Annotated in this window: 51 protein-coding genes (1 of these 51 running past the window's edge); 14 read left to right on the forward strand and 37 right to left on the reverse strand. The window is 35.3% G+C overall.

Translation table 11 applies throughout. The annotated features are described in order from the left end of the window. Positions 1-104: 104 nt before the first annotated feature. Positions 105-1,337, reverse strand: a complete 1,233-nt coding sequence (locus ACODST_RS08720) for an ABC transporter permease (RefSeq protein ID WP_488931732.1) — start codon at positions 1,335-1,337, stop codon at positions 105-107. A gap of 61 nt (positions 1,338-1,398) precedes the next feature. Further along, on the reverse strand, positions 1,399-1,893 hold the full coding sequence (locus tag ACODST_RS08725; protein ID WP_488931733.1) for a YkgJ family cysteine cluster protein: 495 nt from the start codon (positions 1,891-1,893) through the stop codon (positions 1,399-1,401). A 74-nt stretch (positions 1,894-1,967) separates the two neighbouring features. Here ACODST_RS08725 and ACODST_RS08730 point away from each other — a divergent pair, with 74 nt between their 5' ends. Both ACODST_RS08730 and ACODST_RS08735 read left to right on the forward strand, forming a co-directional pair. Next, on the forward strand, positions 1,968-2,675 hold the full coding sequence (locus tag ACODST_RS08730) for a class I SAM-dependent methyltransferase (RefSeq protein ID WP_488931734.1): 708 nt from the start codon (positions 1,968-1,970) through the stop codon (positions 2,673-2,675). Positions 2,676-2,692: 17 nt separating this feature from the next. Next, positions 2,693-3,238, forward strand: a complete 546-nt coding sequence (locus ACODST_RS08735) for a YfiT family bacillithiol transferase (RefSeq protein ID WP_488931735.1) — start codon at positions 2,693-2,695, stop codon at positions 3,236-3,238. 33 nt (positions 3,239-3,271) lie between these two features. On the opposite strand, the gene ACODST_RS08740 is transcribed toward ACODST_RS08735, so the two are convergent. The 8 genes from ACODST_RS08740 to ACODST_RS08775 all read right to left on the reverse strand — a co-directional run bounded on the left by ACODST_RS08740 (position 3,272) and on the right by ACODST_RS08775 (position 9,768). Beyond that, a complete protein-coding gene (locus ACODST_RS08740) occupies positions 3,272-3,904 on the reverse strand; it encodes a 7-carboxy-7-deazaguanine synthase QueE (protein WP_488931736.1) in 633 nt (210 codons plus the stop codon). A 99-nt stretch (positions 3,905-4,003) separates the two neighbouring features. After that, entirely contained in the window at positions 4,004-5,671 is a 1,668-nt protein-coding gene (locus ACODST_RS08745; protein ID WP_488931737.1) for a tetratricopeptide repeat protein, read from the reverse strand. Positions 5,672-5,687: 16 nt separating this feature from the next. After that, on the reverse strand, positions 5,688-6,611 hold the full coding sequence (locus tag ACODST_RS08750; protein ID WP_488931738.1) for a PstS family phosphate ABC transporter substrate-binding protein: 924 nt from the start codon (positions 6,609-6,611) through the stop codon (positions 5,688-5,690). A 5-nt stretch (positions 6,612-6,616) separates the two neighbouring features. Then, positions 6,617-6,847, reverse strand: coding sequence for a hypothetical protein (locus tag ACODST_RS08755; RefSeq protein ID WP_073415947.1), 231 nt, complete (start codon positions 6,845-6,847; stop codon positions 6,617-6,619). Continuing rightward, positions 6,847-7,650, reverse strand: a complete 804-nt coding sequence (locus ACODST_RS08760; protein ID WP_488931739.1) for an energy transducer TonB — start codon at positions 7,648-7,650, stop codon at positions 6,847-6,849. The genes ACODST_RS08755 and ACODST_RS08760 overlap by 1 nt, the downstream gene beginning before the upstream one ends. A gap of 41 nt (positions 7,651-7,691) precedes the next feature. Next, entirely contained in the window at positions 7,692-8,252 is a 561-nt protein-coding gene (locus ACODST_RS08765; protein ID WP_488931740.1) for an ExbD/TolR family protein, read from the reverse strand. A gap of 19 nt (positions 8,253-8,271) precedes the next feature. Further along, positions 8,272-8,898 carry a biopolymer transporter ExbD gene (locus ACODST_RS08770; RefSeq protein WP_488931741.1) on the reverse strand — a complete coding sequence of 209 codons (627 nt, stop codon included), beginning with the start codon at positions 8,896-8,898 and terminating at the stop codon, positions 8,272-8,274. Between the two features lie 45 nt (positions 8,899-8,943). Continuing rightward, positions 8,944-9,768 (reverse strand): MotA/TolQ/ExbB proton channel family protein, encoded by an 825-nt coding sequence (locus tag ACODST_RS08775; protein WP_488931742.1) that lies wholly within the window; start codon positions 9,766-9,768, stop codon positions 8,944-8,946. A 380-nt stretch (positions 9,769-10,148) separates the two neighbouring features. Here ACODST_RS08775 and ACODST_RS08780 point away from each other — a divergent pair, with 380 nt between their 5' ends. Beyond that, positions 10,149-11,666 carry a helicase HerA-like domain-containing protein gene (locus tag ACODST_RS08780; RefSeq protein WP_488931743.1) on the forward strand — a complete coding sequence of 506 codons (1,518 nt, stop codon included), beginning with the start codon at positions 10,149-10,151 and terminating at the stop codon, positions 11,664-11,666. 70 nt (positions 11,667-11,736) lie between these two features. Here the strand turns inward: ACODST_RS08780 and ACODST_RS08785 are convergent, their stop codons facing one another. Continuing rightward, the gene (locus ACODST_RS08785; protein ID WP_488931744.1) at positions 11,737-13,101 is read right to left on the reverse strand and encodes an FAD-dependent oxidoreductase; all 1,365 of its coding nucleotides are present in this window, start codon (positions 13,099-13,101) and stop codon (positions 11,737-11,739) included. 248 nt (positions 13,102-13,349) lie between these two features. Here ACODST_RS08785 and ACODST_RS08790 point away from each other — a divergent pair, with 248 nt between their 5' ends. The 6 genes from ACODST_RS08790 to ACODST_RS08815 all read left to right on the forward strand — a co-directional run bounded on the left by ACODST_RS08790 (position 13,350) and on the right by ACODST_RS08815 (position 19,189). Further along, a complete protein-coding gene (locus ACODST_RS08790) occupies positions 13,350-13,964 on the forward strand; it encodes a GNAT family N-acetyltransferase (RefSeq protein ID WP_488931745.1) in 615 nt (204 codons plus the stop codon). A 50-nt stretch (positions 13,965-14,014) separates the two neighbouring features. Continuing rightward, positions 14,015-14,809: a helix-turn-helix domain-containing protein gene (locus ACODST_RS08795; RefSeq protein ID WP_488931746.1), complete on the forward strand. Its 795-nt coding sequence runs from the start codon at positions 14,015-14,017 to the stop codon at positions 14,807-14,809. 75 nt (positions 14,810-14,884) lie between these two features. Then, positions 14,885-16,414 carry a serine hydrolase domain-containing protein gene (locus tag ACODST_RS08800; RefSeq protein ID WP_488931747.1) on the forward strand — a complete coding sequence of 510 codons (1,530 nt, stop codon included), beginning with the start codon at positions 14,885-14,887 and terminating at the stop codon, positions 16,412-16,414. A 29-nt stretch (positions 16,415-16,443) separates the two neighbouring features. Next, on the forward strand, positions 16,444-16,911 hold the full coding sequence (locus tag ACODST_RS08805; RefSeq protein ID WP_488931748.1) for a nuclear transport factor 2 family protein: 468 nt from the start codon (positions 16,444-16,446) through the stop codon (positions 16,909-16,911). 225 nt (positions 16,912-17,136) lie between these two features. Further along, a complete protein-coding gene (locus ACODST_RS08810) occupies positions 17,137-18,600 on the forward strand; it encodes a serine hydrolase (protein WP_488931749.1) in 1,464 nt (487 codons plus the stop codon). A gap of 139 nt (positions 18,601-18,739) precedes the next feature. Further along, positions 18,740-19,189 carry a hypothetical protein gene (locus tag ACODST_RS08815; RefSeq protein WP_488931750.1) on the forward strand — a complete coding sequence of 150 codons (450 nt, stop codon included), beginning with the start codon at positions 18,740-18,742 and terminating at the stop codon, positions 19,187-19,189. A gap of 97 nt (positions 19,190-19,286) precedes the next feature. Here ACODST_RS08815 and ACODST_RS08820 read toward each other — a convergent pair whose 3' ends face one another. After that, on the reverse strand, positions 19,287-21,674 hold the full coding sequence (locus ACODST_RS08820) for a penicillin acylase family protein (RefSeq protein WP_488931751.1): 2,388 nt from the start codon (positions 21,672-21,674) through the stop codon (positions 19,287-19,289). 116 nt (positions 21,675-21,790) lie between these two features. Between ACODST_RS08820 and ACODST_RS08825 the strand changes: the two genes are divergently transcribed. Both ACODST_RS08825 and ACODST_RS08830 read left to right on the forward strand, forming a co-directional pair. Continuing rightward, a complete protein-coding gene (locus ACODST_RS08825; RefSeq protein WP_488931752.1) occupies positions 21,791-23,347 on the forward strand; it encodes a hypothetical protein in 1,557 nt (518 codons plus the stop codon). A 403-nt stretch (positions 23,348-23,750) separates the two neighbouring features. Beyond that, the gene (locus tag ACODST_RS08830) at positions 23,751-25,559 is read left to right on the forward strand and encodes a hypothetical protein (protein ID WP_488931753.1); all 1,809 of its coding nucleotides are present in this window, start codon (positions 23,751-23,753) and stop codon (positions 25,557-25,559) included. A gap of 59 nt (positions 25,560-25,618) precedes the next feature. Here ACODST_RS08830 and ACODST_RS08835 read toward each other — a convergent pair whose 3' ends face one another. From ACODST_RS08835 to ACODST_RS08935, 21 genes are all read right to left on the reverse strand, one after another. Continuing rightward, positions 25,619-26,053, reverse strand: a complete 435-nt coding sequence (locus tag ACODST_RS08835) for a YMGG-like glycine zipper-containing protein (RefSeq protein ID WP_488931754.1) — start codon at positions 26,051-26,053, stop codon at positions 25,619-25,621. A gap of 393 nt (positions 26,054-26,446) precedes the next feature. Beyond that, entirely contained in the window at positions 26,447-27,724 is a 1,278-nt protein-coding gene (kynU, locus tag ACODST_RS08840) for a kynureninase (RefSeq protein WP_488931755.1), read from the reverse strand. Between the two features lie 333 nt (positions 27,725-28,057). Continuing rightward, positions 28,058-29,107, reverse strand: a complete 1,050-nt coding sequence (queA, locus tag ACODST_RS08845) for a tRNA preQ1(34) S-adenosylmethionine ribosyltransferase-isomerase QueA (RefSeq protein ID WP_488931756.1) — start codon at positions 29,105-29,107, stop codon at positions 28,058-28,060. A 374-nt stretch (positions 29,108-29,481) separates the two neighbouring features. Beyond that, entirely contained in the window at positions 29,482-30,711 is a 1,230-nt protein-coding gene (locus ACODST_RS08850; protein ID WP_488931757.1) for a 3-phosphoshikimate 1-carboxyvinyltransferase, read from the reverse strand. 98 nt (positions 30,712-30,809) lie between these two features. Then, complete coding sequence (locus ACODST_RS08855) at positions 30,810-31,136, reverse strand: nucleotide pyrophosphohydrolase (RefSeq protein ID WP_179001729.1); 327 nt, start codon at positions 31,134-31,136, stop codon at positions 30,810-30,812. A 2-nt stretch (positions 31,137-31,138) separates the two neighbouring features. Further along, positions 31,139-33,127, reverse strand: a complete 1,989-nt coding sequence (locus ACODST_RS08860) for a DUF3858 domain-containing protein (RefSeq protein WP_488931758.1) — start codon at positions 33,125-33,127, stop codon at positions 31,139-31,141. A gap of 3 nt (positions 33,128-33,130) precedes the next feature. Next, positions 33,131-35,140 carry a DUF3858 domain-containing protein gene (locus tag ACODST_RS08865; protein ID WP_488931759.1) on the reverse strand — a complete coding sequence of 670 codons (2,010 nt, stop codon included), beginning with the start codon at positions 35,138-35,140 and terminating at the stop codon, positions 33,131-33,133. 36 nt (positions 35,141-35,176) lie between these two features. Next, positions 35,177-37,084 carry a DUF3858 domain-containing protein gene (locus tag ACODST_RS08870; RefSeq protein WP_488931760.1) on the reverse strand — a complete coding sequence of 636 codons (1,908 nt, stop codon included), beginning with the start codon at positions 37,082-37,084 and terminating at the stop codon, positions 35,177-35,179. Positions 37,085-37,150: 66 nt separating this feature from the next. Next, on the reverse strand, positions 37,151-37,603 hold the full coding sequence (gene dtd / locus ACODST_RS08875; protein WP_488931761.1) for a D-aminoacyl-tRNA deacylase: 453 nt from the start codon (positions 37,601-37,603) through the stop codon (positions 37,151-37,153). Positions 37,604-37,735: 132 nt separating this feature from the next. Then, positions 37,736-38,713, reverse strand: coding sequence for a ribosome small subunit-dependent GTPase A (rsgA, locus tag ACODST_RS08880; protein WP_488931762.1), 978 nt, complete (start codon positions 38,711-38,713; stop codon positions 37,736-37,738). 139 nt (positions 38,714-38,852) lie between these two features. Beyond that, positions 38,853-42,359 (reverse strand): DUF2135 domain-containing protein, encoded by a 3,507-nt coding sequence (locus ACODST_RS08885; RefSeq protein WP_488931763.1) that lies wholly within the window; start codon positions 42,357-42,359, stop codon positions 38,853-38,855. Between the two features lie 326 nt (positions 42,360-42,685). Further along, positions 42,686-43,768 (reverse strand): bifunctional 3-deoxy-7-phosphoheptulonate synthase/chorismate mutase type II, encoded by a 1,083-nt coding sequence (locus tag ACODST_RS08890; protein ID WP_109190752.1) that lies wholly within the window; start codon positions 43,766-43,768, stop codon positions 42,686-42,688. Positions 43,769-43,781: 13 nt separating this feature from the next. Beyond that, positions 43,782-44,639 carry a prephenate dehydrogenase gene (locus tag ACODST_RS08895; protein WP_488931764.1) on the reverse strand — a complete coding sequence of 286 codons (858 nt, stop codon included), beginning with the start codon at positions 44,637-44,639 and terminating at the stop codon, positions 43,782-43,784. Between the two features lie 106 nt (positions 44,640-44,745). Then, positions 44,746-45,891, reverse strand: a complete 1,146-nt coding sequence (locus ACODST_RS08900) for a pyridoxal phosphate-dependent aminotransferase (RefSeq protein WP_488931765.1) — start codon at positions 45,889-45,891, stop codon at positions 44,746-44,748. Between the two features lie 85 nt (positions 45,892-45,976). Next, positions 45,977-46,804, reverse strand: coding sequence for a prephenate dehydratase (locus tag ACODST_RS08905; RefSeq protein ID WP_488931766.1), 828 nt, complete (start codon positions 46,802-46,804; stop codon positions 45,977-45,979). Positions 46,805-47,210: 406 nt separating this feature from the next. Beyond that, positions 47,211-47,510, reverse strand: a complete 300-nt coding sequence (locus ACODST_RS08910; protein WP_488931767.1) for a type II toxin-antitoxin system RelE/ParE family toxin — start codon at positions 47,508-47,510, stop codon at positions 47,211-47,213. Continuing rightward, complete coding sequence (locus tag ACODST_RS08915; protein ID WP_488931768.1) at positions 47,511-47,717, reverse strand: addiction module protein; 207 nt, start codon at positions 47,715-47,717, stop codon at positions 47,511-47,513. Between the two features lie 190 nt (positions 47,718-47,907). After that, positions 47,908-48,189, reverse strand: coding sequence for a hypothetical protein (locus tag ACODST_RS08920; RefSeq protein ID WP_488931769.1), 282 nt, complete (start codon positions 48,187-48,189; stop codon positions 47,908-47,910). Positions 48,190-48,459: 270 nt separating this feature from the next. Beyond that, positions 48,460-50,853 carry a ribonucleoside-diphosphate reductase subunit alpha gene (locus ACODST_RS08925; protein WP_488931770.1) on the reverse strand — a complete coding sequence of 798 codons (2,394 nt, stop codon included), beginning with the start codon at positions 50,851-50,853 and terminating at the stop codon, positions 48,460-48,462. 265 nt (positions 50,854-51,118) lie between these two features. Next, positions 51,119-52,096, reverse strand: a complete 978-nt coding sequence (locus tag ACODST_RS08930; protein ID WP_179001755.1) for a ribonucleotide-diphosphate reductase subunit beta — start codon at positions 52,094-52,096, stop codon at positions 51,119-51,121. A gap of 338 nt (positions 52,097-52,434) precedes the next feature. Then, complete coding sequence (locus ACODST_RS08935; RefSeq protein ID WP_488931771.1) at positions 52,435-53,004, reverse strand: DUF3109 family protein; 570 nt, start codon at positions 53,002-53,004, stop codon at positions 52,435-52,437. 298 nt (positions 53,005-53,302) lie between these two features. Between ACODST_RS08935 and ACODST_RS08940 the strand changes: the two genes are divergently transcribed. The 3 genes from ACODST_RS08940 to ACODST_RS08950 all read left to right on the forward strand — a co-directional run bounded on the left by ACODST_RS08940 (position 53,303) and on the right by ACODST_RS08950 (position 54,793). Continuing rightward, positions 53,303-53,881 carry a MarC family protein gene (locus tag ACODST_RS08940; protein ID WP_488931772.1) on the forward strand — a complete coding sequence of 193 codons (579 nt, stop codon included), beginning with the start codon at positions 53,303-53,305 and terminating at the stop codon, positions 53,879-53,881. Positions 53,882-53,982: 101 nt separating this feature from the next. Next, positions 53,983-54,183 (forward strand): hypothetical protein, encoded by a 201-nt coding sequence (locus ACODST_RS08945; RefSeq protein WP_488931773.1) that lies wholly within the window; start codon positions 53,983-53,985, stop codon positions 54,181-54,183. Between the two features lie 4 nt (positions 54,184-54,187). Continuing rightward, complete coding sequence (locus ACODST_RS08950; protein WP_488931936.1) at positions 54,188-54,793, forward strand: FAD-dependent oxidoreductase; 606 nt, start codon at positions 54,188-54,190, stop codon at positions 54,791-54,793. 178 nt (positions 54,794-54,971) lie between these two features. On the opposite strand, the gene ACODST_RS08955 is transcribed toward ACODST_RS08950, so the two are convergent. The 4 genes from ACODST_RS08955 to ACODST_RS08970 all read right to left on the reverse strand — a co-directional run. Then, on the reverse strand, positions 54,972-55,289 hold the full coding sequence (locus ACODST_RS08955) for a hypothetical protein (RefSeq protein ID WP_488931774.1): 318 nt from the start codon (positions 55,287-55,289) through the stop codon (positions 54,972-54,974). 88 nt (positions 55,290-55,377) lie between these two features. Beyond that, positions 55,378-55,743 (reverse strand): nuclear transport factor 2 family protein, encoded by a 366-nt coding sequence (locus tag ACODST_RS08960; RefSeq protein WP_488931775.1) that lies wholly within the window; start codon positions 55,741-55,743, stop codon positions 55,378-55,380. Positions 55,744-55,761: 18 nt separating this feature from the next. Then, positions 55,762-57,339: a S41 family peptidase gene (locus tag ACODST_RS08965; RefSeq protein ID WP_488931776.1), complete on the reverse strand. Its 1,578-nt coding sequence runs from the start codon at positions 57,337-57,339 to the stop codon at positions 55,762-55,764. Continuing rightward, a protein-coding gene (locus tag ACODST_RS08970) for a deoxycytidylate deaminase (protein WP_488931777.1) crosses the window boundary here: on the reverse strand, positions 57,336-57,671 show its 3' portion. It continues 99 nt past the right edge of the window; 336 of the gene's 435 nt are visible here — the last part of the coding sequence; its start codon lies off the right edge, out of view; its stop codon occupies positions 57,336-57,338. The genes ACODST_RS08965 and ACODST_RS08970 overlap by 4 nt, the downstream gene beginning before the upstream one ends.

The raw sequence follows: 57,671 nt of genomic DNA on the forward strand, positions 1-57,671 counted from the left end.
TTTGAAAACCTGTCGGGTTCGACACTCTTATATATTATAACAATAACTTAGTTTTTATATGTTGTGATTCTCTATAAAACAGAGAATTTTAGGCTCTATAAAAATTAATCGAAACGAATGGCTTTCACCGGAGAGATTTTCGTTATTATATAAGAAGGAATTAACAACACCAAAAAGCAAACTGTAATCGTCAATAAATTCAGCAAAATAATATATCCCCAATTTAAATAAACCGGAGCCTGGTTCACATAGTAGTTTTCGGGATTAAGATGAATGATTCCGAATTGCTGCTGAATTAACAACAATGCTATTCCAATTAAATTCCCCCAAAAAAGCCCACGGACAATTAAATAGAAAGCATTATAAAGGAAAACTTTTCGAACGGTCCAGTTATCTGCTCCAACTGCTTTTAAAATACCTATCATCTGAGTTCTTTCTAAAATAAGCACTAAAAGTGCCACTACCATATTAATAGTCGCAACCAAAATCATGATTCCCAAAATAACCACAATATTAAAATCAAAAAGCTGCAGCCAGTCAAAAATATAACTGTATTTTTCTGTAATCGTTTTTGTATCGAGATTAGACGAAATCTGACCGTATATTTCGTTACCTGTTTCTTTAATAGTTGTAAAATCTTTTACAAATACCTCAAAAGCCCCAATCTGATCCGGATTCCATTTATTAATTCTCTGTACATGTCGAATATCACCTATTATATAAGTAGCATCAAAATCCTGAAATCCCGAACTAAAAATACCGGCAATTTTAAATCGGCGTATATTAGGCAGCTTCCCTTCTTCTTTAACAAAAAAAGTGTTGAAACTATCTCCTAATTTTAAATTAAGTCTGTCGGCAAGAAATCTTGAAATAATAACATCTTCATTTAATGTTTTAGAAAAATCAGGCACAATTCCCTCTACCAGGTATTCCTTAATATTATTCCAATCGTAATCTGCTCCCACACCTTTAAAGACAATTCCCTCAAAAGCACTTTCTGTCCTGATAATACCCGCTTTACTTGCAATGGCCTGAATATGACTTACCTCAGGAACAGATTTAAAATCAGGATAAAAATCCTGTTTCTTTGAAATCGGAATCAGCGTTATTTCGGAATTGTTATTATCAAAATTTGAGATAATAATCTGTCCATTGAACGCCGAAACTTTTTCGCGGATTTTTTGCTGCAGTCCAATTCCGGTCGCAACTGAAACGATCATCATAATAATACCAATGGCAATTGCCGAAATAGCAATTTTTATAATAGGAGCCGATATACTGCTTTTGTAATCTTTGGCTGTTATGAGTCTTTTGGCTATAAAATATTCTAAATTCAAGGTTCAGGTTCTTAAGATAATTTATACTTCATTCCGGATTATTCAAAAATACTTATTTAGACTAAAGCGGAAGCTTTTTCTTCATTTCTTCAACTATATTATATGCCGCCGGACAAATGGAAACATTTTTCAATGTTAAGTTAGAAATCTGATGAAATTTTTTTCGGTCTGTATGCGGAAACTCCCTGCAGGCTTTTGGTCTCACATCATAAATCATGCAATAATTTTCATTATCTAAAAAAGTACAAGGCACGTTTTGCAATACATAATCTTTATCTTCATCAATTCTCAGATACTGCTCAATAAACTGCTGCGGCTTCTGTCTGAAAAATTTTGAAATTCTTTCAATATCTGCCAGCGTAAATAACGGCCCGGTTGTTTTACAGCAATTAGCACACTTCAGGCAGTCCGTTTTTTTAAATTCAGCATCATGCAGATCCTGCATAATATAATCTAAATTTTTAGGCTGCTTCTTTTTCAGCTTATCAAAATACTTTTTATTTTCGATATGCTTATCTTTGGCTAACTTATTTAAGTTATTTAAAATTTGCTTCAAGTTTATTTTTTAAAGTTGATCTGCAAAATTAAACAACTTTAAACTTGAAACCTTAAACTTTGAACTAAAATACAATGAAAGATCTCTTTGGAAAAGCAATGTTCGATTTCCAGACGAATAATTCACCTCAAAATATCACCACTGAAACTTCCATTTCTGAAGAAGACGAAATGAGCGCTGCTTATTTATTCCGCTCTTATAATGAAATGCCAAAAATCGAGCAGAAAGCATTACAATTAGCCGCTGGTAAAATTTTAGATGTGGGATGTGGCGCCGGAAGTCATAGTTTATCATTACAAAACGACCGCAATCTTGATGTGACTTCAATTGATATTTCCGAAAAAGCCATTGATACCTGCAAGCTTCGCGGTTTAAAAAAAGCCAGAACAGGAAATATTTTAGATTTCGAAGGCGAAAAATTCGACACTATACTTCTTTTGATGAACGGTACCGGTATTTTTGGAAAATTAAAAAACTGCAACACTTATCTATCCAAGCTTAAATCACTTTTAAATCCAGGCGGACAAGTATTACTGGACAGTTCTGACATTATCTATATGTTCGACGAAGATGAAGACGGCGGTAAATGGATTCCTTCTGACACAGAATATTATGGAGAACTTGTTTTTAACATCTCCTATAAAGGAGAAAAAGAAGATCCTTTCGACTGGCTATATCTTGACTACAACACCCTGCAAAATGCCGCAGTGGCAAACGGATTTAAATGCGAAATGATCCTGGAAGGAGAACATTATGATTATTTAGCCCGACTTTCAATATAAAACAGCATCACATAGGAATGGAAGAATTAGATTTAGAAAAATTAAAGTACCCTATCGGAAAATTTGAAGCTCCGGAAGAATTCACCCCTGCATACCTTACAGAAAAGATCGAGCAAATCTCTACTTTTCCCGAAAAATTAAAAAAAGAAGTGATTCATCTCACTGACGAACAATTAGACACTCCATACCGACCTGAAGGATGGACCGTAAGACAAGTGATCCATCATTGTGCCGAAAGTCATATGAATTGTTTCATCAGGTTAAAATGGGCATTGACCGAAAAAAATCCGACAATTAAACCTTACGACGAAAAATTATGGTCTGAACTTCCGGATAATTTAAAAATGCCAATAGCACCCACTTTAAGTTTATTAGAGGGATTACATTTCAGACTTGCTTTTTTAATGACAAATCTTTCTCAAACAGATTTAGAAAAAACGTTTGTACACCCTGAAAATAATTCAGAATACACCTTAAAAAGGATAATTGGAACTTATGCCTGGCACGGCAGCCATCATTTAACGCAGATTACATCCTTAAAAAAATATAAAAACTGGAAATAGATAAAAAAAACTCTCCTGCATTGGAGAGTTTTTTTATGGAATATTTAAATATTTATGTGTCTGAAGTGAAACTCTCCATTTTGGATTGTTCATCACATAATCTACAATTAACGGTGTCATTTCTTCTTTTTTGCTCCATTCCGGCTGCAGAAATAAGATCGCATCATCATTTACCAGTTCTGCCTGCTCTTCTGCAAAAATAAAATCATGTTTATTGTAGATGATTACTTTTAATTCATGTGCATTATCATAAACTTCTTTTGTTGGCAGTTTATTTTTCTTTGGGGAAAGACAAATCCAGTCCCAGCTTCCCGATAACGGATACGCTCCGGAAGTTTCGATATGCACTCTCATATTTTTCTCCTTCAGTTCACGGGTAAGCAGAGTCATGTCCCAGGTAAGCGGTTCTCCGCCGGTTACCACTACTGTATTAGCATAATCTGAAGCATTTTTTACAATTAAATCAATATTGGTTGGCGGATGCAGCTCTGCATTCCAGCTTTCTTTCACATCACACCAATGACATCCAACATCACAGCCTCCAATCCTAATGAAGTAAGCAGCAGTTCCGGTATGAAACCCTTCCCCCTGAATGGTATAAAATTCTTCCATCAAAGGCAGCATAGCTCCTTTATTTACTTCTAATTGTATTTCTTTTGATAACATTATTCTAAATTATTGTGCAAAGATAGTCAATTAAATACGGAACAAAAAAACCCGATAGTCTGAACTATCGGGTTTTAAAAATCTTAATTTAAAATTTTATTATTTTAAAGCTTTTACTGACTGAGAAGCATAAGCATTTGTTGGATCTAAAACTAAAGATTTATTAAAATATTCAACTGCTTTTACTTTATCAGTATTGGCGTAGCTGGCCCCAATACTATTGTAAGCTTCAACCATTTTTTTAACTGTAGCAGGTTTTGCTAATTCTTCAGCACCTTTTGCAGTTGCTCTTGCCACATATTCCTCATAGTTTTTGATGATTAAATCATCTTTTTCCAGAAGATTGTTGATTCTTCCTTTGTATAAGTAAGCTTCATCATAAGTAGGAGAAGCTACTAAAATTCTGTCAAAGGCTTCCTCTGCTTTAGCTAACTGAGCAGGATCTGCAGCACCGTTTGTTTTATTTGCATTTGCGTAGTAAACTGAGATACCATAATACACGTTGTCATCCAAATAATTTTTAGAATCTTTGTTAAGAGCACCAAATTCAAAAATAGTGGCAGCCTGTGCAAATTGTTTTTTACCAAATAAAGCTTTTCCAACTTCATTTAATTCTTCTACCACTAAAGGCTCCAGTTCAACTGCTTTTTTAATTTCAGCAACACCTGCATCAAACGCTGCCTGATCTACAATACCTTCAGCATTTGTGCCTTTTTTGATTTTAGCCAGACCTAAGTACATATAATCGCTTCCGATTACTTTATTAGATGGTGATTTAATATAATCTTCAATAGATTTAATAGCTACATCAACATTTCCGTTTTCGTAAGCAGCATACCCTAAATATCTGAAGATTCTAGGATTTACTTTGTCTTCGGCAATCATTTTGTTTGCTACGGTTTCTAAACTTTTATAATCTTTTACTAAGATTAAGAAGTCTGCGTGACGCATTTTTGAATCTAACGAGTAATCTGTTAAGCTTAAATATTTTTCGTAATTCGTAATTGCATTCTGCAAGTTAACTTTAGCCGTAGAAGGTTTGTTTCTTCCCCATTTGTAATAGGTTTCAGCTAACTCTCTGTACACAGGACCGTAATTTGCATTTAAAGCAATAACTTCATTAAAAGCTTTAATAGCTTCATCATACGATTTTGCTCCTTTTAATAAAACACCCAGCTGCATTTTAGCTCTTAATAAACTTGGATCTGCTGTAAAGGCATCACGATACGCTTTATAAGCTTCACTCTGTTCTTTGTTTCCATAATACGCATCACCTATCGCTAAAAGTGCATTTGCATTTTGCGGTTCAATTGCTAAAGCTTTCTTTAAGCTTGCAATTGCATTTGTGTAATCCGGATTATTTGAATTTGTATACGCTTTACCAATATAGATATATTCATCTACATCTTTACGTCTCATGTCCTTTGTTGCCAAAGCAAAATTAGCCTGAGCCGCAGCAGTATTTTTGTTATCAAGATCAATCTGACCTAACCCGATATAATTTAAGTTTTTCTTATCAGACGCTTCAACTCCGTTTAAAAAATAAATTTTAGCAGAATCGACAACACTTTGATTTAAGTAAATATTACCTAAAACAAAATTAGCTTCACCATCTGAAGGTTTAGCTTTGATAATTGACTTCAATAATGTTTTCGCCTTTTGAAACTGTTCAGCATCAATTGCCTTTTTTGCTTCTTTAATATCCTGCGCATTTGCTGCAGAAGCTGAAGCAATCAAAGCAAGACTAAAAATTTTAAATTTATTCATCTTTATAGTAATTAATTTATTCCTTATCTCTCAAAATTTCACTTCGTATCTGAAGTTTTCTTCCCGGGGTTCTTATCGGAAGCAATCCGGATTTCAGAACGATTCTTTGTCCGATATCACCTGCTATAAAAGAACTAAACCCCATCCCTAAACCAGTATACCCTTGACAATTAACAATATACAAATCGCGTGCCAAAGGATATTTTATTTCTGCCAGGTCATTTTGTGTAGGGCTGTAATATTTTGTATCGTTTAGACCTTTTACACTAAGGACATTTATTTTCTTCACTACCTCTACCATATCCGGAGACGGTTGTGATAACCAGTTTACTCCAACAACACCGATCATTCCATCGTTCTCAGAAACAAATTTAATAACTTCATTATTTGTTTTAAAAGAGAAAACCCCTTTAGATGGAATATCTTTCACTTTTGCCAGTTCTTTCATATATCGAACTGTACTTGAATTCGGATTATCAAATACGAGACCTTTGATACCCGTATCGGACTTGCCCTGCATAAAATCAATCACAGTTTTCAACGCAATTAAAGTATCATTATTGCTTTTGTTTGAAATTAAAGCAATGGCATCAATAGCGAAAGGTGTTACACGAGGTTTTATTTTACTTTTTTCAAACCTGTCCATTTCCTCCTTTGTTAAATTTCTCGAGGTAACTGCCACTTTAGCCTTTTGATTCAGTAAATCATTAATAACTTCTGCTTCAGATTTTGGCACCAGTGAAATTTTGGCATCGTAATATGTTCCTTCAAAAACAGTAACCTGGTCTTCTACGATTGGTTTTACGGTTTCATCAACCGTAATGCTTAAAGCCCCTTTTAAAATTGTTTCTTTATCAGATTCGTTCTTACTTTTTTGGTTACACATGGCAAACAAAAAAACAAAAGCGACCGCACCTAAAAACCTACTATTTTTCAGCATTATTATTATTCTGTGTTTGAATTTATTAATCTTAAAAAACGTATTGCCGAATAAACGATAAGCAATCCGCCAAAAGCATATCTGTATTTTGGTTCCATGTTTAAAGGGAGTTTTTCCCAAAACATAATCATTAAACCCAGTACAAGATATATTAAAAAGAACAATATTCCTAAAACAAGAAGAAATCGCTCTTTGAGCGATTTCTTCTGAATATTATTAAGTATATCTTTTAACATTATTCTGCAGATTGAATAGTAATAGGTAAAGAGTAAAGTACTCTCACTTTTTTACCATTTTGCTCGCCGGGAGTCCATTTTGGACATTTTTTAAGAACACGAATTGCTTCTGCTCCTGTACCGTAACCGATATCCCTTAAAACTTTAATGTCGGTTAATGAACCGTCTTTTTCAACTACAAACGTAACGTAAACTTTACCTTTAAGACCTTCTTCTTCCGGAGTTTTATAGTTATTTCCTACGAATTTGTAGAATTTATCCATTCCTCCAGGGAAATCAGGTTTTACCTCGATACCAGCTGTGTTATATACACTGTTATCTTCTTCCACAACCTGAGAAACCGGTCCTTTACCTACTGGTTCGTCAACAGTTAATACTGCATCCGGATCTCCTTTGATTGTCTCAGCACCAACCTTTTTATCTTTAAGTTCTTCGATTTTAGGCGGGTCCTCGGTAACCTCATTTGCTTTAGCAACCACCGGTTTTACGAATTTTACCTGATCCACTTTTGGCGGCGGCGGTGGTGGTGGTGGTTGATTTGGCTTAATTTCCTCTTTTGGTTTAGGAGGTAATTTTACTGTTGCAATTTTAATATCCTTATTCTCTTCTTCTTCACCAGAGTCTGGTAAATAGCTTGCAATAAGAGGGGCTGCAATAGCAAAGCTAAAAATGATAGAACCTAAGATAAGTGCTTTTACCGTAGTTTTACCGTTTGATTTTCTCAGCTCGTATGCGCCGTATATCTTGTTACGTCCTTCGAATACGATATCAAGCCACTGATTTTTTATAATATCTAATTTCATAATTCTTGATTATTAAGATGTTCAAATAAGATATAATCTTATTATTTATCTATCAATTTTGTTTCCTCCGGAGAAAACTCAGGCACAATTGCATAAGTTTCTACACCAGTAATCGCCATTTCATCTAACATATCAACCAAATTACGGTAAGTAGATTTTTTTGTTGGCTTAATGATCACAATAATTCCATTTTTAGGTTTTCCTAAACCTGCGGAATACTCTAAAACTGTTTTTTTTCTTTTAAGTAATTCTCTACGAATTCCATCTTTACCATAAGCGATATCTTTAGGCCCTGCAATAGGAGTCGCTAATAATCCCATATAGTAAACCAACTTATTATCACCTCCTAACATTACTGTCATAGTACGATTCTCATCTACCTTGGTGTCCTCTACTTTCTTAGTTGGATCATCCTCTTTATTTGGCAGTGACAAATCCATCGATTGAGGTTTTGACAACGAAGTGGTTAACATGAAGAACGTAATCAATAAGAATGCCAAATCCACCATAGCCGTTAAATCGACTTTCGAACTTTGCTTTTTACTTCTTACCTTGCCGCCTTTCTTTCCGCCACCACCGTCGCCGGTATTTAATTCAGCCATTTTACTGTATCTTTTTTAATTAAAAGTCTTTTCCTCTCATTCCTGTAACTAAGTTAAAGGAGTTGATTTTCTGATCTTGTAAAATATCCATAATCTTTTTGATTTGAGGATATTGTTCTTTAGCATCACCTTTTATCGCAATCTGAAGTTCTTTATCATCAAGATCAATAGTAGCTCTTCTTGAAACTAAAAGCCAGTCTTTTAATTGATTATCTAAAGAATCGATTGGAATTCCAGTTTGATCCGCTTTAACTCTGTCAGCTGATTTTAAATCGATGATTTGTTTTAAGCCTGCAATTGGCACCCCAAAATCATCCATTAAAGCAAATTTTGCTTTATCATCTTCTGAAAAAGTAATTCCGTATTTTGCTCCCATTCCTTCAAGGGATTTTTTACGAAGTTCTCTTCCTTTAATGTCAAAAAACACTTTGCTTTTCCCATCTTTTCCTTTACCTATTGTAATAATTGCCAAATCAGAATCTGGTAATTTACTTTGTACAGTAGATGAAGGCATATCAACAGGAAGTGCCTCAGGAACTTTAGCAGTAGCGGTCAAGATAAAGAACGTAAGCAAAAGGAATGCAACATCACACATCGCAGTCATATCTGTCGACGTTGACTTCTTTTTCATTTTTATTTTAGCCATTATCTTTGTATTTTATTTTGATATTTAAAAAATATCAAGAATTAATTATTGTCTTAAACTTCCTCTGAATTTTCTGTAAGTATTAACGATAGTAGTACCAGCCTCATCGATAGAGTAAGTTAAATCGTCAATTTTAGCAGTAAAGAAGTTGTAAGAGATGATCGCTAATACAGAAGTAGAGATACCTGTTGCAGTGTTGATAAGTGCCTCAGAGATACCTGTTGCAAGAGCAGCCTGGTCAGGAGTACCAGCAGAAGCTAACGCACCAAACGCTTTAATCATACCCGATACAGTTCCTAATAACCCTCCTAATGTACCTAATGATACTAAAGTAGAGATGATAGTCATGTTTTTCTCTAACATTGGCATTTCTAATGAAGTTGCCTCTTCAATTTCTTTGTGGATTACTTCAGAAGCTTCTTCGCTGTTGAATCCTTCTTTTTTAACGTCCTGGTATTTAATCAAAGCCGATTTAATTGCATTTGCAACTGAACCTTGTTGTTTGTCACATGAAGCAATAGCAGCCTCGATGTTTCCTTCTTTGATACTTCCTTGTACACTTTTCATGAAAGCATCTAAGTTAGCTTTTCCAGCAGCTTTTCCAATAACAGTAAATCTTTCAATAGAAAAAACAACAACCATTAAAAACATACCTAATAATGCAGGTACAATGAAACCTCCTTTGTATACCATTCCTAAAGTATTGATTGGGTGACCTGTTTCTGGATTCCCACCTTCAAAGTTAGCAGGAGAACCCATCACGAATTTCCAAATAATAATCCCAACTAAGATACACGCTACAATAATGATCCCTGTAATCATTCCTCCCCCATTTGAAGTGCTCTCTTTTTTAACTTTAACGTTTGCCATTTTTTTAAATTTTAATAGTTTTAAATAATTTTTATTTTTTAGTTATATTTAACTTGTAGGGTAGCAAATTTATACGTTTAGTTTAAATAAAAAAACTTTTTTTAATTTTATTGAAGGAAATTTAACGTCAATTTAAAAAATATCTCATTAATTTGCCGGTGTCATTTTTCTGATAAAACAAAAAATAGATCGAATACTAAAAAAATTACAACGTTTTAGTCGATATTCAAACATTTCATTGAAATCTTCTTAAAAAGCTGCGAAATTATTTTTTATGCATTTTTCAATCAAAAAAAGCTTTTTCCTACTAAAAAAAAGATAGTGTATTTGTTAAAAAACCAAACAAAACCCTTATAATCATCTAAATTACAAAGAAAAACATGAGTAAAAAAGATAATTTCATTCAGGAGATAAACAGCGGTTATTCTGCCAAAGGCGACGCTATAACCCTTGGAAGCGCTATTCTGGACGGAGAAGCTATTCCTGAGGCACACGTAAAAATTCCTCTAAAAACCCTCAACCGCCATGGCCTGATTGCGGGAGCCACAGGAACAGGAAAAACCAAAACGATTCAGGTTTTTTCTGAACAGTTATCCAACTGTGGAATTCCGGTTTTAATGATGGATATTAAAGGAGATTTCAGCGGTATTGCAAAAGAAGGAAAAGAAGAGGGCTTTATTACCGAACGTCATGCCAAAATCAATGTACCTTATAATGTATCGGCCTTTCCGGTTGAACTAATGTCTTTGTCGAAACAAAACGGGGTGCGCCTGCGTGCCACAGTTTCTGAGTTTGGACCGGTTTTATTTTCAAGAATCCTTGATTTAAATGATACACAGGCCGGGGTGGTTGCCGTTATCTTTAAATATTGTGATGACAAACAAATGCCTTTACTGGATTTAAAAGATATCAAAAAAGTTATTAATTATATTACGGAAGAAGGAAAAGAGGAAATTGCGGCCAGTTACGGTAAAATTTCAACAGCTACTACCGGAACCATTTTAAGAAAAATAATCGAATTAGAACAGCAGGGCGGAGATTTGTTTTTTGGAGAACTCTCTTTTGAAACAGATGATTTAATGCGAATTGATGAAAACGGAAAAGGATATGTAAACATTATTCGTTTAACGGATATTCAGGACAAACCAAAATTGTTCTCTACTTTTATGTTAAGCCTTCTGGCAGAAATCTATCAAAAAATGCCGGAAAAAGGGGATGCTGATCAGCCGGAACTGGTAATTTTTATAGACGAAGCCCATTTAATTTTTAATGAAGCCAGCAAAGCTTTGTTAGAACAGATTGAAACTATTGTAAAACTCATTCGTTCCAAAGGAGTCGGTCTTTACTTTGTTACGCAAAACCCAATGGACGTTCCAAGCGGGGTTCTGGCTCAGTTAGGATTAAAAATCCAACATGCCCTCAGGGCTTTTACGGCAAATGACCGACAAGCGATCAAAAAAACAGCCGACAACTATCCAACATCAGACTATTATAAAACAGATGAACTTTTAACGAGTTTAGGAATTGGAGAAGCTTTAGTAACCGCCTTAAATGAAAAAGGAATCCCGACACCGCTTGCAGCCACCATGATGCGTGCACCTATGAGCCGAATGGATGTTTTATCGCCTTCTGAAATTGATGAAATAAACAATAAATCGAAACTGGTAAAAAAATACAGTGAAGAAATTGATCGTGAGAGTGCATTTGAAATCCTGAGCAAAAAAATAGCAGATGCCAATGAAGCCGCGGCGCAGCAGCAAGAACAGGCACCGGCCAGAACTTCTAAATCAGAACCAAGCACTACTGAAGTCGTTACAAAATCGGTTTTAAAAGTGGTAACAAGCGCTACCTTTATAAGAGGTGTTTTTGGAGTACTTTCAAAATTCCTGAAAAAATAGGCAGAACCATACAAAAACAAACCCGCCAGATTTTAGAAACCTGGCGGGTTTAGTATATTTTTTATTCTAATTATAAATTTACAGGATTAATTGATACGTTTTTCAGCAGTTCAAGAATTCTATTTTCTACCTCAGCAGTGTTCCATATATTTTCAATATTATCCATTCTTAAAACTTCTTCCATGATTCCGTTTTGAAAATCTCCGATCGCAAGAGCTTCTGCATATGGACGGTCACTGAAAGTAACACGACTGTAGAGCGGAATCCATTTGTCAGGGTGTTTATCTGAAAACAGTTTTTCAATTTTCTTTTGCAGCAAGAATTTTTCATCTGCCGTTTTGGTACTCATTTCCAGGAAATTTCTATAGGATAGTTCAGCAATCGCATCGGCATTTGGCTTACGGGAAATTTGATATTCTGTAAAGATCTTTTTCCAGTCACTTCCATATTTTTCCATCATTTCATACAACACCGTGATGTCTTCAAAACCGGCATTCATACCCTGTCCGTAAAAAGGGACAATGGCATGACAGGCATCACCAATCAGAGCAATTTTATTTTCGTAGGTCCATGGAAAACACTTCATGGTAACGAGCGTACTGGTTGGATTTTTAAAGAAGTCATTGGCCAGTTCCGGAATAACTTCTATCGAATCCGGAAAATTTCGTTCGAAGAAATCTTCTACCATTTTTCTATCCGTAAGCGATTCAAAAGAGTTTTCTCCTTCAAAAGGCATAAATAAGGTACAGGTAAAACTTCCGTCCAGATTAGGAAGTGCAATAAGCATATACTCTCCCCTTGGCCAGATATGAAATGAATTTTTATCCAGTTTATGAGTCCCGTCAGGATTTGCCGGAATGTTGAGTTCTTTATAACCAAGGTTCAAAAACTCCTGTGAATAATTGAACATACTCTGACGCTGCATTCTGTGGCGGATTCGTGAAAAAGCACCATCGGCACCAAAAACCATGTCGTACTTTCTTTCCTCCCACTCGCCTCTTTCGCTTTCACCAATATGCAGAGTAGCATCACTTAAAGTAACATCCCATATTTTTTGTTCAAAATAAAATTCGGCTCCGGCATTTTCGGCCAAATCAATCATTTTTCTGTTAAGCCTCCCTCTGGAAATGGAATAAATAGATTCGCCTTCCTGACCGTAATTCTGAAAATTCAGTTTATCTGTCAAATGAATGGCACGTTTGTCCATTGGAATTGCAATTTCACGAACGGCATTACCAACTCCCACTGCATCCAGCGCTTTCCATCCACGGTTGGACATTGCCAGGTTAATGGAACGTCCTGAAAAATTTATTTTTCGAATATCAGGACTGCGATCATAAACATGAACCGCGTGACCTGCTCTTTTAAGATAAATTGCCAGCAGTGATCCTACAAGTCCGGAACCAACCACAGCAATTTTTAGTGAAGTTTGCATCAAGAAAAATGTAATATATAAGATCGTAAAAATAAGTAATAATTATACATGACCTTTAAAATAAAACATTTTTTTAACCTTCTGCTACGATATTTACTCAGATGTAAACGGCTGAAAAAACGGCCTCTGTTCGCCGCAATCTCTTTTTCATAACAAAATCGCTGTATTTACAGATTTATTTAGATCCTTAAAAGAAGTATTTTCGTAAAACCTCAGACTATTTAACCCTTATTATTAAAATAACCACAATGAACAGCGAAATCCTGCAATCCACAATTATTTTAGAAAACGAAAAGGTCCTATTAATTCCGTTTGAAAACGAAAGAAACATCGAGCTTAAAGAAATTATCTTTGATGATGAAATCTGGAAATACATGGGAATGTATGTTCGAAATGACGATGATTTTGATACTTATATTCAAAGTACCCTAAAACAAAAAGCAGACGGAATTTGTTATCCTTTCCTTATTGTAGATAAAGCCACCGACAGGGTAGCCGGAAGTACCCGTTACGGATACTTAAACACGGCAAGCCAGAAATGTGAAATTGGCTGGACCTGGTACGGAAAAGATTTTCAGGGAACCGGTTTAAACAAGGCCTGCAAATTTGAATTACTGGATTTTGGTTTCGAAAAAATTCAGTTTAGACGAATCCAGTTCAGTGCCGATCTTGAAAATGAAAGATCTCAGCGGGCTATTGAAAATCTGGGAGCTTTAAAAGAAGGTTTATTCCGAAACAATTATATTGATTCTGAGGGAAACAGCAGAGATGATGTGTATTACAGTATCATTTTAGAAGAATGGAAAAATACCAAAAGGGATTATTTTGGAGAATTCATTAAACCGGTTTCAAACAAAAAGTAGTATTTTAGTCTGCGATTCAAAGGAATTCAAACATTTAAGACAGACTCCAAATGCAGCTATATTCAGAACATTATGTAACTCCCGAAGCCGAAAGGTTCGTCAGTAAAATATGGTGCCTGGATAACAGCTCTGGTGAAAGTCTGATTGAGAACAAACTGGTTCTGCCCAACGGCTGTTTTAACATTGCCTTTGTCAGCGGTCATTCCATAGAAGTGCATACGAGTAAAAATAAATACGAAATGAACGAAGGAATTTACCTTTGTTCGCAAATGACCAACAAAGTTCTGGTCCATATACAGCCTAAAACCAAAGTCACTATAATTCAGCTTCATGCCTGGACACTCTCCATGTTCCCTAAATATGATGTAAGCAATTTTTCAGATTCGATTCTTAAAATCCATACTGAAGAGCTGCCATTTAATGTTGAGATCCATTCCGAAACAAAAACACTATTACATACGGTAAATCTCTATTTTGAAAAATTAGCATCTTTGCATCCGGATAAAAATACTATTGAAAAAATCTGTGACCTGATTAAAAATAAGGAGGAAGAAATTTCGGTTTCTGAAATCAGCCGGGATTTACAGTCTTCCCAGCGTCTGCTGCAAATTAAATTCAAAGCGGCTACAGGACTTACTATTAAAAAATACATTCAGATACTGAAGTTCAGAAAGTCCGTCGATCTAATGGTTCATTCTGATCCCGAAAAACTAAAACTGACGGATATTGCACTTTACAATAAATATTTCGATCAGTCTCATTTTATCAGAAAATTTAAAGATGTGACAAAAACAACTCCCAAAATGTTCGATCCCAACGCTTATTTTCTTTCTCAAAAAAGGTAAGATTTCGCATTTGTACAATTTTGTAATTACTGATTGGATTACTTTTGCAGATCATCTATCATCAAATTTTTACAAATGACCATCCATCCCTCTTTTTCCCAATTAAAAGTTTTTTTAATTGCTATTCTATTTTTTCAAATCTTAACCGGTTATTCACAGGAAGCTCCAGACTCTGAACTGTATAAAACCATTAAGACTAAAGACAGTCTTCTTTTTGATATTGGTTTTAATACCTGCGACCTTTCTCAATTTGAAAACCTTTATAGCGATCAGTTTGAGTTTTTTCATGACAAAGACGGGATATCCAATAAAACGGAGTTTATTCAAACCTTTAAAAATGGACTATGCGGTTCTCCCACAACGTACAAATGCAGAAGGGAATTAGTAAAAGGAAGCACTCAGATTTATCCTTTGTATAAAAAAGGGCTTTTATATGGTGCTATCCAAACCGGCATTCATCAGTTTTATGAAACTTCAGCTCAAAATAATAAACCTTTACAAAAAGAAAATGAAAAATTAGTGGGTAAATCCCGTTTTACCCACGTATGGATTTTAGAAAACAATAACTGGAAACTTCAAAAATCATTCAGTTACGACCACCAGCCTGTTGATTCTTCTGAAAACCAGCCTCACCTTTTTGATAATGATCAGGAAACCGAAAAATGGCTGAAAGAGAAAAATATCCCGGCATTAGGTCTTGGCATTATCAGTGAAGGAGAACTCAAACAAATTAAAGTTTTTGGCAAATTAAAAAGAGGTATTCCGGCACCTTACAATACTATCTGGAATGTCGCTTCTTTAACTAAACCAGTAACAGCTATGGTTACTTTAAAATTAGTCAGCCAGGGAAAATGGGATGTGGACGAACCTCTTTCTAAATACTGGACAGATCCGGATATTGCCAAAGATCCGTATTTGAAACTGTTAACAACAAGATTTGTTCTGAGCCATCAGACTGGTTTTCCTAATTGGAGATCTAATAATGAATCCAAAAAACTGGATTTTAAATTTAAACCAGGAACACAATATCAATATTCCGGCGAAGGTTTTGAATATTTAAGAAGGGCATTGGAAAAGAAATTCCATAAAACTTTAGACCAGCTGGCTTCGGAACTCATTTTCGAACCTTTAAACATGAAGGATTCCCAATTGGTATGGAATAATAAAGTTGACCTTTCAAGATATGCAACTGGATACGATAACAAAGGAAATCCATATGAACCTACCCAAAACAAAACAGCAAATGCTGCTGATGACCTGTTAACGACAATTGAAGATTATGGCCGTTTTTTAAGCAGTATTCTAAATAGCGATGGTTTAAGCAAAAAAGTATTTGATGAAATGACTTCTCATCAGGTAACTACTAAAAAGAACAAATATTTTGGTTTGGGATTTGAAATTTATGACTTAGGAAGCAACAATTATGCTCTCTCACACGGCGGTGCCGACAAAGGGGTTCAGACTATTTTTATACTGCTGCCCCAAACGAAACAGGGCCTTATTATTTTTACCAATGTCGATGACGGTTATAAAGCATATCAGGACATTATTGTACACTATCTGGGAGAAAACGGCAGCAAAATAGTCGACATTGAGACCAAATAAAACGCTAGCAAATTAAAATCATGATACCAATGATGAATACTTTAGTTTTGTTTATGTTGTTTCTAAGCAGACAAGCAGCTGCTTTTGTCAAAAGCGAAGATGAAAAAACAGTCGTTTTAAAAACCGAAATTATTAAAATGGACAGTCTGCTTTTTGATGTAGCCTTTAATCAGTGTGATGCTGCATTGTTCAAAAAAATAATCAGTGATGATGTCGAATTCTATGATGACCGTTACGGTTTAACCGTCTCACATGGCGATAAGATCCAAACCCTGATAGGTAAATCTGTAAAACCCCAGAAGATAACCCGAAAATTAAATTGCTGTACAATTGATCCTTTAGGTGATTTTGGAGCTGTACAAACCGGTGAGCATATCTTTTACAATAACGGGATTCCGCAAACGACCGGAAAATTCATCCACATTTGGGAACAAAAAGGAAAAGACTGGAAATTAAAACGAATCGTTAGTTACGATCACCGGCCTTTTCAACCTTAACTTTTATTGGGCTAAAATTCGTTTTGACAAAAAAATGAGAAATTTTTGAATAATTACTGAAACCAAATCGCAATTCAGTCGTCTAACATTTTGAATATTGGGATAAATTCAAATAAAAAAAGTCGTAATTTCGACATAACACACTGAATATCTAAATATTAAAAAGTTTCAATCATCAATCAAAAAACGAATCATTAATCTTAACCCCCATAATTATCAATCATTATGAAAAAATCAATCAAACTAACGGCACTCTTCTTTTTATTGCAAGTAGTGCTGCTGCCTGTTTCTGCTCAGGACAAGGCACAGCAAATTGAACAGCTTTTAAGCAAGTATACCGAATATGGTCAGTTTAACGGATCGGCTTTAGTAGCTGAAAACGGAAAAGTAATTTTTAAGAAAGGTTTTGGTTCTGCTAATATGGAATGGAATATTTCCAATCAGACCGATACTAAATTCAGATTAGGCTCAATCAGTAAACAATTCACGGCTTTCTTAATTGTAAAACTGGCTGAAGACGGAAAACTAAAACTGGATGTTCCTATTACCACTTATTTGCCGGACTATCACAAAGAAACGGGTGATAAAGTTACTATCCATCATTTACTGACGCATACATCGGGTATTCCGAACTATACCAGTTCGCCGAATTTTTTTAAAGACAAAGCCCGAAATCCATATACCCCAGCTGATTTTGTAAAAACTTTTGACAAACTTCCTCTGGAATTTACTCCGGGTGAAAAATTCAATTACAGCAATTCCGGTTATTTTTTACTGGGTTATATTATCGAAAAAGTTACCGGAAAAACCTATGAGCAGTATTTACAGGAAATTGTTTTCACTCCTCTAAAAATGGTTAATTCCGGATACGACCACAGTGATGTTATCATAAAAAACAGAGCAGCCGGCTACGAAAAAGAAGGAAAGAAAATAGTGAATGCTGCTTATCTTGACATGAGTATTCCTTATGCGGCGGGATCATTATACTCGACTGTTGAAGACCTTTATTTATGGGATCAGGCACTTTATACTAATAAACTGCTTTCTGAAAAATCAATGGAATCTTTGTTCAAACCTTATATAAAAGCCTGGGGAGAAGAATTTTATGGTTATGGATGGTTTGTAAAAGAAGTTAACAATGGAGATAAAGGCAGGCTGAAAATAGTGGGACACGGAGGCGGCATCAACGGCTTTAATACTATTATTTCCCGTATTCCGGCCGATAAAAATCTGGTGGTATTACTTAACAATACCGGAGGAACTGTACTGGGCGAAATGACGGATGCGATTCAGGCTATTTTGTACAATAAACCGTTTAATCAGCCTAAAAAATCTTTGGCCTTAGACTTATTGGATGTGTTTACTGAAAAAGGAACCACTGCCGGATTAGAGACTTATAAAAAACTTAAAAACGATCCTGTCTATGCGATTAAAGAAGGCGATATGAACCGTGCAGGGTATCAGCTTCTTCAAAGCGGAAAGAAAAAGGAAGCCATTGAAGTTTTTAAGATCAATGCGGAGGCTTTTCCTAAATCAGGAAATGTTTATGACAGTTTAGGTGAAGCTTATCTGGCCGACGGAGATAAAAAATTAGCAATTGCCAATTACTCCAAATCAGTAGAACTGGATCCTTCAAACGAAAACGGTAAGAAAGTACTGAAAGAAATTACGAAAGCAAAAGGAAAATAATATTTGGAAAATATCTTATGCCCAGCTCCGGTAGAATTTGTTCTATCGGAGCTTTTTGTTACAATTTCTAACATTCAAACTGGATGATTTACAGTTTAAAATAGTATTTTAGCCTCACCCAAAAACAATAAATCAACCTATGAAAAATTCTAAAAAATACAGTCTGCTTACTGTATTGTTCTGTTTGTTCTTTTCTTTTAAAAGTGTATCACAAACCAATTATGCAGGTGTGGTAATGCCATCGCAGCAAAACAAAATAATTATCGATAAAATTGTAGAAGCTGCCCATTACAAAAGTTATGTGATCGATTTCTGCTTATCGAAAATAAACGAAGTTTCTGCAAAAGAAGGCTGGAATGAACAAAAAGCTGCAGAAATTACCCAAAGCATTAATTATAAAAATTTCCGCGATGCTATTTATAACAGTTTTGTTGTGTTTGATGAAGTAGAGCTGGAAACTTTATTAAAAGCATACGAAAAAGACACTGCTTATCAGACCCAAAATGTAATGACCAATAATAAAGTCCTTATTAATAATCTGAATATTTTTGCGGATGACATTGTAAAAGGGAAATATATTTCCAGATAAAAGACACTGGGGCTCTAAGGGGCAAAATAACAAAGGTTCAGAGATTTTTTTAAAACGAAAAACTCTGAACCTTTTACTTTAAAAACGAATACAAGAATTAACTCTTCGGTTTGAATACGAGTTTAGTTGACGTTTTTATGATTTCCTCTTTATTCAGTTTCATTTTCCTGAATTTCCCGGCATTATACATTTCGGCCTGATCACTGTAATGTTTGCTGAGAGGATTTCCTGATTGCCCGGTAGGCAGAATACTCCAGCTGTTTTCGATATCAGAAAAATCAATAATTCTTCTGGTCGAAGGACCTCCTTTTACATAATACTTCCCTTCATTGGTTAAACCAAAGAATAAATTATTAATAACCTCATTTGATCCCGGTGAAGCAAAAGGCCCCACATTAAATAAGCCGCGAAGTGCTGCTACTTTTCCCAGCGGATGTTCATGCTCAACCGTATGAACTTCTCCCCATTTCCAGTCGCTGATTGTGTTTCCTAATTGTTTCTGAAGTGCCGAAATTGCTTCGTGGAATGACTTTGAAACAATATCTTTTCGGGTTTCTTTTACATTTTTGGTTTTAACATTATCCCACCAGACTGAATTTTCATTTTTAATCTGATTCGCAATTACCTGTTTTCCTGTTGAAACCCCAAGAAACAAATTGAAATTATCCTCGCCCATTTCATCTTCAAAAGTATTTTTCAGGTACAGGTATACCCATTTATTGTAAATTGTAGGTGCAGTATCTTCCAGATTAGTTGTTCCTTTCCAGGATTGTAAAACAGTTAGCGCTTCATTTTCTGCCGGAGAAACCGTTGTAAGATCAATATTGGCTATTAAATGTTTAACGGTTTCAACAGCCTCATCGGAGGTATTGTCATAAATCATTTTACTGATCGTCTCTTTATCCCAATCTGATTTTGCGTTCATTAAACCTGAGATTCTTTTGGCACGGTCTTCGGGAAGATAATATCCCGGGTACAGGAAACCGTCAATAGCTTCCGGCTGATTATTGGCTGAATACACATAACCCCAAGACGGATTTTCGGCCGACGGGTTTTTGGAGAAATCCAGGTATTCAACAATATCGTCTTTTCCGCTGGCACCATCCAAAATTAAATGAGTATTCACACCTTTATCATGTTTGTACAATTTTCCGCTGGCCCACCAGGCAATATTTCCTTTGGCATCGCCATACATTACATTTAATCCCGGAGCAGCAATTAAGCTGACCGATTTTCTAAAATCTTCTTTACTCCTGGCATGCGAAAGTCCGTAAGCGGCATCCAGAATCTGAATAGGCTGATGTGTGTAAGTCCATAACATCGTTATTGGGCTTTTCTTGTCCAGACGCTCCAGCAGATCATTCATGACAGGTCCATGACGGCTCGATTTTACCGTCAAAACAACATCTGAAGTATCTTTAACTTTAATGGTTTTCTTTCTGATCTCATAATCTGCAAATCCGGCTGGTGTCTGGTATTGATTTGGATTTCCGGGTTTGTTTTTTTCCTGATAAAAATCGATGTCATCATTTTCAAACATGGTGAGTCCGTAAGCATAATCCCTGTTGTGCGCCAGCAGCGGAAACGGGGTTCCGGCAAGATAACAGCCATATAATTCATGTTCAGGAGTCACTATATGAGCTTCATACCAGGTAGCAGGCTGCGAAAATCCAATATGCGGATCATTGGCAAAAATTACTTTTCCGCTCTTGGTTTTATGAGGTCCGGCCACCCAGCTGTTACTGCCTACAAATGGCGGAACCGGTGAGGCATCCAGTAAAGCCGCAACCGATTTTGAAACGGCTGTATAATCCTCTGCGTTTCCTTTATAACTTTTGATCTGGGTAGTATTAAACTCACCTTCAATTCCCAAATCTTTTAAATATTCAGCTCCGTACCTGTTTTTAATATCCGTTAGTAAAGGATCTGTCTTTTGGGCCATGGCAAAACTAAAAGACATATAGCCAAAAATATTATAAACGTCTTTTAGGGTAAACTTCTCTTTTTTCACACCAACCAGCGTAAATTCAATGGGTGTTGTTCCTTCTTCGAGATACTGGTTAATCCCATCCAGATATGCCATTGTTAGCTGATACGACGAACTGTTTTTATCTAATTTGGCAATGGCTTTCGCCGAAGCTTCTTCGATACCGATTCCGGCAAAAAACATATCATTTTTAAGTGCTGCCGATCCGAAGATTTCAGACAGTTTTCCCGGAGCAATTCTTCTAAGCAGCTCCATCTGCCATAATCTTTCCTGCGCATGAACATATCCAAGTGTCGTCATCGCATCTTTTTCTGAACTGGCGTAAATGTGAGGCACCCCAAATTCATCAAAATAAACCGTAGTTTCTTTCTGGAGATTACCCAGCTGTAATTCACCTTCGTATTTAGGTTTCAAATGAAAAATATAGGCACATAAACCAATTCCAAGTACTACAATGAGTACTAACAGCACCAACAGGATCTTTTTAAATTTTCTCATAATATGTAAGCGGTTAGATAAGTCAGTATCTTTAGAATGATATAACGAAATGGGGGAATCGTATAAATATCATTCTGTTTAAAAGCCTAAATTTATGTATTTAAAATTAATACTAAATGTCTGTCTATAAAAAAATAGCAATTGGGATTATTTCACTTTTTATAATCGTGATTCTGGTCAATACGGGTCTGAATTACTGGATTAAGAAACAGCTTCCGATTATTATTCACGAGAAAAATAAAACGGCCTACAATATCCATTACGAGAAAATAGAAGTGGCACTTTTATCCCGAAATATTTATGCACAAACTTTATTGGTAAGTCCGAAAAATGAACCAAAAGACAGCAAAAACGGACTTTTTACCAAAATAGAATCCATCACAATCAAACATTTCAATATTTGGGATTTGGCTTTTCGTGATATTATTCAGGCCGAAAGTATTATCATCAACAGACCTCGGGTAATTTTATATAAAAAAGGCGAAAAACTTTTAAATAACAGCAAAAGCATCAAAAACGAAATCGTCGAACCATTCCGAAAAATCGTTGGCGTTTCGAATATTTATCTGAATGACGGAACTGTCGATGTGGTTTCTTTGGATACTCAGAAACCCATTTTCAGCATTAAAAAAATCCTTTTGAAACTGGAAGGCATTTTGATAACCGATGCTACTTTAAAAGAAAAAATTCCGCTTCAGTATAAAAATTATACTTTGGTCTGCGATAGTTTATTTTATCGCCCAAGCGAATTTTATCACATCACAATTGGTAAAATCAATACCGAAAAGAACTTTTTAGCTATTAATAATTTTGCTAATATTCCGCAGTTTTCTCGTCCGGAATTTGTAAAAAGACTAAAAACAGAAAAAGATATTTATACGTTAAAAGTGGATTCGGCCAGTATTCAAAAAATGGATTGGGGATTTAAAGATGATCGTTTTTTCTTTAAAGCCAATTCTATCGTAATGAATCATTTTGATGCAAATATTTACCGAGGAAAAATGCCAAAAGACGATTTGAGTAAAAAATATCTGTACAATCATTTACTTCGAAATATAAAATTCCCATTGCAGATTGATACACTTCAGGTTTTGAAATCAAAATTAGTTTACGAAGAAGAGATAGATTTTTCTAAAGGTCCGGGAGTTTTAACTTTTGACAAATTCAATTTACAGGCAACTAACTTGCGAAGTGGTTTTGGTTTGAAAAAAAAAGCTGATGTAAAGATCAAAGTAAAAACCATTTTCATGAAAACTTCGCCGCTTGATGTCGATTGGAGTTTTAATGTTCTGGACAAAAACGATGGTTTTCATATTCAGGGCGTAATCTCCAATTTTGATGTAAGAGCGATGGGACAATTCAGCAAGCCTTATATGAATGCAACTTTTACGGGAGCTTTCCACAAATACCGCTTTAATTTCTATGGAAATGATAATATTTCTAAAGGAAATGCTTCGTTGGATTATGATGATCTAAAAGTAAAATTGTACAAAAAGAAAGATCCTAAAAAAGAAGCCAAATTAAAATCGGCAATTGCTAATTTATTAGTTAAAAACGATTCTAAAGACAAAGCCAAAACCGCCGATGTCGAAATCGAAAGAATTCAGGAAAAATCATTCTACAACTTTTTATGGCGAAGCATTGCAGAGTCTTTGAAGAAGATTTTGATATAATTTTTTTTGCCACGACCCGAGCGATAGCGAACAGGCGAAGCAATTCACGAATTAATCCTTTTTTTTGCCACAGATTAAAGGATTAAAAAGGATTTAATCTGTGTAATCTTTTTAATCTGTGGCATATATGGATATTGTTCATCAACATAGCCTGCGGTTTCAACCGTAGGAACGCAATATATTTCCATAAAGAATTTCCATAACACATTTATACAATACTTTCCCGTGGTTGAAACCACGGGCTATATTTATTTATAATTCGTAATATTATTTGTCAACACAATCATTTTTGATAAAATTCGTGAATTCGCGGCCGTAAAAACTTTACCCACAAACCTGACAATTATCAGGTTTTAGGAAAATGCTTTTTTCAATATTTGCCTTTATTTTAATTCGAAGACAAATGACAAAACCGCCTTTACATACTTTCCATATTCCGGTAATGGGGCTGGCGTATACAATAGACAGTCCGATTCGTGTAGCGCAATACGGAATTTCGTCTGTTATCGCTCTTGCCGATGATGACCTGATCGAAAAGATGCGTAACTTTTACAGTACCAAATTCAATATTCCTTATGAAGAGATTACCCAGAAATTTCATGATTACCGTGCTGAAAGAATTACTTCTTACCTAAATTTAGTTGATAAAATAGTAAAGGAAAAATTCGAAAACTTTAAAACCGAACTCGCAGAAAGTAAAACAGCTCTTGAAAATTTTATGTCAATGCTGCCAAATACTTCTGACATTAAAAAAGGCTTTCAGAATTTACTGGATGACGGAATTACTTTTAAAGAAAACATTCAGCATTACATCGAATCCCATCTTTTTCCGGGAGAAATTGATGTGAACATCATGACGAAACTGGATAAAGATAACTTCGTAAAAAACGAACAGCTTCCAATCGAGTTTAACGATGCACATGCAGCTTTAAGAGGGTTTGCGAATAGTAATTTAGAATCATCAGTTGTACTTTCGGCCGGAATGAATCCGAGATTGTTCGGTTACTTTGAAAATTTCAAAGATTTTTTTCCGAATGAGAAAAATGAACTCAAAAAGAAAATCATTTTAAAAGTAAGCGATTTCAGATCAGCCATGATTCAGGGAAATTTCCTTGCCAAAAAAGGACTTTGGGTTTCAGAATACCGAATTGAATCAGGATTGAACTGCGGCGGCCACGCCTTCGCTACTGACGGGCTGTTATTAGGTACGATTTTAGAAGAATTCAGGCAGAAAAAAGAACAATTAATACAATCCGCCCATGATTTAATGATTAAAGCTTTACAGGCAAAAAACCAAGCTTGTCCCGAAAAGCCTTTAGAATTAAAAATTACCGTTCAGGGAGGTGTTGGAACTTCAGAAGAACATGAGTTTTTACTGGATGAATACAAAGTAGATGCTGTGGGCTGGGGATCGCCATTTTTATTGGTTCCTGAAGCCACTTCTGTAGATCATGAAACCCGAAATTTATTAATGAATGCCAAAGAAGATGATTTTTACTTAAGCAATATTTCACCTTTAGGAGTTCCGTTTAATACTTTAAAAGGAACGACAAATGAATTCTTAAAACAAAAAAGAATTCAGGAAAACAAAGCCGGAAGTTCCTGCCCAAAGAAATTTTTAGCTTTAAGCAAAGAATACGATCCGCACGGAATTTGTACAGCTTCTAAAAAATATCAGGATATTAAACTTGAGGAATTAGAAAGCAGAAAAAACACTTTATCTGCAGAAGATTTTGAGAAAGCTAGAGTAAAAATAACAGAGAAATCTTGTTTGTGTGTTGGTTTGGCCAATGCATCTTATCTTGAAAATGACATTAAAATAAAAGGTCAGGCACAGGGCGTAGTAATTTGTCCGGGACCGAACCTGGCGTATTTTGATCAGGAAGTCTCTTTAAAAGAAATGGTTCAGCATATTTACCAGGGAAAATCGGTTTTGAGAACAGATCGTCCTAATTTGTTTGTAAAAGAATTAAAAATGTATGTGGATTATTTTAGAAATGAAATTGAAAACATTTCAGGAGAAGTAACAGCCATTCAAATTAAAAAATGGAATTCTTTCAAAACAAATATTTTAGAAGGAATAGAATATTATCAAAAACTTTTCTCTTCTACCTTTTATTTTAAAACAGAGGAAAAGAAAATTAAAGAGCAATTCGATTTTTATAAAACAGAATTAAATGCCATTCAAATTCCTATACCGGAATTAGTATAAGCCAAACCGCCAATTTAGAAATCTAAATTGGCGGTTTTATTTTTTATAGAAATTAAACGCTATTCTTTCTTCTTCTCTTTGCTGTCAATAACGGCACCCGTTCCCGTTCCCAGAGCAGCACCGGCCAAACCGCCAATAATGGCGCCTTCGCCTTTTTTCTTACTGACAATCGCTCCCGTTGCAGCACCAACTCCGGCCCCAATTACAGCACCTTTAGCAGTTGCACTCCATCCTTTCTTTTTAGTCGTTGTTGTGGTAGTCGTCGTTTGCCCGTTTGCTGGCTGCTGCACTACAACCACTTTTTGAGATTCAACTTTCTGCTCTTCTTTTATCTTCGCCATTTCAGTCTTCATTGAATCGATAACACGTTGTTTGTTAATTTCAACTTTCATGGAATCAATACTGGCTTGCTTGGCTTTATTTATATCTTCTTTACTTTGATGCTGACATGAAGTAAAGATTATTGCTGCTAATAAAATATATAAGCCTTTCATGATTGTAGTTTTTAAAATTATACACTACAAAATAAAAAAGATCTGCTGCAATGGCTGTTACAGAATTTTTTTGAAAGTTTATAAGATTAGAAGATTTTTTTGTTTAAAGCCACAGATTAAATGAATTAAAATGATTTTTACAAAATGTACATAAATTGTTTCACGCACATTTATCGAATTATTTTTTTATTTTTAATTGAGTTGCCTCCAGCTTTAGCTGGATGGAAAAGTGAATACTAATTAAAAGGCTTTAGCCCAACCTTCAGTTCGGCTAAAGCGCTTATCTTATTTTATAATTATCCCTCCAGCTAAAGCTGGAGGCAATTAAAGAATCCTTTTAATCCATTTAATCTGTGGCTAAAAAAAACTTTGCGACTTTGCAAGATTATTTTTTTACTTACCTAAAATCCCTTTTTTCAGAATTTGTCCAAAGTCGTACATATCTTCATAAGAACAATACAACGGAACTGGTGCCAGACGAATTACATTAGGTTCACGCCAGTCTGTTATTACTCCGTTTTTCATTAAATAATCAAATAAAGCTCTGCCTTCTCCGTGAAGAAAAACAGATAACTGCGAAGCTCTTTCTTCCGGATTTTTTGGCGTAATAATTTCAAAAGTGCTTTCTACTTCCTTATCAATTTCGTGCAGAATAAATTCTAAATATGATGTAATATGATCACGTTTTTTAATTAAAGCATCCATTCCAACCTCGGCAAACATTTCTACAGATGCTAAGTAAGGCGCTAACGAAAGGACCGGTAGATTACTAATCTGCCAGCCGTCTGCTCCGTGAACCGGATCAAAGTTCGGTTCCATTTTAAAACGACGTTCTTTATTATGTCCCCACCAGCCAGCAAAACGTGGTAAATCTGAATTGTTGTGATGTTTTTCATGAACAAAACAACCCGAAGCATTTCCAGGACCTGAGTTCATATATTTGTAACTGCACCAGGCAGCGAAATCTACGTTCCAGTCGTGAAGTTCTAATTTGATATTTCCGGCTGCATGCGCCAAATCCCAGCCTACTTTTGCTCCGGCTTTTTGTCCGGCAGCAGTTATGGTTTTAATATCGAAAACTTGTCCGGTGTAATAGTTTACTCCTCCAATTAAAACTAAAGCAAGTTCATCGCCAACTTCTTCAATTTTGGCTACGATATCTTCTAAACGAATATTGTGCTCCCCTTCACGACGTTTGATTTCTACAATCGCCTCTTCTGGTTTGTAACCGTGAAAATGAACCTGACTCTGAAACATATACTGATCTGAAGGAAAGGCTTTTTCTTCGCAGATAATTTTGTAACGTTTTCCTTTTGGCTGATAAAAAGAAACCATCAATAAATGAAGATTTACGGTCAAAGTATTCATAACCGTAACTTCAGACGGAAGTGCACCTACAATTTTACTTAGCGGCTCTGCAAATCGTTCCTGATAATCCCACCATGGTTTTTCGGCATAAAAATGACCTTCTACGGCCAATTCTGCCCAGTCATTCATTACTTCATCTATATAGGCTTTGGTACGTTTTGGCTGTAATCCTAAAGAGTTTCCTGTAAAGTAAATTACTCTTTTATCATTTACTTTCGGAAATATAAATTGTTCCTGATACTGATTTAATGCATCTTGTGCATCAAGTTGTTTCGCAAATTCGCGTGTATTTTGAAAAGTCATTGTGTTTTTGTTTTGCCTGCTAAAATAACAAAAATTGTTTGTTTTGTTTCAGGTTTAAAGTTTCAGGTTTAAAGTTTCAGGTTTAAATGCTTTGTGTTTTTTTAACCGCAAAGTTCGCAAAGATTTTTTTACCAGGCTTAACGTTTACAAACGCTAAGTACGCAAAGCTTTGCGTTCTTTTGCATCTGTCAAAGGCAAATAGAGGAAAAAACTTGCGAACTTTGGGGTTAAATTTCCCAACTAACGTCAAACCTGAAACTTGAAACCATTAAAAAACAAAAAACCCGACAGGTTCTAAAAACTCGTCGGGTCATTTTATACTATAAATTCTAATTAAAGAATTAACATCGCATCTCCGTAAGAATAGAATTTGTATCCTTCTTTGATTGCTTCTTCATAAGCACGTTTCATTAAATCATGACCACAGAAAGCAGAAATCATCATTAATAATGTTGACTTTGGCGTGTGGAAATTGGTAATCATACAGTTGGCAATACTGAAATCGTGAGGAGGGAAAATAAATTTATTGGTCCATCCTTCATAAGGATTTAAAGTATTAGCAGAAGAAACAGAACTTTCGATAGCACGCATAGAAGTTGTCCCTACAGCGCAAATACGTTTTTTCTTTGCTTTCCCTTCGTTTACAATATCACAAGCTGCCTGAGTAATAATTAATTCCTCAGAATCCATTTTGTGTTTAGATAAATCTTCTACCTCAACCGGGTTAAAAGTTCCTAAACCTACATGCAGAGTTACTTCAGCAAAATTTACTCCTTTGATTTCTAGTTTTTTCAAAAGGTGTTTTGAGAAGTGTAAACCAGCAGTTGGTGCCGCTACAGCTCCTTCTTCTTTTGCGTAAATAGTCTGGTATCTTTCCGCATCTTCCGGAGTTACGTCTCTGTTGATGTATTTAGGAATTGGAGTTTCTCCCAGTTCTGTTAATTTGTTTCTGAATTCTTCATAAGAACCATCGTATAAGAAACGTAAAGTTCTTCCACGAGAAGTTGTGTTGTCAATTACCTCAGCTACTAATGAATCGTCATCTCCAAAATAAAGTTTGTTACCAATACGGATTTTTCGGGCCGGATCAACTAACACATCCCATAAACGCTGCTCTGAATTTAATTCTCGTAATAAGAAAACTTCAATTCTTGCTCCTGTTTTTTCTTTGTTTCCGTACAAACGGGCAGGGAAAACTTTTGTATTGTTAAGAATCAAAACGTCTCCGTCATCAAAATAGTTGATAACATCTTTAAACATTTTATGTTCGATAGTTTGTGTTTTACGGTCAATTACCATTAAACGAGATTCATCTCTATTTTCTGCTGGAAATTCAGCTAAAAGTTCTTTCGGTAAATTGAAATTGAAGTGTGATAATTTCATATTTGAAGTGTAGATTTTTAAATATCTATTTTAGACTTATTTATCCAAAATTTTAAATCGGGTGCAAATATACGATTGTGAAACAGGCGTTGTCAAGTGTTTTGACGTTTATTTTCAAAAGTCTCTGGTTTTGTGAGGTTTCGAGAACCCTTAAAAATGTCTTTTTCTATAAAAAAACTAATTCAACATTTTTTTGTCATCTGAAATGACATACTTTGCGATTATTGTTTAACCCCGACAGTCCCGAAGCTTCGGGATAAAACCTTTCGGGTTTACTTTTAAATACGCATAAAAAAACCTCTGGTTAAAACCAGAGGCTATATTTATTGAGCTTTATTTAAATGAACTTATATTTCTTATATGGTTCAAAAAAATTACAATTCCGAGATTTGGAAATTCAATGCTTTTAAATCGTTCCAGAAATCCGGGTATGATTTAGAAACTACTTCTGCATCATCAATAATAATTGGAACTTTGATCGCTAAAGGCGCAAAGGCCATCGCCATACGGTGATCGTTGTAAGTACCAATATGAACATCGTGATTAATAACACCTGAACGTTCTAAAGTTAGACTGTCATTAGTTACAGAAATATTCGCTCCTAATTTTGTTAATTCAATTCTTAAAGCTTCCAGTCTGTCAGTTTCTTTAATTTTTAAAGTATGAAGACCTGTTAAGTGACATCCAATTCCTAAACCTAAACAGGTTACTACAATCGTCTGAGCAATATCCGGTGTATTATTTAATTCAAAATTTACATCCTGATAATTGAAACCTGCCACTTTTTCCAAAGTCATTTTGTTGTTTTGAAAAGTGGTTTTTACTCCCATTTTTTCATAAAGAGAAACTAATTCCGAATCTCCCTGAAGGCTGTTTTCTTTATAACTGCTTAATGTTACTTTAGCCGCGTCAGCCAAAGCTGCTAAACTAAAGAAATAAGAAGCCGAGCTCCAGTCAGATTCTACAACCATTTCTTTAGATTCAACCGATTCTTTAGGGAAAACTTTAATTACGTTTCCTTCAAAACTGGTTTGAATGTCTAAATCATTCAGCAGAGCCAAAGTCATTTTGATATATGGAATTGAAGTAATTTCTCCTTCTAAGATCAGTTCTAAACCGTTATCCAGTTTTGAAGCCACTAATAAAAGTGCCGAAATATATTGACTGCTTACATTTGCAGCAAGAGTTACTTTTGAAGCCGTAACTTTTTTGCCTTTGATTCGAATGGGCGGATAACCTTCTTCTTTTTCATATGAAATTTCAACTCCTAATTGCGCCAAAGCTTCCACTAAAATTTTGATTGGTCGTTCCTGCATTCTGCTTGAACCGGTCAAAACCACTTCTCTTCCTTCATTAACAGAAAAATAAGCAGTTAAAAAACGCATTGCAGTTCCTGCATGGTGAATGTCCACAATTTCGTCGTTTCCAGTCAAAGCTTTTTGCATTACTTCGCTGTCATCAGAGTTTGAGGTGTTTGCTAAAGTAATATTAGGGAATAATGCCTTTAGTAATAATAAACGATTTGTTTCGCTTTTAGAACCTGTGATATTGAGCTGCGAATCATCAATGGTGAATGGTGAATTCGTCGTTAATTTTAAATTCATGATATTAGTTATGAGTTGCGAATTACGAGTGATATAATCCGGGCACGCAATTTACCACTCCTCGCCCGTAAATCAAAATTCACGCTGAAATTTCACAATTATTTCAATTTCTCGTTATTTTTGTGACGATCTTTATCACGAACTGATTTTAAGTCCATTTTTTTATCAAAAGCTGCCTGTAAATCGATTCCCGTTTGATTGGCCAGACATAAAACAACGAAAACTACATCGGCCAGTTCTTCTCCTAAATCTTTGTTTTTATCACTTTCTTTTTCAGACTGTTCACCATAACGACGGGCAATAATCCGCGCTACTTCACCTACTTCTTCTGTAAGCTGTGCCATATTGGTAAGTTCATTAAAATAACGAACACCGTGTTCTTTTATCCAGGTATCAACATCCAGTTGTGCATTCTTTAAATCCATGATTATATTTTTTTAAGTATAATTTTTTCAGTCTGACCAGCTGTAATTTTCTGAAAAATATCTTTCAGGCCTTTATACTGTTCCGCTGCAAAAATACTACTGTTAATTTCATTTGTGCAGTTTATTTGAATTTTGTTTCCCTCATTCAAAAATAGCAGTGTATATACTATATCTTTATTTTCTGATGCTATTTTAAATGGTTTCGGCATAGAATCAACTGTATAACCATCCGGGATTTCAATATTTATATTGTATTTTTCCTGACTCTTATATCCAAAATGTACCGGCATTTTCCTTGTTTCCTGATTAAAAGGATTTTTGCTTCTGGTAAAAAACAGCAGCGGATTTATAAAAATTTTTCCATCAATAATATCACACTGACCGTTTGATGTAAAGGAAAAAGTCTCCTGAACGGGATTTTTCACATTCGACTTTTGATTTTCAATTCTGTAACCCGAAATAGTAGCGTTCCCTAACCGTTCTTCCAGTTTTTCGAGGTAGCTTTCCTGGCTTTTGTTATTATTTTCGACTCTGAACTGATAAGCATCATAATCTGTTCGCAGAATTCGAACTTGGCCGTTCATTTTTCCTTCATTGTCTATTTTTACGACCATATTAAAATTCTTTCGGGACAGAACAGCTGGTTCCAGATCAATTTCTATCGAAGTACCGTCTTTTTTTATAAGTCTTCCTTTCCAGTTTAAAACATTTAAAGGCAGGATACCCGGGGATGTATATTTGTGTGTCGCATCCAGGAGGATCTGTTTTCCCTCAATTTCTGCTGCTGCAATGACATAATTGAATCCGGTTCTGGTGGGATAAACCGGAAGTCCGTTCTCGACTGTACTTACCAAAACAGGATTTGCTTCTATTCCTGCCAGACGGAGCATGTCTATGAGAATAAAATTAATTTCGGCGGTATTTCCGGTCTGATCGGCATAAGCTTTTACAACTCCTTTATCTGTATAATAATCCTTAACTTCATTCCAGTTCATTCGGTTTTGCACGTAGGTAAAAACAAGATTGAGCCGTTCATTAAAAGACTCCGTGGTCTCAATGAGTTTTTTGGTATCCTCCACTAAAAAATTCCTTTCACTTAGCTGTTTACCAAAACTATCATCTTTAAAAATTGTCCTGGCAACGCCTTCCCAGGTCTCGCTGTAATCTTTAACAGGCTGTTCGGGCAGACGAACTCTTTCCAGTTCGTGTTTAATGCAGCCTCTGTAGTTTTCAATATTATCTACAAAAGGTTCTTCGGTTAAAGCCGGAATATTTTCCCCTGAATAAAAAGCTTCAATCTGACGATAGGAGAATGAACTTGTCTGATTGTATTCGTTATCAAAACTCTGACTTGTATTGGTCAGTTTAGACTCTGTCTCCAGTGGAAATCCCCCAATTAAAATGGGCTTATAAATATAGAATTCCGGAAGCTCGGTTTTGTAATGGAAATAATTTACAGGAATGTCATACTGAATATCAAAGTCCGGGAATTTTACAATGTTTTCAGACTTTAAAACATACTTGTATTCAATTACAGATCCTACTTTTGCATTGGGCAGTGTAATGGCTTTTTCTTTCCAGTATTTATTTATTTTCTTTTTGAATTCGCCCTGATTTTCCAGTTTCGTCTTTACAATTGCTCCGTTTTCAAGATTGTAAGTAGCTGCATCTGAAAACTCTAAACGGTCTTCGTTTAAATTCTCGTAACCAATATAAAACCGCACCTTCTGGTCGGCCCACTGCAGGCCTTCCTTTTTATAAATTTTAATTTTGATCTCACACACATGGTTAGCTGTAAAACCTGCCGTTCTGTTATAAGTAAAATAAGTCCTTCCTTTTTTAAACAAAACAGCAGCTGGTGCGCTGCTGTCTGTGGGATGTACTTTTTCCTGCAATTCAGCAAGGGTTACTTTTTTCAGTTCATAATTTTGAGATTGTACTTTCGCTGTAAGCAGAAGTAATAAAGCAAATATGGTACTAAAAAATCTCATGGTTTAGATCTTTTTCAAAACAATTTTCTCTGTTTCTTTAGCGACCATTGTTTTATAATACTCTTTAAGCATATCATAACTTTCTGCCGACACAATTGCTGAGTTTATCTGATGTAAAACGGCAAGCTGAAGCGTGTTTTCATTGGCGGCAATATTAAATTTAAAAGTCCCCAGATCATTCTCCATCTTTATCATTGCCGGGGCAGGCAGGGATTCAACTGCAAAACCTTCCGGAATTTGAATCGTAATATTGTACTTATCTGTAAAAGGATAACTAAAATCTACCGGATACTCTCTTACTTCCTGTTTAAACGGGTTTTTATCGTTTGTAAAAAACAGCATTGGATTTACATAAATTTTTCCGCCAATAACTTCACATAAATTATTTCCGGTAAAAGAATAAGTCTCTACTATCGGCATTAAAATATCTTTTTCATTGGTTTTGCCATAATCCGATATTTCAATTTTGTTGTATTGGTTTTCAAGTTTTTCCAGATATTCTTCTTCTTTCAGACTGTTGATATTCGTTCTTACCCGCATTGCATTATAGTCCATGCTCTGTCTTCTGGTTTTTCCGGTAACTTTTCCCTCTCCGTCAATACTGTAAGTCATGAAAACGTTATCATTTGACGTTTTTTCAGGCATTAAATTGATTTCTTCTGAAGTACCGTCTTTACGTATTAACCTTCCGTTCCAGTTTAAAACTCTTAACGGAAGAATATTTGGTGTTGAAAATTTTTCGGAAGCATCCAGCAGCACGTATCCCTGAGGAGTTTCTACGGCAGCGATAACATAGTTAAATGCTGTTCTGTTAGGAAACAAAGCAATTCCGTTGGAGCGTGTACTTACCAGAACCGGATTTGCTGTCAAACCGGAATAACGCAGCATAGCAGTCAGCATTAAGTTGATATCGGCAATATTTCCTGTTTTTTCTTTATAGGCTTTTCGAACTCCATTGTCACAGCTGTAACCATAGTAGTTATTCCACTTCACATTGTTTTTTACATGGTCAAGTATTGCATTCATTTTTTCTTCGGCAGTATTTAAACCTGTAAGCAGTTTTTTCACATCATCTTCAAAGTATCCTGTTTTGTTTAGCTCTGGACCAAAATCATCATAATCATAAATGGTTTTTACAACTGAATTCCAATCAGTCGAATATTCTTTTGCAGTCTTATTAGGAAATTTTGTCATAGACAATTCATGAGCAACCGATGAAGTATAATTGTCAATATTGTTCACATAAGCCTCATCTTTCATGGCAGGAAAATCGACTGCAACATACGTGACCTGATTTTCCAGGTAATCTACCTTATCATTCGAAAAAGTGGTAGTAGGGGTATAACCTCCAGACCTTTCTTTAGTATTAAAAATGATGGATCGTGTATTTTTAGTAGCCGTCATTTTAGGAAAAATATATCCTTTCTGCCTTGGACTGAAAACATAATATTCCGGAATATAAGTAGAAAATTCAGAGTAATTAACTGGGATACTTGTTTGAAAATCCCATTCTCTGATCATTTCGTTTGGAGTTCTCACCAGGTATTTAAACTCAATAACTGATCCTTCCTTAACATTAGGCATGGCGATTTTTTTCTTTGATCTGTATTTACTGATTACCTCGTCAAAAGTACCATCGCTTTTTAATTTTGTCTTTTCAATTTTACCGTCGACTAAGTTATACGTAACCGCATCAGAGATATATACTTTTTCTTTTAAGTTGGCTGAATTGTAATACCATACCTCCTGATTGGCCCAGTCATACCCTTCTTTTTTGTATATCTTAATCCGGGTTTCGACTTCAGTAGTGGTAATAAATCCGTCGTTGGTATCATAGACAATTTTCGACGCTCCTTTTTTATACAAAATTGCTGCCGCTGCCGCCGAATCCTTTGGATGCACTTTCTGTTCAAGTTCTGCGATTGATACTTTTCCTAATTTAAAATCCTGTGCTGTCATTTTTGAAGCAGACAGCAATAGAATTATAATACTAAAAAATTTAATAATTTTCATTGGTGTGAATTGATTTTGGTTAGTTTATTTGTCTGCTTAGTTTTTGGTTAAAATAATTTTGGCATTATCATTTTTGGCTATTTGTTCTATAAAAAGTCGGTACTCATCATATTCTTTATTCGAATATTTACCTTTATTTACAAACAGCGAACGTTTATATATAAGTTTGTTATTCTCTTTTTTTACAACTTCGGTTTTATATTCTCCAAATTTTCCTTTTAGTTCAAAATTCTGAGGCAGGAATTCAATAGAAAAACCAGCAGGAAGATTAATTTCAATTTCATCTGTATCTAAATAACCCCGTTGAATCTGAAATGGGTTTTTACGGTTTCGGATTCGTTTTATACTTCCTGTATACTGATTAAAAGCGTCGAGGGCAAATATCATTTTGTTTCCTGACAGTGCCCCGTAATTTGAAGCACTAATCTGAACATCTTCTGTAAATCTGATATTTTCTTTATCGTTTGTAAATGTTATTTTACCTAATTTCAAATTATTGATATTATCCCAATATTCTTTGTAATGTCTTTCTCTTTCAGTTGGCTGTAAACTTTCAACTCTGACTTTGGAAGCATACTGACTGCCCTGAGAAATGATTGTTAAATTTCCTAAGAAATCTCCATTTTCATTAATGGTATAATTTCCTTTTCCTTCCTGGGTATTTCCTTTATCGTCATAGATTTTAGTCCGCACAATTTCCCCTCCTTCGGGTTTAACTACTAAAACATCCCTGTCATCTGTAAAAGTTCCCTGATAACCAAAAGGATCATCCTGACTGGTGCATTCCAGCCAGATATAATTATTACCGTTGGGAACAGCAAGAATCATATGATTACCCTGCATGGAAACAAAATCAGACTGAATATTGGATTTATAACGGTCTCCGTACAAAATAGTATTATAAGACGGAACGTCAACTACCTGCAAAAGAGCTTTTGTATAATTTGACAATGCCTTACAATCGCCATATCCCAGACGATCTACATCTGCCGCCTGCATTGGTTTCCAGCCTCCAATACCTACTGCAATATTAACGTATCTGGATTTTTTCTGTACATAATCGTAAATAATTTTTGCTTTTTTTACAGGATCTTTTTCGTCTCCTACCAGTGTTTTTATTTTCGTTTTAGTTTCCTCAGGCAAAGTAGTTGTTCCGGTAAGGATTTTATCTCCATACCATTTACCAAATGCTTCCCAGGTAGTTGCGGTACCATCGACTCCTTCGAGATGAAAATGCTCAAGTCCCATCATGACTCTGGGAAAGAGATCGCTGACAGACGGACTATAATCTTCTTCTTTTCTGGCTGTAATATTGCTGGCAGCATAGCCCAGTTTTGTATCAGTATCGGTAGTCTTTTTTATATTAAATCCTGAAAACTGAAATTCTTTTTTCTTAAATCCGAGGTTATTAGGATACGATACATTTAAAATGCATTTTTCTACACTTACATTATAGTCTCCTAAAAAATACCATCTTGGAATAAATGCGGTATTTGAAGTTTCAATTTCACTGCTAAAAGCAATAGTGCATGGATATGAAATGGGTGTATATTCTAAATAAAGAACACGGCTGTCAGAAAACAACGTACTTCCGCTTACGGCACTTTGATCTTTAAAATCTTTTCGCCTAAACTTTTTGATTTCACTGCCTGACACATCATAAATAACGGCTTCGATATTTCTTATAGCAATTGATTTGTCATAATGCTCATATGCCGAAACATCTCTAAGACCTTTTTCATTCAAAACGGTGATTACACGCTGTGCCTTAACAGTCATACTTCTTTGTGAAGCAATTACAATATCCATCTGGTCCAGACGCAGAACAGCATTAGCATTTTCTTTAAGACTATCAGCAATGGTTAAAGCAGAATATTCATTCTTCTGGGCAAAGGAAGAAAAGGAAAAAAGAACAATAAACAGCCCGCAAAAAGTCAATTTCATTAGTAAGTAATTTCGTCAAATATAGAAGTATTTTTGACATAAACTTAACAACTGTTTAATTTATTTTTATTCCCTGTTTTTACTGTCCATTACAATGGTTACAGGGCCGTCATTTAACAAATTAACCTTCATATCGGCACCAAAAATTCCGGTTTGTACTTTTTTACCGAGCTCTTTTTCAATTGCTTTTACAAAGTTCTGATACATTGGGATTGCAAACTCCGGTTTTGAAGCTTTTATATACGACGGACGGTTTCCTTTTTTGGTTGAAGCATGAAGTGTAAACTGACTCACTACGACTATATCCCCGTTAATATCCTGAACCGAACAGTTCATTACATCGTTCTCGTCTCCAAAAATTCTCATTTTAATGATTTTTCCGGCCAGCCAGTCAATATCATCCTGAGTATCGGCTTCTTCAATTCCAACTAAAACTAATAATCCTTTTTTAATGTCTGCAACTTTTTTTCCTTCGACTGTTACAGATGCTTGTGAAACTCTTTGGATAACTACTCTCATTCTTAACTTTTATTTTTAGCCACAGATTATACGGATTAAAAAGATTTTAAATTCTGACGTTAGATACACTGCAGTGCATTTCTACAAGAAAAGGATTGGAATTTGGAATTTAAAAATTGGAGCTTAAATTTTTTACTTTCTTGTTTCATCACTCGCCGCACGGTCTTCGCCATAAATATCGGTACGATAATGCTCTTCGTCTCCTTCAAGGATTTTAAGATAACTATTATAGCGTGACCAGGCAATTTCATCATTCTCCAATGCCGCTTTAATAGCACAATGCGGTTCTTCCTTGTGCAGGCAGTTGTTGAACTTACATTGGTCTTTCAGTCTGAAAAATTCCGGAAAATAACCACTGATTTCTGTTGGCTCCATATCGACAATTCCGAAACCTTTGATTCCTGGTGTATCAATAATCCGGGCATCAAAAGACAAATCGTACATTTCGGCAAAAGTAGTGGTGTGCTGCCCCTGTTTGCTTTGTTCTGAAATGACAGAAGTTTTTAAATGAAGACTTGGTTCCATAGCATTTACCAAAGTCGATTTTCCAACTCCAGAATGCCCAGAAAACATGCTTACTTTTCCAATCATCATTTCTTTCAGCTTGTCAACACCTTTATTTTCTGTGGATGAAATGCGGAGACATTTATATCCAATTTCCGAATAAATATGCTGTAAATATAACTGATCGTCTAAAGTTTGATCGTTTAGTGTATCGATTTTATTAAAAATAAGAATAGCTTCGATTCCGTATGCTTCGGCAGTGACCAAAAAACGGTCAATAAAACTTGTAGTTGTCGGCGGATTATCTATTGTAACCAATAAAAAAACCTGATCGATATTGGAAGCAATTATATGAATCTGTTTAGACAAATTAACCGATTTACGAACGATATAGTTTTTTCTTTCGTGAATATTATGAATCATTCCGGTCACAGCATCGGATGTTTCTTCTAATTCATAATCGACTATATCGCCTACAGCAATTGGGTTGGTACTTTTGATACCTTTAATCCTGAATTTCCCTTTCATACGGCATTCCACAAAATCACCTTTTTCAGATTTTACGGTGTACCAGCTTCCTGTAGATTTATAAACGGTTCCTGTCATTCTTTAATATTAGATTGCTGATTTTAGATTTCAGATTGCTCTTTTAAATCTAAAATTAAAAGGCAAAATTACGTTTTTAGAATTGAACAACGCAACTTCGCCTTTTAAATTTAAAAGACAGTATTTTAATTTACAGTCTTTACCAGTTAATTTCAGCTAAATTTTGATTCTCTTTTATTTTTCCTAACTGAATTGTTTTTAAAGTCCGGGATGTTTTTCCTGCTTTGGTGGTATAAATTTCAACCATTAATGTTGCCGGGCCATTTTCAGTTAATTCCGTTTCTCCAAAATAATTGGTTTTAATTTGGTATTTGCCCTTTATGGCATTTCTGATTATATATTGTTCCGGGCCATACCCTTCTGTAAAATCTTTAGAAAATCTGCCGCCAATTTGTGTAGAAGTATGACTGTAGTAACACTCTTCATTTGTTGGCTCAATTACATGCAGATCCAAATCAACATCCATTTGGTTCCAGTTCATGATAACTCTGATATCAACCGGCATTTTTGCAAGGTACTTTTTATCAAGCTTTCCTGTTTTTATACCCGAATGTTCTGTTACCATACGATTAAGATCCATTAAAATAATATCTTCCACACCTTCATACTGACCGCTCATTTCTCCATAATAATTTACTTCAAGACCTTTAATTAATTGATTAAAAGCTTCCTGATATTTTCCTGCATCTTCGAGCGCCAAAGCATAATCTCTAAAACTCTGCGGTTCGTGTTCTCTCCATTTTGCAACCTGTTTTGCAGTAAAAACGGCATCATCATAATCTTTCCACTGACGCAGAGTATAAGTCAGCGTTTTATAAAGCTGATGATTTTCTAAACCTAAATCGGCGATATTACTGATAATCAGTAATGCCTTTTTAACATCGCCCTGATTGTAGAAAAAGTGAGCTGCATCAAAATAAAAACTTGGGTTTCGCTCCTGTGTTTTTCTTAATTCGAAATACAAATCATATTGTTTTTCTTTTGGTGCCGATGCCAATGCTTTTAAATATAAGCGATCCGGATTCCAGCTTTTTGTCTGGACAATACTATTATTGGAAGAATTCTTTTTTGTTGTTATAATAATAACTCCGTTTACTCCTCTGCTGCCATAAGCAAAAATTCTCGAAGCATCTTTCAAAACATCTACTGATTCAAAATCATCTGAATCTAAATCGGTCAATTCACCCTCATAAAACTGACCATCAACTATAAGTAAAGGTTTCTTGGCATCTCCATCTGAATAACCTTTTTGCAAATCTGAATCTTGGGGAACAAATGTAATCTTTGAAGTGTTTTCTCCAAGAGCACCTGTTACATCTGATTTTTTTTGTGCTCCATAACCTACTACAATTATGTCTTTCGATTTCACATTGTTTGAAACTTCGCTTATTACTTCACTTCGTCTAATTGGAATTTCATTACTATTTGAAGATTCTTTTACCTGGACTCCTGACACTTTACCACTCAAAGTCTCCGACACATTTACACTTTTTGAAAGCTCTTGAACCGCAATAGTTTGAATAGCACTTGTAACTTCTTTCTTTTTAGATATTGCCGCATAACTCGTTATAACGACTTCCTTCAATTCATCAGGTTTTGCCTCTGTTTTTTTGAGGTTTTCTTCACTGACTTCTTCCGCTTTCGCAACTACAGGCGCAGCAAATTTTATCTCATCCACTTTTGGCGCAGATGGAGGACTAGCTTCTATCGCATCTGATTGCGGCGGCAGACTGGCTGCAGCAGATGTACCAGCAGCAACTGGCACATCGTTCACAATTTGATCAGAATATCCATATATTGTTCTTTGTCTTTTATACTTAAACTTAGACACTACTTTCTGCCCTTTATACTTAATATCCTTTTTCCACCAGACATCTAATCCATTAAAATAACTTTCAATACTTTCCCAGTTATTTTTTTGCTGTGCTAAAGCTGCATCACTTTCCTGTTTTTTAATTTGGTCAAATTCAGGACGTAATTCTGCCGGCGGTACAATATCGTACAAAATATAATCTCTTACATTTTCCAGAACAATTAGTGAAGTATTTTTGGTTACAATTCCGAATTTCTTTCCAAGAAGCTCAATCTCATCAGCATTTTTGGCATATTCCAATTCAAGACTGGCGATTTTTTTCTGAGCCCAAAGTTTGTCCACATTAATATCGCTGGTATTTTGAGTTCCGGCATTAAGTGTAACTTTTCTTTCTAAAACTACTTCATTATTGTAACCGAATAACAAAGTGATTTCATTTTTTGGATTTAAAGAAATACCTGAAAAACTAAAATTCCCCGAAACCGAAGTCCCTTCCATTGGAAATAAATCGGTTACGGTTACATTCTCTTTTATACCCAAAAACTTCAAATTGGTATTCATCAGTTTATCCAAAGCAGTTTCAGTATCTATCTGATTTAAATTGATAAAATCAGCTCCGGTTTTCATCGACGAGAAATTCAAAAAAGCAAAATCAGCAGAAACGGAAGAGGTAAGAGTATAAACAGGTTTTTTAGTTTTTGGCAGAAGATTTTCACTTAAAGAGGATAATCCATCTGTAAAAAACAAATATTCATCCTGACCCGTAAAGTTCAATTGCGAATAACGAGTTCCCCCGTCGTATCTCGTTTTTTCTAAAACTGCTTTTAAAGCATCCCAATTTCCATTAGAAATACTAAATTCCTCCTGTTTTTCGAAAGTGTAATTTAAAAAGTACAATATAACTTTTGTGTTTTTTATTTTCTGAAAATACGCATCCAGCAAATCCAATTCCTTCTTTAGATCACGATTCTGGCAGCTCAAAGAATTATCCCAGATTAAACCGATTGAAGCCGGTGTTTTCTTAGTCACTTTATTTGCTTCAATAAAAGTATTTCCGTAAAAATAATACTGTCCGCCAGCATCCTGCATTACAACACCTGGAATATTTTGCTGAACCGGAATTTTAAATACTATTTTTTCTGCAGGCTGATAATTTTCTTTTTTTACAGAAGCCTGAAAAACCTGATTCCATTTTGAAAAACTAATTTCGTTTCCGGAATTTTCAGTAACAGTTGGTGCTGTTGAAGCTCCTAAAACCGAGACATTAATTTCAAACTGATCTAACTTTTTCGGAAATCGGCTTACTAATTGATACGCCAGATTATCTTTATCAAAAGCCGAAAGTTCTTCTTCATAACCAATAACAACAGTTCGTTCTCCATTTGGTAACAGCGGATAAATTCTGGTCCTGAAATTATTTCCATCGACTTTCTCCAGCAATCCCGGGTCAACACGACGATGTTCGATTGCTTCAAAAACCTGTTTCCCTTTGTTTTTATTCACCGGAACAGCTTCACGTAATTTCCCGTTTATATCAATAGCATATCTGGAAACGGAAACATTTTCCGGAAGCGGAAAAATAAGTTCTGCTTCCATTTGTCGTGTACCTGAATTAAAAAAGTGCATTTCGGCAGTAGTACAAGCAATGTTTCCCACCACTTTTACATTGACAAAAAGCTTATTCATTCGCACTTTTTCTGCTTCTTCCCCTTTCACGGTTAATTCAGGGCTTTGTGCAAAAGTTTTTGTTCCAATAAAAACCAGAAAGAAAAACAAAACATTCCAATTCATTTGAAAAATGTATGGCGCAGACGAAAACAATTTTAATTTCATGATACAAAAATTAAGGTTCATATTGTTATAGAGAACAAAAACTTCTAAAAGGTTGGGAAGATAATTATTTTTTTGTCCGTTTAATCTGCAAAATCTTAGGGCAAATATTTTTCCTCCCGGATTTTGGAGATTAGCCGATTTATTTTCTATTCAAAAGGAATAATCTGATTACTTATTGATCCAAAAAAAAATCCCCAAAGCCCGAAAGCAATGGAGATTTAATATAAAAAAACAATCTACTTTTAAATGCGTGATATAATAAAACCCTAAGGCTGTTTTTAAACCAGCTTAAATTATCTTATATCACTTATATAATTTGAAGAAAATTAGGCATTGAAAATTTTCTCCTGGTGTCCGATACTTTCTTGGTGAATCGCTTTGAACATTCTTAAAACGAATTCTTCAGTAAGGCCTTTTTTCTCACCTTCTAAAATCATTTTCCCTAAGATTTCGTTCCAACGGTTGTTTTGAAGAATCGCAACGTTAGCGTCTTTTTTCACCTGACCAATTTCGTCAGCTACTTTCATACGTTTTCCTAATAACTCTAATAAGTTAGCATCCAAAACGTCGATGTTAGCTCTTAGTTTAGTCATTTTTTGGCTGTACTCATCTGTAGTATCATCCGTTTTTCTGATAGTCAAATCTTTGATGATTTGTTTCAAAGCATCTGGAGTAACTTGCTGCGCAGCATCAGACCAAGCGTTGTCCGGATCGATATGCGTTTCGATGATCATACCGTCGTAGTTCAAGTCTAAAGCTTCCTGAGTTACTTCGAAAATCATTTTACGATCTCCGGTAATGTGAGATGGATCAATGATTAATGGTAAATCAGGGAATTTATTTTGCAATTCGATAGCAATCTGCCACTCCGGAATATTTCTGTATTTTGTTTTTTCGTAAGTAGAGAAGCCTCTGTGAATAACTCCTAATTTTTCGATTCCAGCCATGTGTAAACGTTCAACACCACCTAACCATAAAGCTAAATCCGGGTTTACTGGGTTTTTAACCAAAACGATTTTATCAGTTCCTTTTAAAGTATCTGCAATTTCCTGAACTGCGAAAGGGTTTGCAGTTGTACGGGCACCCACCCATAAAACGTCGATATCATATTCTAAAGCCAGTTTACAATGCGCTGCAGTCGCCACTTCAGTTCCCATTAATAAACCAGTTTCAGCTTTTGCTTTTTGTAACCATTTTAATCCAATTTCTCCAATACCCTCGAATCCTCCCGGACGCGTTCTTGGTTTCCAGATTCCGGCTCTGAAAACGCTTACTTTAGAATCTTTCAATTCGTGAGCGATTTTCAATACCTGATCTTCAGTTTCTGCACTACAAGGTCCAGCTATCACAAGTGGGTGATTTAAATTGAAATCTTCTAACCACTTTCTCATTTCTTTCTTATTTTCCATTTTATTATAGTTTTTACTTTTTAATTGTTAATCCGTTTAATATCTCTTTTATTTTATTTGTGCTTTCCATTTCTTCAAAAATGGCGTTGTAATCTTCTTCTTTTAGCAAATCCCTAAACCGACTGAGATTTGCGATATAAGCTTCTAAAGTTTCCAGAACGTGTTCTTTATTCTGCTTAAAAATGGGGGTCCACATTGCTGGGGAACTTTTGGCTAAACGAACGGTACTTTCGAATCCACTTCCCGCCATATCAAAAATATCCTGTTCGTCTTTTTCTTTGTTCATTACTGTTTTCCCAAGCATAAACGAACTAATGTGCGATAAATGCGAAACATACGCAATGTGTTTGTCATGCGAAACCGGATCCATATATCGAATTCTCATTCCTATTGAGGTAAAAAGATTCAATGCTTTTTCCTGCAGTTTAAAGGCCGTTTTTTCGACTTCACAGATAATGTTTGTTTTTCCCTGAAACAAACCTCTTATTGCTGCTGATGGTCCCGAAAACTCTGTTCCTGCAATTGGATGCGTAGCAATAAAATTTCTTCTTTTCGGATGACTCGCAACTGCTTCACAAATTGGCTTTTTAGTTGACCCTACTTCAAAAACAATTGTTTTATCTCCTACAGTGTCCAAAACTTTTGGCAGAAGTGTCAGCGCCACGTCTACCGGAACCGAAACAATTACAAAATCGGCTTTTTGTAAATCTTCAAAACTTCCTGCTTCGTCAATAACTCCTAAATCAATTGCCTGCTGCAAATGCTGTTCGTTGCTGTCAATTCCCAAAATAGTCGCATCAGGATAACGTCCTTTGATGTCCAGCACCATCGAACCGCCTATTAATCCTATTCCTATTACGTATACTTTCATAATCTTTTTTAAATTCCAAGTTTAAAAATTCCAAATTCCAAAAGGCTTCGACTTCGCTCAGCCTGACAATCTAAAATCTTAATACTTAATTCTAAAGTCTTAATACTTAAAACCGATCAATCGCTTCCTGTACTTTTTCTTCTTTTACACACAATGAGAATCTGATATAACCTTCGCCGTTGCTCCCAAAAATGGTTCCCGGCGTAATGAAAATATGTTTCTCGTATAATATTTCGTCAATGAACTTCTCTGCTGATTCGATTCCTTCCGGAAGTTTTGCCCAAACAAATAAACCCACTCCTTCTTTATATACTTTACAATTTAACTTTTCTGCTAATTGCTCCGTTAATTCTCTACGGCGTCTGTAAATTTTGTTTTGATCTTCAAACCAGGATTTATCACATTTTAAAGCTGCGATTGCGCCTTTTTGAATTCCGTAATACATTCCACTGTCCATGTTGCTTTTTACTTTTAGAACCGCATCGATAATTTCAGGATTTCCTAAAACCATTCCGACTCTCCAGCCTGCCATGTTGAATGTTTTACTTAACGAATTCAATTCTAAAGCCACATCTTTTGCTCCTTCAACCTGCAGTAAACTCATTGGATTATCATTCAAAACAAAACTATACGGATTGTCGTTGATCAATAAGATATTGTGTTTTTTAGCAAAAGCAACCAATTTTTCAAATAACGCTAAACTTCCTCTCGCTCCTGTCGGCATATGCGGATAACCCAGCCACATGATTTTTACTTTCGAAAGATCTAATTTTTCTAAAGCTTCGAAATCTGGTTCCCAGCCATTTTCTTCTTTCAAGTCATAATAAACCGGAACTGCCTGAACCAAATTGGTTACCGAAGTATACGTTGGATAACCTGGATTCGGAATTAAAACGTGATCACCTTCATTTAAAAAGGCTAACGAAATGTGCATAATTCCTTCTTTCGAACCCATAAGAGGTAAAATCTCATTATTCGGATTTACTTCAACACCAAACTGATCACGATAGAAATCCGCCATCGCCTGTCTCATTTCCGGTAACCCCTGATAACTTTGATAGCCATGTCCGTTTTCGTCCTGAATTGCCGCAGCGACTGCTTCAATTACTGCTTTTGACGGACTCAAATCAGGGCTTCCAATTCCCATGTTGATGATCGGTTTTCCTTCAGACATCAACTGACGAACTTCTCTTAGTTTTGATGAGAAGTAGTATTCTTCAACTGTGTCTAATCGTTTTGCTGTTGTAATCATTGTTTTTATTGCTTTAGGCCATAAGCTGTAAACTTTAGGCTTTTCTATTTTAACTTCTAACTCTTAACTAATAACCCCTAACTTTTTAAGGTCTTGTATTTCTATATTCTCCTAATACTTTAAAATATTCTGCCATTATATTTAAGAGCGACTTTGCTTTTGCGTAATCTTCGTATTTCTCGAATGTCACGTCTACGAAGAATGAATATTTCCAGGGCGTTTCGATTTTTGGAAGCGACTGGATTTTGGTTAAATTCAATTTGCAGTCGCTCATTACATTCAAAACTGCTGCTAAGCTTCCTCTTTTATGATCTAATTCAAATTTCACGGATGCTCTGTTGATTTCGCTTTCCGGTAAAAAAGAATTTTGTCTTTTAATGATTACGAAACGAGTCATATTGTTTTTAATCGTTTGAATCGATGATGCAATAATATCCAGATCGTACATTTCAGAAGCGGTTACACTTGCAATTGCTGCAATTCCTGTTAACTGCTTTTCCTGAATTCTTCTTGCTGTTTCAGCCGTATCTTTATCCTCAACCAATTTAATATTGGGATATTGTTTCAGGAAATCCATGCATTGCAACAATGCCATTGGGTGCGAATGAACTTCTCTGATATCTTCAATTTTCTGACCTTTTAAAGCCATTAAATTTTGCTGAATGTTTAAATAATGTTCTCCAATAATGTGCAGATTGTTCTTGTCAATCAAAGCATAATTTGGAATAATCGGACCCGCAATTGAGTTTTCAATCGCCATAACGGCCTGATCAGATTTTCCGGCAATAAGGCTGTCGATCAGTTCTTCAAAAGACAAACATTCATCAATATCCACATTTTCAGCGAAATACTCTTTCACAACCTGATGATGAAATGATCCTTTAATACCTTGTATTGCAATTTTAGTTGTCATATAGTCAAAAAAAAATCCTGATTTGCATCAGGATTGTATATTAGTTTTATTTGTCTTAATTTTTATCTCAAATAACCATAGCACAATCCTGACTTCTACTAAAGAAGAAATAAAAATTGTTGCTAAAATAAAAACGGTTAGTTGCCATTTTGTTTGTGTTATTTTGTAAATTCTCTGCGAATGTATAAATTATTTTTAGTGCACCAAAAAAAAGATTGCATTTTATGAAACAAAAAAGGATTTCTTAACAAATTTAGCCAGTTTTGTATGATAATATAAAAATATTGGCTTAAAATGAGAATATTAGAATGAGGTTCTAAGGTTCTGAGATGCTAAGGTTCTAAGTTTTTTCGCCACGAATTAACGAATTAGTGCAAATCATTCTAGTTAATATTTCAAATTTAATTTACAAACCTAATCTTTTAGACCAATTTTTAGGAGAACGAGAAGTGTGAAAAATCCCAAGAACAATTATTTCCTCTTTTTCGAATCTATAATGAATCCCGTAAGGAAATCTTGAAATGAATAGAATTTTAACATTCTTATATTTCTTTTGGAACGCATTTGGATTCCTTAAGATTGTATCTATTCCAGCCTCTAAACAAAGTTCAAAATCATAAGAAAGTCCAATTCTTTGCTCTTCATACCAAAGCACAATATCTTCGATATCAAATAAAGCTTCTTTTACAAAATGAAGTTTATACACTTATCGCAAAGATTTTAAATGAGCTTTAACCTCGTCCCAAGTATATAATTCTGTTTTTCCTTCCTCTAGATTTTGAATACGAATATCCAATTCTCTTTTTACATCATCAGAAATTTCTAAATCTTCTTTAGAAACACTGTCCCATAATTGTTCCGCCAAGACAATCTTTTCGGCATTACTGTATTTAGATAGATTTTTGATGTCCATATTTTTATTATTAAAACTAACGTTTACAAATTTAATCAAAAAATATAGTGAATTTTGTTTCTTTTTTTTCACCATAAGCTAAACAATAGTGAGCAGGCGAAACAATTCACGAATTAGCGCAAATCATTGTTATTATTTAATTCCATTTTCCGAATTATGCCCTGAATCAAAATAATCTTATCTGCTCAGTTTATTTAAAAATCAGGAACTCATCTACAACTTCCTTATTCTTGTCAACATATAAAAAGTAGCTTCCCGTATTAAACAGTTTTTCATGCTGATGAAGAGACAAATTAATTTCAATACAGGGAGTTGGAATAAAATCGTGATCCACAAGAATAGAAATTGATTCTGGAACAATACTGTCAATTTTTTCATATTCATATTCTTCACTATCTATATTCTGAAAATATTGTAAAGCAAGACCATAAAGTTCTTTTTTATTTTGACTCGTTGTTTCTAATAAATCCATTTGTTTCCATTTACATTAATACAATTCGACAATTCTGCTCCTAATTAAAGTTAAAATCCCTTTAGCATAAAATTCATCAATCACTTAACCCGTTCACTATCGTCCCGAATCACGACTATTCTTAAATAAACACAAAAGCAGCTATCATAACAATAACTGCTTTCTATAATTCTAAGAATAAATCTCTCTGCTCTCTGCTCTTTATTCTATTCTCTTTATTCTATTCTCTTTATTCTATTCTCTTTCGTCTTTCTTCTTAAGAAAAAAAAATTAAGATCCACACATTTCACAATCCTCAGGACCTGCAGCTTGTGCTTTGAGCAACATGGCTTTGTAATCCTCAACACTGATTTCTTCAGTTTCTGCAACTAATGCCGGAGCTGTTTCTTCTTTTTTATCGTTGTTTAACGTGAATTTAATCGCATCTACAGCCGCTTTTGTTCTTAAGTAATACATTCCTGTTTTTAAACCTGACTGCCAGGCATAGAAATGCATTGACGTTAGTTTAGAATAATTGGCATCCTGCATGAACAAGTTCAATGACTGTGACTGGTCAATAAAGTATCCTCTCTGACGGGACATATCAATAATATCTTTCATTGACATTTCCCATACAGTTTTGTAAAGATCTTTTAATTCCTGAGGAATAATATCAATATTCTGAACAGATCCGTTATGACGCATGATTTCCTGTTTCAGGGTTTCATTCCATAAACCTAATTTTACCAGGTCTTCCAGTAAATGTTTGTTTACTACGATAAACTCTCCTGACAATACACGACGTGTATAGATGTTTGAAGTATACGGTTCGAAAGCTTCGTTGTTTCCAAGGATCTGAGAAGTCGAAGCTGTTGGCATTGGCGCCACTAACAATGAGTTACGAACTCCGTGCTCCATTACTTCTTTTCTTAGTGAAGCCCAGTCCCAGCGGCCTGATAATTCTTCATCTTTTAATCCCCACATATTGTACTGGAATTCTCCCTGTGACATTGGTGATCCTTTAAAAGTTGAATAAGGCCCTTCTTCTTTTGCCATTTCCATAGAAGCGGTTACAGCTGCAAAGTATAAAGTTTCAAAAATTTCCTGGTTTAATTGTTTCGCCTCATCACTTGTAAACGGCATACGAAGCATGATAAAAGCATCTGCCAGCCCCTGAACACCTAATCCAACCGGACGGTGGCGCAGGTTTGAGTTTTCGGCTTCCTGTACCGGATAATAATTACGATCAATAACTTTGTTCAGGTTACGGGTTACACGTTTGGTTACTTTGAAAAGTGATTCGTGGTCAAATTTTCCGTTTTCAATAAACATTGGCAGCGAAATTGAAGCCAGGTTACAAACCGCGATTTCATCTTTAGAAGTAAACTCCATAATCTCAGTACACAAGTTTGAAGAACGGATTGTTCCTAAATTCTTGTGATTTGATTTACGGTTTGCCGCATCTTTATACAACATATATGGTGTTCCGGTCTCGATTTGAGATTCCAGGATTTTCTCCCACAATTCACGGGCACGGATTGTTTTTCTTCCTTTGCCCTGTGCTTCATATCCGGTATACAATGTTTCGAATTCTTCTCCGTACACATCATACAAACCAGGACATTCGTTAGGACACATTAAAGTCCAGGTTGAATCTTCCTGAACACGTTTCATAAACAAATCTGAAGTCCACATAGCGAAGAATAAATCTCTCGCACGCATTTCTTCTTTACCAGTATTTTTCTTTAAGTCAAGGAAATCAAAAATATCGGCATGCCAGGTTTCGATATAGATCGCAAAACTTCCTTTACGTTTTCCACCACCCTGATCTACGTAACGAGCGGTATCGTTGAAAACTCTCAACATCGGAACAATTCCGTTTGATGTTCCGTTTGTACCGCGAATGTATGATCCAGTTGCACGAACGTTATGAATAGAAAGCCCGATTCCTCCTGCCGACTGCGAAATTTTTGCTGTTTGTTTTAACGTATCGTAAATACCATCAATACTATCATCCTGCATGGCCAAAAGGAAACAGGAAGACATTTGTGGTTTTGGAGTTCCCGCATTAAACAACGTTGGCGTTGCGTGCGTGAAGAACTTTTTAGACATTAAATCATAGGTTTCGATAACCGATTTTAAATCGTCTAAGTGAATACCAACTGAAACACGCATTAACATATGCTGTGGTCTTTCGACAATTTTCCCGTTGATCTTAAGAAGATAAGAACGCTCTAAGGTTTTAAAACCAAAGTAATCGTAATTAAAATCTCGTGTATAAATGATATGAGAATCTAAAAAAGCTGCATTTTCCTGAATTACTTTATATACATCGTCAGCAATTAAAGGTGCGTCCTGACCATTTCTTGGATTCACATAATGATACATATCTTTCATTGTTTCAGAGAAAGATTTTTTTGTATTGGAATGTAAGTTCGAAATTGCCACACGAGCTGCCAGCTGTGCATAATCAGGATGCGCAATTGTCATCGATGCTGCTGTTTCTGCCGCAAGATTATCCAGTTCAGAAGTAGAAACCCCATCATACAATCCTTCGATAACTCTCATGGCTACCTTTACAGGATCTACAAGCTCATTTAAGCCGTAACACAATTTTTTGATTCTTTCTGTAATCTTATCAAACATTACGGGCTCTCTGTGGCCATCTCTTTTTACTACATACATAAGCTTACCTTTTATGGTTATTGAAAAAATTAAAGTACCTGGAAAACGAATCCCAGTACTGAAACATTGCGTGTTTTTAAATTAATTTTAGAGAATTACTAAATTCTCAATAGTTACCCGTTTCAAATTCAGTAATCGAATTTAAATACGTCAAAAATTGCTATTGAACCTGCGACTTGGGGAAAGAGGCTCAACCTTAAATAAATAATCTGTAATCTTTTTTCAGCATCTCTTGAAGAGCAGACGCTAAAAGTATTTTTGCTGCCTAAAAATCTGCATCGAATGAAATTTTCTGAGCATCACTGTCATTGTTCATCACACCTGACTTTTGGTACTCTGCAACACGTTTTTCAAAGAAATTAGTTTTTCCCTGAAGCGAAATCATGTCCATGAAATCGAATGGATTGGCTGATCCGTATACACGCTCACATCCTAATTCAACCAAAAGTCTATCGGCAACAAACTCTAAATACTGTGTCATTAAACCAGCATTCATACCAATTAAACTTACCGGAAGAGATTCAGTTACAAACTGTCTTTCGATATCCAACGCATCCACAATAATTTCTTTGATTCTTTCTTTTGGCACTTTATTTACCAAATGGTGATTGTGCAGGTGAACTGCAAAATCACAATGTACGCCTTCGTCACGGGAAATCAACTCATTAGAGAAAGTCAAACCTGGCATAAGGCCTCGTTTTTTCAACCAATAAATAGAACAGAAAGCACCCGAGAAAAAGATTCCTTCAACTGCAGCAAAAGCAATAAGTCTTTCTGCAAATGAATCAGATTCGATCCATTTTAAAGCCCATTCTCCTTTTTTAGCAATTGCAGGGAACACTTCCAAAGCATTAAACAACTCTGTTTTTTCAGCTTCATCTTTTACATAAGTATCAATTAATAAAGAATAGGTCTCACTGTGAATATTCTCCATCATAATCTGAAATCCGTAGAAAAACTTCGCTTCAGCATATTGAACTTCGTTTACAAAGTTTTCGGCTAAGTTTTCATTTACGATTCCGTCAGATGCAGCAAAAAACGCTAAAATATGTTTAATAAAGTATCTTTCGTCGTCATTCAGTTTATTGTTCCAATCTGTCAAATCCTGGTGTAAATCGATTTCTTCTGCAGTCCAAAAACTCGCTTCCATCTTCTTGTACCATTCCCAAATATCATGATGTTTAATCGGAAAAATAACAAAGCGGTTTTTATTTTCTTGTAATATTGGTTCGATTTGTGACATGACTGTTTTTCTTATTTTTTTTAGTGTTTTTTTACCCTTAAAATAGGCATTACAAAGATTGTCATTTCATGCCAAAAATAAAAGCCAAACTTATTCACAATTGATCGGAGTTTTTAACAACACCTAAAAACTGCTATATTTTTCATACAACAATTAAATACCTGAAAACAAGTATTTTAAAATCCAAAAAAAAGGTTATAGGAGCTGTAAAATATAGACTTTTAAATCTAAAAAGCAAGAAATTTTTAATAGTTTTAAAAACTTTTTTTTGAGTTAAAACTTTATTTTTTTGAGTCAAAAAAAGCCCTTAAAAAGGGCTATATAAAACGGTATAATTTTTAGGAATTTTTTAGTTCTTCGGCTACTTTTTCAAGCTCCAGATACCAGTCTTCACCAAAACGGCGGATCAGTGCTTCTCTTACAAATTTATACACCGGAACTTCTAGTTCTTTTCCCAGAGAGCAGGCATCATCACAAATATCCCAACGATCATAATTTACTGCAGCAAATTCAGTAAAGTCTTTTACACGAATTGGATACAAATGACAGGAAACAGGTTTCTTCCAGCTGACAATACCCTGGTTATACGCCTGCTCTATTCCGCAAAGCGCCGTTTTTCCGTCAAAAATAACATAAGCACAGTCTTTATTATCTATAAGCGGCGTTTCCAGATCGCCATCAGTTCCGGTTACCCAGGTTCCCTGCGCTTCGATTGCTTCAATCCCCTCTTTTCTTAAAAAAGGTTTTACTTTTGGGTAGATTTCTTCTAAGATTTTAGTTTCAGCCTCATTTAAAGGCGCACCCGCATCCCCATCAACACAACAAGCTCCTTTACAGGCCGACAAGTTGCACACAAATTCTTTTTCCAGAATGTCTTCTGAAACAATAGTTTTCCCTAACTGAAACATGATATTATTTTTAAAGTGCAAAGATAATCAAAGAAAGGAGATAAAACACGGCAAATGTTTAACTGCAAAGCGCACAGGGGAATTATCCAAAGTTCGCAAAACATTATCAATTTTCAGCCTTGCGAACTTTGCGTAATTTCTTTGCGAATCTTTTCGGCTAAACCATACATTGTTACAAATATCACTTTTTTAATATATAAAACATGTTTTTATAACAAAAATACATTTTAGAGAAAAAACACCTAACTTTATTATCTACTTTTGCAGCAGTTTTTTAAACCCTTAAAATCAAAACGATATGTTAGAAATCGACTTTAAAGAAATCATTACAGTCAGTATGGTCCTTTTTGCCGTAATTGATATAGTAGGTTCTATTCCTATTATTGTAAACCTTAGAGCAAAAGTGGGACATATTGAATCCGAAAAAGCTTCTATTGTGGCCGGTGCTATAATGATTGTTTTCCTTTTTGTTGGAGAAGGTTTATTAAACTTAATTGGTATCGATGTACATTCATTTGCGGTAGCGGGATCTTTTGTTTTATTTTTCCTTGCCTTGGAGATGATTCTGGGCATCCGTATTTATCGTGACGAAGAACCGGGTTCTGCTTCTATTGTTCCACTGGCTTTTCCTTTAATTGCCGGAGCCGGAACTATGACTACTTTACTTTCTTTACGATCTCAGTTTCATACCATAAACATTATTATCGCCATTATCCTTAATATTATATTGGTTTATATTGTTTTAAAGTCGTCTAAAAAGATCGAAGATTTATTAGGGGAAAACGGACTTGGTGTGGTGCGAAAGACATTTGGAGTGATCCTTTTAGCAATTGCTGTTAAATTATTCGCTGCTAATGTTAAAGGTTTGTTTGTCTAGGATTTATTTTTATACTTTTACCCCCATAAAATTTCTAAAACACAACTTTAAGGTATTTCCGTAAAGTTTACTTGAGTATTTTAGACCAACAAACAACCAATATGAAAATCTTTACTTCAATCTTAGTCCTTTTAGCATTAGCTTTAATTGTTTTCAATATTACGCTATTAGACTTTAACAATCCTTTTCAGGGGGACAGCATGGTAGCTTTTATTGGGATCGCTGCTTCCTTTTGTGCCGTATTGATTCTTTTGATTTTTAGAATTTCAAAAAGAATTGAAGAAAAAACAAACGGTCGATAATACTATGTATGACGTTTTAATTATTGGCGGAGGTGTTTCTGGTATGTCCTGCGCTCTGGTTTTGGGTTCTGCGAATAAAAAACCTTTTGTTACCGACAAAAAAATCGGAATTTTTACACACCAGAAAAATTCTTCTTTACAGGAAGCCATTTTTTATAATGCTTACGGAATAACTCCGGGAAAATTAGGATCTGAATTACTAAGTGAAAGCACACAGGATTTAGCCTCAGCTTATCCGCACATTGATCAGATTCCAGGCGAGAAAGTAATTAAAGTCGAAGGTACTTTTCCGTCCTTTACGGTTATTACCAACAAAAATTCCTATCAGACTAAAAATATCGTTGTTGGAATTGGTTCTGCCAACACTTTTGATATAGAAGGTTTAATGCAGTATGTAGAACCACACAAAAAAGCATTACCGGAAAAACAGCGCATTCAGCTTAAAAATGAAGATCATAAAGTTGCTGACGGTATTTACGTTATTGGAACTTTGGCAGGATGGAGAAGTCAATTAGCAATTGCTGCAGGAAGCGGTGCTGCTGTTGCTACAGATATACTTACCTTATGGAATAACGGAGTACAGACTCATGCTCACGACAGCATTCGATAATTTTTTTATTTACCATTATAGAGATTAAGAAAAGTTAAGTTTTACACGTATACAAACTTAATTTTGAAGCTGCATTAAAAAAAGCATAAAAAATTAAAACCATTAAGAGATTAAAATAAAAGCCTCAAAGCTTAATAAACTTAATCTCTTAATGGTTTAAAATTTTATTTATGTTTCGTTATTTTACCGAAACGATTTCTGTTACTTTAATATGATTCTCATCTTCGGTTTTCCATTTTTCTCCTTTTACAGCAACTACATCACCAATTTTTAATTGTTTGTAGTTCTGAGGTCCGCCAACGTTGACAATGCTGATAGTAGCAAAATATACTTCTTTAGTATCTGTATTGATTTTTGCCGTGTAACCGTCTTTCCCGCTTTCAATCGATTCTACTTTTCCTGAAACTACACTGTTTGCATCATTTTTCATAGTCGTACAAGAGATCACAAAAGCCATTAACATGGCCAGCACACTGATTTTTTTAAAATTTTTCATATCGTTCGTTTAACCACAAAGCTCGCTAAGATTTACGCAAGGTCCACTAAGTAGTATTTTAAATTAATATTAAATTCCCATCCAAAATTTATGCCAGCTGAACACAGCTTCCGGCAATAACTTTTAGGGAATTTTCAGTTTTTTTCCAAACCCTGATATATTTGAACACTCCATTTACGGGAGTCGTGTCGTAAATTCCTTTTAATGAAACCGTAACCGCAACCACGGCTGTATCGTCAATCATATTAATAATTTGATCCGAGGCTTCCAAAGTTTCTATTTTCATTTTTCCCGAACGATACGTATTCAGATCAAACTCTTTGGTAATGGTCTGCCCATCCGGCATATTAAAAAGAAGATCTTCATGAAGCAGTTTGTCCAAAGCCTGAATATCGGCTTTTTTAATTGCGGTTAAAAGCTCTATTTCGGCCGTAACAATCAGGTCTTTTTCCATCAAATTAGAAATTTAGAGTTATTTCTTCGGGTTCAGAATTGTTTTTATCATGGCATCCTCTTTTAAAATCACATCATAATAATACATTTCACCATATAACTGACGTGCAAACTCTGCTGTAATATATCGATTCACCAAGGCTTTGGTTTTATCCAGTTTTAAATCCAGACCAGTCATTAAAATATAGTTTTTAAACTTTTTGAAATAGGCGTCTGAATTTTTCATTTTAGCCAGAAACTCATTAAAATGAAGACCTGCAAAGGCATTTCGGTCTTTATCAAGTTCTTCAAAAACAAAATGTCCTACAATTCCGGTTTGAAGCAGATAGGCTACATTTTCGTTGCCATGCTCAGCTTCCATTGCAACAAAAACATCCGGAACGATTCCGCCGCCGCCGTATACAATTTTACCTTTCGGCGTTTTGAATTTTAAAGAATCCGCTACTTTTATGCTGTCTTTTGCATACAGTTCTCCGGTTGCAATTCGTGATTCTGATTCTTTAAAATATTCTTCGTTTCCTTTTTTATAAGGTTTCTGAATAGATCTCCCGGTTGGTGTGTAATATCTGGCTACGGTAAGACGAACTGCCGATCCGTCGTTAAAATCCATTTCACGCTGTACCAGACCTTTCCCAAAAGAACGGCGCCCTACAATAGTACCACGATCGTTATCCTGAATGGCACCTGCTAAGATCTCACTGGCCGAAGCACTGTTTTCGTTAATTAAAACATACACTTTCCCGGTTTCAAAACTTCCTGCTTTTGTAGCATACGTTTTTTCAGTGGTTCCGTTTTTATTTTTAGTAAAAACAATCAGCTGTTTGTCTTTCAGGAATTCATCGGCAATAGCAATTGCTTCTTCCATATAACCGCCGCCGTTATCACGAAGGTCAATTACAAGTGACTGGATTCCTTTTTGTTTTAAGCGGGTTAAACCCGTTTTGAATTCATTAAAAGTAGTTTCGGCAAAACGGTTGATTTTTATATAACCGGTATTATTTCCAATTAAAAGGGCGGCATCGACACTTTTTATCGGAATGATATCTCTTTTAATTTTAAACTTAAGTTTCTTTTGTTCTGATTTTCTAAAAACTGTGAGTTCGATTTCAGAGCCTTTGATACCTTTTAATTTTGAAAACAAACTGTCGGAAGGCAGTCTTCTGCCGTATAATTTGGTTTTTCCGGCATATAAAATACGGTCTCCTGATTTCAAACCTGCTTTTGCTGAAGGTCCGTTTTCTACCGGTTTTATAATCGCAACGGAATCTTTGTACATATAAAAGTTAATTCCGATTCCTACGAAATCACCTTTCATACTTTCGGCCACCTCGGCCTGTTCGCTTGGCGGAATATAAACGGAATGAGGATCTAATTTAGAAAGGATATTATCGACAGTCAGATTTACGATGGAATCCGTATTAACGCTGTCCACATATTCGGTATTGATAAAATCAATTAGCTTATTCAGCTTCGTCTTGGAGTAATTTTTAGCCAAAAGCTGATCATCTGCGGAAGCATTTGTCAGACTTCCTGTCACGGTTCCCAGGGCAAAAACCGCCCCGATAACGATTGGCAGATATTTAGGATTAAATTTCATTGCTCTTCTAAAACAGGAATATGTTCGACCTCAACACCCGCTTTCATCAGAAATTGTATTCCGGAATCATCACGATATCCGTCCTGATACACGACTCTTTTAATTCCGGACTGATGGATGAGTTTACTGCATTCTTTACACGGTGAAAGAGTGATATACAAGGTCGCTCCTTCACACGACTGTGTTGACCGGGCCACTTTCAGAATGGCATTTGCTTCGGCATGCAGCACATCCCAGCGTGTTAATCCTTCTTCATCTTCACAGCAGTTTTCAAATCCGGAGGGTGTCCCATTGTATCCGTCAGAAATAATCATTCTGTCTTTTACAATAAT

It is taken from the genome of Flavobacterium sp. FG19, assembly GCF_057809475.1.

Bases quoted from the DNA above. Each gene is read 5' to 3' on its own strand.
- ACODST_RS08730 (WP_488931734.1), top strand. From the start codon at position 1,968: ATGAAAGATCTCTTTGGAAAAGCAATGTTCGATTTCCAGACGAATAAT.
- ACODST_RS08735 (WP_488931735.1), top strand. From the start codon at position 2,693: ATGGAAGAATTAGATTTAGAAAAATTAAAGTACCCTATCGGAAAATTT.
- ACODST_RS08740 (WP_488931736.1), bottom strand. From the start codon at position 3,904: ATGTTATCAAAAGAAATACAATTAGAAGTAAATAAAGGAGCTATGCTG.
- ACODST_RS08745 (WP_488931737.1), bottom strand. From the start codon at position 5,671: ATGAATAAATTTAAAATTTTTAGTCTTGCTTTGATTGCTTCAGCTTCT.
- ACODST_RS08750 (WP_488931738.1), bottom strand. From the start codon at position 6,611: ATGCTGAAAAATAGTAGGTTTTTAGGTGCGGTCGCTTTTGTTTTTTTG.
- ACODST_RS08755 (WP_073415947.1), bottom strand. From the start codon at position 6,847: ATGTTAAAAGATATACTTAATAATATTCAGAAGAAATCGCTCAAAGAG.
- ACODST_RS08760 (WP_488931739.1), bottom strand. From the start codon at position 7,650: ATGAAATTAGATATTATAAAAAATCAGTGGCTTGATATCGTATTCGAA.
- ACODST_RS08765 (WP_488931740.1), bottom strand. From the start codon at position 8,252: ATGGCTGAATTAAATACCGGCGACGGTGGTGGCGGAAAGAAAGGCGGC.
- ACODST_RS08770 (WP_488931741.1), bottom strand. From the start codon at position 8,898: ATGGCTAAAATAAAAATGAAAAAGAAGTCAACGTCGACAGATATGACT.
- ACODST_RS08775 (WP_488931742.1), bottom strand. From the start codon at position 9,768: ATGGCAAACGTTAAAGTTAAAAAAGAGAGCACTTCAAATGGGGGAGGA.
- ACODST_RS08780 (WP_488931743.1), top strand. From the start codon at position 10,149: ATGAGTAAAAAAGATAATTTCATTCAGGAGATAAACAGCGGTTATTCT.
- ACODST_RS08785 (WP_488931744.1), bottom strand. From the start codon at position 13,101: ATGCAAACTTCACTAAAAATTGCTGTGGTTGGTTCCGGACTTGTAGGA.
- ACODST_RS08790 (WP_488931745.1), top strand. From the start codon at position 13,350: ATGAACAGCGAAATCCTGCAATCCACAATTATTTTAGAAAACGAAAAG.
- ACODST_RS08795 (WP_488931746.1), top strand. From the start codon at position 14,015: ATGCAGCTATATTCAGAACATTATGTAACTCCCGAAGCCGAAAGGTTC.
- ACODST_RS08800 (WP_488931747.1), top strand. From the start codon at position 14,885: ATGACCATCCATCCCTCTTTTTCCCAATTAAAAGTTTTTTTAATTGCT.
- ACODST_RS08805 (WP_488931748.1), top strand. From the start codon at position 16,444: ATGATGAATACTTTAGTTTTGTTTATGTTGTTTCTAAGCAGACAAGCA.
- ACODST_RS08810 (WP_488931749.1), top strand. From the start codon at position 17,137: ATGAAAAAATCAATCAAACTAACGGCACTCTTCTTTTTATTGCAAGTA.
- ACODST_RS08815 (WP_488931750.1), top strand. From the start codon at position 18,740: ATGAAAAATTCTAAAAAATACAGTCTGCTTACTGTATTGTTCTGTTTG.
- ACODST_RS08820 (WP_488931751.1), bottom strand. From the start codon at position 21,674: ATGAGAAAATTTAAAAAGATCCTGTTGGTGCTGTTAGTACTCATTGTA.
- ACODST_RS08825 (WP_488931752.1), top strand. From the start codon at position 21,791: ATGTCTGTCTATAAAAAAATAGCAATTGGGATTATTTCACTTTTTATA.
- ACODST_RS08830 (WP_488931753.1), top strand. From the start codon at position 23,751: ATGACAAAACCGCCTTTACATACTTTCCATATTCCGGTAATGGGGCTG.
- ACODST_RS08835 (WP_488931754.1), bottom strand. From the start codon at position 26,053: ATGAAAGGCTTATATATTTTATTAGCAGCAATAATCTTTACTTCATGT.
- kynU (WP_488931755.1), bottom strand. From the start codon at position 27,724: ATGACTTTTCAAAATACACGCGAATTTGCGAAACAACTTGATGCACAA.
- queA (WP_488931756.1), bottom strand. From the start codon at position 29,107: ATGAAATTATCACACTTCAATTTCAATTTACCGAAAGAACTTTTAGCT.
- ACODST_RS08850 (WP_488931757.1), bottom strand. From the start codon at position 30,711: ATGAATTTAAAATTAACGACGAATTCACCATTCACCATTGATGATTCG.
- ACODST_RS08855 (WP_179001729.1), bottom strand. From the start codon at position 31,136: ATGGATTTAAAGAATGCACAACTGGATGTTGATACCTGGATAAAAGAA.
- ACODST_RS08860 (WP_488931758.1), bottom strand. From the start codon at position 33,127: ATGAGATTTTTTAGTACCATATTTGCTTTATTACTTCTGCTTACAGCG.
- ACODST_RS08865 (WP_488931759.1), bottom strand. From the start codon at position 35,140: ATGAAAATTATTAAATTTTTTAGTATTATAATTCTATTGCTGTCTGCT.
- ACODST_RS08870 (WP_488931760.1), bottom strand. From the start codon at position 37,084: ATGAAATTGACTTTTTGCGGGCTGTTTATTGTTCTTTTTTCCTTTTCT.
- dtd (WP_488931761.1), bottom strand. From the start codon at position 37,603: ATGAGAGTAGTTATCCAAAGAGTTTCACAAGCATCTGTAACAGTCGAA.
- rsgA (WP_488931762.1), bottom strand. From the start codon at position 38,713: ATGACAGGAACCGTTTATAAATCTACAGGAAGCTGGTACACCGTAAAA.
- ACODST_RS08885 (WP_488931763.1), bottom strand. From the start codon at position 42,359: ATGAAATTAAAATTGTTTTCGTCTGCGCCATACATTTTTCAAATGAAT.
- ACODST_RS08890 (WP_109190752.1), bottom strand. From the start codon at position 43,768: ATGGAAAATAAGAAAGAAATGAGAAAGTGGTTAGAAGATTTCAATTTA.
- ACODST_RS08895 (WP_488931764.1), bottom strand. From the start codon at position 44,639: ATGAAAGTATACGTAATAGGAATAGGATTAATAGGCGGTTCGATGGTG.
- ACODST_RS08900 (WP_488931765.1), bottom strand. From the start codon at position 45,891: ATGATTACAACAGCAAAACGATTAGACACAGTTGAAGAATACTACTTC.
- ACODST_RS08905 (WP_488931766.1), bottom strand. From the start codon at position 46,804: ATGACAACTAAAATTGCAATACAAGGTATTAAAGGATCATTTCATCAT.
- ACODST_RS08915 (WP_488931768.1), bottom strand. From the start codon at position 47,717: ATGGACATCAAAAATCTATCTAAATACAGTAATGCCGAAAAGATTGTC.
- ACODST_RS08920 (WP_488931769.1), bottom strand. From the start codon at position 48,189: ATGGATTTATTAGAAACAACGAGTCAAAATAAAAAAGAACTTTATGGT.
- ACODST_RS08925 (WP_488931770.1), bottom strand. From the start codon at position 50,853: ATGTATGTAGTAAAAAGAGATGGCCACAGAGAGCCCGTAATGTTTGAT.
- ACODST_RS08930 (WP_179001755.1), bottom strand. From the start codon at position 52,096: ATGTCACAAATCGAACCAATATTACAAGAAAATAAAAACCGCTTTGTT.
- ACODST_RS08935 (WP_488931771.1), bottom strand. From the start codon at position 53,004: ATGTTTCAGTTAGGGAAAACTATTGTTTCAGAAGACATTCTGGAAAAA.
- ACODST_RS08940 (WP_488931772.1), top strand. From the start codon at position 53,303: ATGTTAGAAATCGACTTTAAAGAAATCATTACAGTCAGTATGGTCCTT.
- ACODST_RS08945 (WP_488931773.1), top strand. From the start codon at position 53,983: ATGAAAATCTTTACTTCAATCTTAGTCCTTTTAGCATTAGCTTTAATT.
- ACODST_RS08950 (WP_488931936.1), top strand. From the start codon at position 54,188: ATGTATGACGTTTTAATTATTGGCGGAGGTGTTTCTGGTATGTCCTGC.
- ACODST_RS08955 (WP_488931774.1), bottom strand. From the start codon at position 55,289: ATGAAAAATTTTAAAAAAATCAGTGTGCTGGCCATGTTAATGGCTTTT.
- ACODST_RS08960 (WP_488931775.1), bottom strand. From the start codon at position 55,743: ATGGAAAAAGACCTGATTGTTACGGCCGAAATAGAGCTTTTAACCGCA.
- ACODST_RS08965 (WP_488931776.1), bottom strand. From the start codon at position 57,339: ATGAAATTTAATCCTAAATATCTGCCAATCGTTATCGGGGCGGTTTTT.